This is a genomic window from uncultured Litoreibacter sp., from assembly GCF_947501785.1.
In the GTDB taxonomy this organism is placed as follows: domain Bacteria; phylum Pseudomonadota; class Alphaproteobacteria; order Rhodobacterales; family Rhodobacteraceae; genus Litoreibacter.
The window spans coordinates 3,492,873-3,549,274 of record NZ_CANMXB010000001.1 but is presented as its reverse complement, the minus strand read 5'-3'; the positions used below and the strand labels follow the sequence as shown (position 1 = coordinate 3,549,274).

Below are 56,402 nucleotides of genomic sequence, written 5' to 3'. Positions count from 1 at the left end.
AGGCCGTCCAGCGCTTTTGCACCTTGAACCAGAGCAACACCACCACCCACAACGATGCCCTCTTGGACAGCGGCGCGGGTTGCGTTCAGTGCGTCGTCAACGCGGTCTTTGCGCTCTTTGACTTCCACTTCGGTCATGCCGCCGACACGGATCACAGCAACACCGCCTGCCAGTTTGGCAACGCGCTCTTGCAGCTTCTCACGGTCGTAGTCGGATGTGGTTTCTTCGATCTGCTGGCGGATTTGAGCCACACGTGCTTCGATTTCCGCTTTCGATCCGGCACCGTCGACGATGGTGGTTTCGTCCTTGGTGATCTGAACCTTCTTGGCGGTGCCAAGCATGTCCATGGTGACCGATTCCAGCTTCATACCCAGATCTTCGGAAATCACTTGGCCGCCGGTCAGGATCGCGATGTCTTGCAGCATGGCTTTGCGGCGGTCGCCGAAGCCTGGGGCTTTGACAGCCGCGATTTTCAGGCCGCCACGCAGTTTGTTCACAACCAAAGTCGCCAGGGCTTCGCCCTCAACGTCTTCCGCGATGATCATCAGCGGTTTGCCGGACTGAATAACCGATTCCAGCAGCGGAACCATTGGCTGCAGCGACGAGAGCTTCTTCTCGTGCAGCAGGATCAACGCGTCGTCCAGCTCGGTGGTCATTTTCTCAGGGTTGGTCACGAAGTAAGGCGACAGGTAGCCACGGTCGAACTGCATGCCTTCGACAACATCGGTTTCTGTTTCCAGACCTTTGTTCTCTTCAACGGTGATAACACCTTCGTTGCCGACTTTTTGCATGGCACCTGCGATTTGGGAGCCGATTTCAGCTTCGCCATTGGCGGAGATGGTACCAACCTGGGCAACTTCGTCGCTGTCATTGACAGGGCGGGCCGCCGCTTTGATGGCCTCGACCACTTTCGAGGTCGCCAAGTCGATGCCGCGCTTCAGGTCCATCGGATTCATGCCAGCGGCAACCGATTTCAGACCTTCACGGACGATGGCTTGCGCCAGGACCGTTGCGGTGGTTGTGCCGTCGCCGGCTTCGTCATTGGTACGCGAGGCCACTTCTTTGACCATTTGTGCGCCCATGTTTTCGAACTTGTCTTCCAGCTCGATTTCCTTGGCCACGGATACACCGTCTTTGGTGATGCGCGGTGCGCCGAAGGATTTGTCCAGAACCACGTTGCGGCCTTTTGGGCCCAGCGTGACTTTGACAGCGTCAGCCAGAATGTTGACGCCTTTCAGCATCTTGTTCCGGGCTTCCGTGTCGAATTTGACGTCTTTAGCAGCCATTTTCATGTGCTCCTTAGAATTTCAGAATTTAGGTAAAGCCGTAGGGTGCGTGATTTCACGCGCCATCGATCAGGACAGGATGCCCAGAACGTCGCTTTCTTTCATGATCAGCAGCTCTTTGCCGTCGACGGTGACTTCCGTGCCGGACCATTTGCCGAACAGGATTTTGTCGCCTTCTTTGACGGCCATCGGGATCAGTTCGCCCGAGTCTTTGCGTGCGCCTTCACCAGCAGCAACGATAACGCCCTCTGCAGGCTTCTCTTTTGCGCTTTCAGGAATGATCAGACCACCGGCGGTCTTTTCGTCGCTCTCTACACGTTCTACGAGGACGCGGTCGTGAAGCGGTTTCAATGCCATCTTTGTAGCTCCCAGCTCAAAGTTAGTTCCACTTGGCCTCCATCTGAGGCCGTTAGCACTCACCAATGTCGAGTGCTAACGCAGCGTAGCTAAGGAGCAAGCGCCGCTGAGTCAACAGTCTCCCGCCGAAAATTCGCGACGCTTCACCACTCTTCGAACTCGGGGCGGCCCATGGCAAGCATTTCTCTCTCCAACACGCGCGGCAACCACCCTATAAACCTGTTATGACTATTCTATTTTTGTTCCTGCTGGGCGCAGCTGCGGTTGTTTTGCTTTGGACCTATTCCATAAAACGCAAGCGCCAGGCGCTCCTCAGCACCACTCTCACAGAAGATCAGCGCAACATCATTCTGGACGAGGTCCCGCTCATCCGAAAGCTGCCCCGCGCCTACGGCGCCCAGCTGGAGGGAAAGGTGAGCCTGTTTCTTGATCAAGTCGAGTTTATCGGCTGCAACGGGCTGGAAGTCACGGAAGAGATGCAGCTTTCCATCGCCGCACAGGCCTGCCTTCTGGTCGTGAACAGCCCGCAATGGTACGACACGCTGCGCACCATCTTGATCTACCCGGGCGCATTCAAGTCCCGCCAGCAAATCTCGGACGGCTACGTCGTCACCGAGCAGGAAATCGTCAGGACCGGCGAAAGCTGGGCACGCGGCCCGGTTGTGCTGTCATGGGAACACAGCGAACGCGGGGCGCAAAACCATACGGATGGGCAGAATGTGGTTCTGCACGAATTCGCCCATCAGCTCGACAACTTGTCCGGCCACACGGACGGCGCACCCGTGATGAACCCGGGCCAAAGCCTCGCCCGGTGGGCGCAGGTCTTCACCTCGGCCTATGACATTCATGTCGGGCATGTGGAAAGCGGGCGACCCACCGTTATTGATGCCTATGGCGCCGAGGGGCCGGAAGAGTATTTTGCTGTCGTCGTGGAAATGTTCTTCGAAAACCCATCCCGCCTGGTCCAGGAAGAACCCGATGTTTATCACCAACTCTCAGAGCTCTTCCAGCTGAACCCATTGGACTGGGAGTAGAACCAAGCGGCGACCTGTACTTGGTCCAGCTGGCGTTTACCTTTGGCTTCCATCAGGTCCTTGATGGTCAGTGCCGCCATTGCTCAGCTCCCCATGATCCGCTGGCGTCTGTCCTTCATCCGTTCGTTCGCCTCAGCGGTGCCGTCGTGAAACGAGCCGAAGAACTTGTCCCACGGGATCTCTAGCGAGCCGTAGTTACATTCGAAATAGCGGTGGTGCATCTGGTGGTGGAACGTGCCCAGCGCCAGCCGGTTCTTGTCCTTGACCACCAGCCCTTCAAAGCCCGTATGCGTCGTGGCGGCCGTCAGCGAAACATATTGCAAATGAAACAGGATATGCACGGGGTGCGCCCCAACGACCCAATGCACAAGAACCGAGCCTATGAATATCAAATGCTCCACCGGGTGCATCGACAGCCCGGACCACGGCCCGACATTGATGTTGCGGTGATGAAGGGCGTGCACATGCTTGTATAAGAACGGGATGTGCAGGAACCGGTGAATCCAGTAGGAATAGAAGCTCTCCCAGACGGGGATCAGCAGGAACATCGCAACGAACCAGACCGGGTGCGCCGCCCAGGTCAGCATCGGCGCATAGCCGTTGGCCAAGGCCCAGAACATCAACACCTCGTAGCCGGTCCAGACCGTCACGCCGCTGGCCAGCGTCCAGAACATGTTGTCGCGAATTTGCCCACCTAACGTAAATTGGCGGCCGTTCTTCATCAGCGGGCGCGGATCGTAACGCAGCTCTTTGCCCTGTTTGGTGAATGTGTAGAAATAGAGATGCAGCCCGCCCGCCACTGCGGTCATCAGCAACAGGTTGCGGACATACATTTCGGCGACCCAGCCAAAGGCGAGCGTCTTTGACACCTCCAGCGGCGGCTGGAACCAATAGAACGACACGATCGCGATGCCGAGGATAATCAGCTTTTCGGTGATCAGAAACCACGCGTTCCAGACCCAAGCGAGCATCTCGAGCGGTCGCAACGGCCAACTGAAAAATGGCGACACTTTCAATGGCACGGCAGGAATATGGTTCCAGCCTTTGAGGGAGGGATCGCTCATTTGGTTGCCCTTCGCTGTCGTGACCTTTTGCCCAGTCTGGCAGATTGCGACACACGTGAAAAACAGTTTGTTCTTGGCATCTGCGGCTGTTTTTCCGAGGATTGAGTGGCGGTCATACCGGACGCATTTCGCGCCAGCCGAACCACATCAGTGCCTTGTCACTCGACCAATGGATGGACGATCGAAGTCGACGCCCCACATCGCGCCGCATTTCCCGTCGCGTGGGTTCAGTCGCGGCAAAGCTCAATCTGCATAAAGTTTTTCTGAAAAATTTCCGTTGTCTTTACGACTCTTTGGCGTGGCCTTTGTACGTCAGCCAGGCAGTTTGACGTCGATGAGACCGGAGCCCGCCCCATGACAACAACAACCTTCTCCATGATTTTCTTGGGTAATTTCGGTGACCTGGACACCGTTGAAGGCAATTCTGCGGTCGAAAACGAGGCCGCGCTGATCAACAGTTACTACGATGCCGCTGATCCGGCATATAGCCATATCACCACGGTCACGGCCGATGATGCCAATAGCGACGGGGTCATTCAGGGCGATGGGTTCGGCGCGGGCGAAAGCATGTCATACGATCTGGGGTCGGGCACCGTGAACACGGTGTTGGATTTTGCGGCGACCGTGAATGTGACCATCACCTTCACTGCCAGTTCGGGGGAGCCGGATTATGTCGGCTTGGGTGGGATCATCCAAACGGCCGAAGGGGACCTGTTCCTGGTCATGATAGATGATGACTTCGGGTTGGGTGCAAACGCTCTGGACAATGCGCCCGTCCAGTCAATCAATGTCACGTCCGTTTCCGGGTCAGGGCAGAACCAGAACGCCACGGCCAGCGATGACCAGGAATTTGTGACCTGCTTTGTCAGTGGGAGCAAAATTCAAACCGACAGGGGCCCCGTTGCCGTAGAAGACATCTGCGTAGGCGATATGGTTCTGACTGCCGGCAACGGGCTTATGCCCGTGCGCTGGGTTGCAAAGACGCATGTCTCCGCCGGCCAGATGGCGCGCAACCCCAAACTTCGGCCCGTGCGCATAAGCGCCGGCGCGTTGGGGAATAACCTGCCGCTACGCGATCTGCGGGTCTCGCGGCAACACCGCATGCTGGCCTCTTCCCCTATTGCCAGCAGGATGTTCGGGGCGGATGAAATTCTTGTGCACGCGATCAAGCTGACTGCCCTGCCCGGTATCTTTGTGGAGGAGACGATGCCGAGCTTCGACTATTTCCATGTCCTGCTCGACACGCATGAGGTGATTTTCTCCGAAGGCGCGCCAACTGAAAGCCTGCACCTCGGGCCGATGTCGCTAAAGGCAATGCCACATGAGACCAGGCAGGAGCTCGGCCTTCTCCTCCCGGAACTGGCCGTCCCCATGCGGCACGCCTCTGCCGCGTTGGAGAGCCTGACCAACGTCAAACAAAAGCGCTTTGTCGAGCGGTGCAAGAAGAACCGAAAGGCCATTCTGGAAATGCAGCAACCCAATGTCGCGACCCGGCGATCAAAGTCGACGGTGACCGGTAAGGCAACGGCGCCATGGGCCCGCCCCGCGCTGTGTGCAGGCTACATGTTGGGGAAGTAGTCCTCACACCCGCCTTCGCGGTACACATCCGCAGTACAGCAATGCAGCCCGCCGCCAAAGGCGTAGGCGTCGCGAAGCTCAACTTCGACGACGTTCATGCCCAGCTTGTCCATCTGTTCGGCCTGATAGACCTCGGACTTCTCGACGCAGACGGTTTTCGGATCCAAAACCAACACGTTCATCGACAACCAGGTGGAAGAATAGCAAAGCGGCGGCGGCGCGTTATGTGCGGGCTGGGCTGCGTCGACAATTTCCCAATCGTTCTTCTCGAACATCTTGCGCTGGTCGTCAGGCAGGCGGCGCTGCGGGTTGTTCAGGATCAATCCGGGGCGCAGCGGTGTGAAGGTCGCGTCGATGTGGATCGGGTACGGGTCGCCGGGAAAATTCACCGTATGCACGCGGTGATCAGGGTAATGCCGCCGCAGCCATTCAATGCCCTTCAGGTTCGTTGTAAACCCATGCTGGACCACCAGATCGCGCCCAAAGCGCAGCACGTCGGCCGCATCGAACAGGGGTTCTTTTTCGGTAGTGACAAAAAACTTCTCTGCCGCCCATTGCAGCCGCTTCTCGACCCCGATTTTGTCGGACAGATAGTCGGGGTGGTAATCCTCATCCGTCAGCCGCGGCTTCGGCGCGCTTTCATGGCGGAAATTGGGGTCCTCGTCGAAATACCGCTCCATCAGCGGGCGGTAGTTCAGATACTCAAACCAGCGGCAGCGATAGGACATCGTCGCCTCCAGCATTTCCGATCCCACTGTCAGAAGCACGTCACGCGGCGGCATGCAGCCAAACTGGCTATCGGTATGGAAATCAGGCGTCGTCGCCGGCTTGGAGTGGTCAATGGAAACCGGCCGGTCCACCCGCACCCCGCGCTTTTCCAGCATGGATGCGAAGTTGTCCAAAAGCTCATTGGCGCGGTCGATGGTCTCTTGCGGGCGGCGGCCCCATTGCCCGCGCATGTCGCTGTCCTCGGGCACCTTGGCATCCAGCGCCGGCTCTTCCGGCGGGATATGGCAGTCGTCGGCGCGGCCCACGATGACATGTTTCAGCGGGTCCCATTCGTTCCAGCTGTTTACGACCGTATTTTCCATGCGGGTCTCCCAAGGCAAAACTCCCGACGCGCAGTGCTATCCGCTACCCCAATGTCAGGCAAGAGGTTGTTAAAAATTGACAAAAATATTGGAGAGAATTTGAACGCCGGATCATCCGGCATATGGCAATTCATTAACTGTCCTTCTGGCAAAAGACCCCCAAGCTTCTTAGTTGCCATGCGAGATCATGACCAAACCTGTCCCCAAGCGCGAATTCGACCAATATGCGATCATGGCCGCGGAATTCAGCCGCGACGCATTGCTTGTCACCGACCGCGAGGACCGGATCGTCTGGCTCAACCGCGGGTTCGAACTTCTGACCGGCTTTACTTTGAACGAAATGCTGGGTGGCAAACCCGGTGATTTTCTCCGCGGCGACGTGACGGAATCCGCGACTATCGCAAAGATCGAAGATTGCATCACCAATCGCAGACCCGTCGATATCGAAGTGCAGTACCGCCGCAAGGACGGCACCCCATTTTGGATGGAAAGCCGGATCACGCCGGTGTTTGATCCGCAGGGCAACCACACACATTTCATGTCTTCGTCCCGCGATGTCACGGCGCGCCGCGCATTGGAAAAGTCGACCAAGGAGGCCACCGAGAACGAACAGCTGCGTCAGCAGGAACGCCGCCTGCTCAGCCAGGTCAGCGAATGGCTTTATTCTGCCAAGTCGCTTGATGAGCTGCTGCTGGTTATTGCCAAGTCGCTCGAAACCCTCATGCCGGAGGCGGAAGGCCAGCTCTACATTTACTCCAATTCCCGCGACTCGCTGGACCTCAACATTCAATGGGGCGGCACTGACACGGCCCCAAAACAGATCGAGGCGGACGATTGTTGGGCGCTGCGCCGTGGCCGCGCCTACTCCTTTGGGATGCGTCCTATCGAATTTCCCTGCGCGCACAGCCATGCGGCTGAGGATGATTCCCCCTATTTCTGCGTACCAATCACGGCACATGGCCAAACAAACGGTCTGCTGCATTTAGACTTCGGTGGCTTTGCCCCCGACCGCGCACAGCGGGAAAAATTCAAGTACTTCCTGGATCAACGCTGGGAACTCGCGCTTTTGTGTGCCGAACAAATCAGCCTCGCCATCGCCAATGTGCAACTGCGTCAGGAATTGTTGGACCAGTCCGTGCGCGACCCGCTCACCAACCTGTGGAACCGCCGCTGGTTCCTGGAAGCCGCCCACCGCCAGGTGAATGTTGCCCGAACCAATGGCGCCAATTGTTCCGTCATCTCTATCGACGTTGACCATTTCAAGAAGTTCAACGACCACCATGGCCATGATGCTGGCGATCTGGTGTTGCGCGCGCTGGGCGCGAAGATGATTGAATTTTTCACCGAAAACGCCGCCCCCTGCCGGTTGGGAGGGGAAGAATTCATCGTGCTCTGCACCGACATGTCGCAGGAGCAGACACACGCCATGGCAGAGCAGTTTCGCAAACAGGTCGCCAGCCTAAGCGTCAAGTATTCGGGCGAGTCCCTGCCCAAGATCACCATCTCTGCGGGCGTGGCGGTCTGGCCTGCAGATGGCGCGCTTGTCGCTGACCTGGTCAAATCCGCTGATCTGGCGCTCTACAAAGCCAAGGAATTGGGCCGCAACAGGGTGCAGTCCTACACGCCCGAAGACTAGGCGCCACGCCCTTTATACGCCTCCAACCCTTCCGCGCCCTTCGGGGTCAGCTGGTACACGCCGAGCGCCACCCGCTCAAACCAGCCGTAATGATCAGCCGCCATAATCCTCGTGGCGGTTGGCACGCCAGTGGCCTGCGCAACATCAGACCCCTTGCAGGGCCCCGCCGTCGCCAAATGGCCCGCGCAAAGCAGCGCATCCTGCCGGTAGGCTGTCACCAACCCCACCCGCGTAGCGCCACCCTCATTGGGATCACCCACCCGCCGGGCGAATTCACGCAGCAATCGCCCGCGGCGCAATTTCGATTTGCGGGGCGTGTAAGGCGCCGGATCAAGATGTGCCTCCACCAGCCCGTCGCGCAACCGCACAGTCAGTAGCCCCAAACCGAGACGGCGACACAGGGCGATATTCTCCTTCAAAGCCTTGCCAAACCGCTTTCCCGTTGCACGCGGAACGGCCAGGTACACGTCATCGCTCACGACCTGGCGCGCGACGCCCTGATGAAACAACGACAACGAAAACCCGGTCTTCAGCTCGACGATGACAGGATCGTCCTCCCCGCGCACGCCTACAACGTCACATGCGCCAACTTCGCCTTTGACTTCATAGCCCTGCCCTTCAAGGAAGGATTTCACCGCCGGATACAGCTCTGTTTCGCGCATTGGTTGATCCAATTTTCTGCTCCACCTCAGAATGCCCAAACCGCGCCCGCGATCAAGCCCCGCCGCGCATGTCACGCGTGGCGGGGCCCGCAGGCTCAACGCCCGCCGGTGCGTCCGGGGAATCGTGGAGGTTTGCCGCCATAGGCCTGTTGCGACTTGCCGCCGCCTTTCCCGACCTTCAACTGCGCGGCGTCAAAGCCCGGTTTCGCGGAGTGTTGGACAGCTTTTTTGGTCCCGCCAGAGCGGGTTTTCTTGGAAGATTTGGGCATGTCATACCCTTTCAAATGGAGTGAGTTGGGGCCGCACGGCAAACGTGCGAACGTGTCAAACCCCGAAACGGGGTCAGCCGGTCTTGTCCATTGTCAGTGTGCTCCTACAGCAAAGGTAACGCGAAAAAACGCAGTCGGGATGGCGGGAAATTAGGCCAGTTTGTCCATCGACAGAGTCCTCCTTGGTAGGTGACTTCCTCATAGCACCCCAACCGCTGCCTGTCAAAATGCGCGCAAGGGTGACATCCCCCCCGCCGCCACCTATAAGACCGCCAAAATCACCCCTTTCGCGCAGGACAACACGCTCATGACGACGCTTATTTTTGGCCATAAATCTCCAGACACCGACTCAACCGGCTCGCCGCTGATCTGGGAATGGTTCCTGAACCACCAGGGCGGCGACGCGCGCGCCGTGCTGCTGGGCGAGCCCAACACCGAAGCCGCCTTCGTGCTGGACCGCTGGAACCTCGCCAAACCCACCATTATCGACACGTTGGACAATGAACAGACCTGCATCGTGGTCGACACCAACAACCCGGCCGAGCTGCCCGACAATATCAACAGCGCCGACATTCAAGCCATCATCGACCACCACAAGCTGGTCGGCGGATTGGAAACAGCCGGTCCCATCGACATCACGATCCGCCCGCTGGCCTGCACCGCGACGATCATGCACGATCTGATGGGCCATCACGCGGGCCATATGCCCGACAACATCAAAGGCGCGATGCTCAGCTGCATTCTGTCAGACACGCTGGAATTCCGGTCACCCACCACCACCGATACTGACCGCAAACTGGCCGAAAGCCTCGCTGCGGACCTGAATATCGACATTGCGGACTACGCGGCAGAAATGTTTGCGGCCAAATCCGACGTCTCGGCCTTCTCTGAAGCCGAATTGCTGCGCATGGACAGCAAGGAATACGAGGTTGACGGCGTCAAATTCCGGGTCTCTGTGTTGGAAACCACCTCGCCCAAAATGGTGTTGGACCGCAAGGCCGAGCTGATGGCCGCCATGCCGAATGTTGCCGGTGAGGACAAGGTGAACGAGGTCCTTCTCTTCGTGGTCGACATTCTTAATGAAGAAGCCACCATGCTGGTCCCCAACGACCTATCCAAACGTGTGGCAGAAGCCAGTTTCGGCGCGACAGTATCGGGTGACACTGTGGTGCTGCCCGGCATCATGAGCCGCAAGAAGCAGATTATCCCGAACCTGAAGGTGTAATCCCAATATTTAGGATAACGCGCGCCCGCGTTTGGAAGGAGGCGCGCCCATTCCTTCCCATGTCTGAAAATATCCCCGCCGGAGGCATCCCACGTGGCTTTACTCGACACACCTGTTTGTAATTTCGACTGGCCCGCCCCTGATTTTGAACTTCAGGACCCGGACGGCCAGACCACCACATTGCAGTCGGCGATGGGGCCCAAGGGGCTTCTAGTCGCCTTTTTGTGCAACCATTGCCCATATGTGCAGGCCATTGCCGAGCGATTGGCAGAGGACACAAACGAACTCAAAGCAACAGGCGTCAATACGGTCGCAATCATGTCCAATGACTACGACTTGGTGCCCGCCGACAGCCCCGCGAACATGAAAGCTTACGCCAAACTCAGCGGCTGGACGTTTCCTTATCTCGTCGACGAGGGCCAGGCGGTCGGCAAGGCCTACGGCGCGGTATGTACGCCCGACTTCTTTGGTTTCAACGCGCATGGCGGCCTGCAATATCGGGGCCGCCTCGACAGCGCGGCCATGGGCAACCCTGACGGGCGCACGCGGGAACTCGTTCACGCCATGCGTCAGGTCGCCGAAACCGGAAAAGGTCCGCAGGACCAAATCCCGTCAATGGGCTGTTCAATCAAGTGGCGGTAAGAGCTCCCGGCGCCAACCACATTCCCCGCTCCATCTGTGCACAAATCGGTGTACAGGTGGCGTAGACGCAAAATGCATGCCCGAAACTCCCGTTCATGAGGCCCCAATGACCCAGATCATCGACGCGTTAACCGAGATTTCCGATCAATATGACGCGCTGTTTGTGGACCTTTGGGGCTGCATTCATAACGGCGTTGACCCGTTTGAAAGCGCCGTTGAGGCGATGCGAAAATACCGTCAAAGCGGCGGCACTGTCATCTACGTAACCAACGCCCCGCGACACCGCGCGTCGGTTGCAAAACAACTTGAAAAGATCGGTGTCGCCGCTGACAGCTACGACGACATCGCCACTTCGGGCGACAGCGCGCGGGCCGCAATGTATCGCGGCGCGGTTGGCTCCAAAGTGTTCTTCATTGGTCAGCCACACGATCAAACTTTCTTCGACCCTCTGAATATCATCGAAAATCCGGTGGAAATTCAACAGGTTCCCCTGCAGCAGGCCGAAGGTATAATTTGTTGCGGACCGGTTGACCCCATGGCCGATCCGGAAGAAAACCGCGCCGATTTCCTATATGCCAAGCAGAAGGGCATGAAGCTGCTCTGCGCCAATCCCGACATTGTTGTGGATCGCGGTGAGCACCGCGAATGGTGCGCCGGTGCTCTGGCGCAGCTCTACACCGAGATGGGCGGCGAAAGCCTCTATTTCGGCAAGCCTCACCCGCCAATTTATGACCTCGCCCGCCGCCGGTTGGCCGCATTGGGGAAATCCACGTCTGACGCCCGTATCCTGTGTATCGGCGACGGCGTGTTAACCGACATTCAGGGCGCGCAAGGCGAAGACCTTGATTCCCTTTTCATCTCTGGCGGCCTTGCCGCGGCGGAAACAAAAACTGACCGGCACCCAGATCCCGACCTGCTAAACGCTTATCTTCAAAAGGAAATGGTGAGCCCACGCTACACAATTGGGAAGCTGAGCTAACGCGTTTTTCGCTGGACTTTGCTGCATCTGCAAAGTAATTAAGTTTCAAACTTGGCGCGTATCGCGCCCGATTGTTACTTAGAGGTGATGAGATGCTCGATACGGCCAGAGACAATTTCCCCCGCGGAACGATCTGCATCGAAGATATCGAGATCGGCATGAAACGCCATCTGCGCAAGCAGGTCACCGACCGCGATATCGAATTGTTTGCCGAAGTCTCCACCGATCGAAACCCGGTGCATCTAGATGACGACTACGCCCAAGACACAATTTTTGAAGGCCGCATCGCCCATGGCATGCTGACCGCCGGGTTGATTTCGGCCGTTATTGGCGAACAACTTCCTGGCCATGGCACAGTCTACCTTGGTCAAAGTCTCAAATTCATGGCACCCGTGCGCCCCGGCGACATGGTCATGGCAGAGGTCGAGGTGACCGACATCGACCACGCCAAACGCAAAGTGACCATGATGACCCGCTGCGAAGTTGACGGGAAAAACGTGCTAAAGGGGGAGGCCGTGGTCTTGGCCCCTTCGCGCAAATTCGATTAATCGAACCCTCGACTTGCACCCTATTGCGCGGGCGTTTACCCAAACCCCATGCGCATCATACGTGACCATCAGTTCGTCAGCCCGGAAGACCGCGGCGCCACGGTTGCCATAGGCAATTTTGACGGCGTTCATATTGGCCATCAGGCCGTGATCGACATCGCCAGACGGGCGGCCCCCGAAGCACCGTTGGGGATCGTAACATTCGAGCCGCACCCCCGCGAATATTTCGCCCCCGACGCTCCGCCCTTCCGGCTCATGAACGCAGAAGCCAAGGCCAATCGACTTGAAAAATTAGGGGTCCAGCGCCTGTATGAGCTAAACTTCAACGCCTCACTATCCGGTCTGACCGCAGAAGAATTCGCCCGCGACGTCATCGCTCAGGGGCTTGGCCTGACGCATGTCGTGGTCGGCGCGGATTTCTGCTTTGGCAAGGGACGCGCTGGGAACACCCAGATGCTCAGGGAGTTTGGCAATGACCACGGCTTCGGCGTGACAATCGCAGACATAGTCGAGACGGGCGCGCAGCAGGTGTCCTCTACCAACATCCGCCAGGCACTCACTGACGGAAACCCGCGCGACGCGGCCGAAATGCTGGGCCACTGGCACCGGATAGAGGGCAAGGTGATCACCGGCGAACAGCGTGGCCGCGAGTTGGGTTACCCCACCGCGAACCAGGACACGACCGGGCTGCACCAGCCGAAGTTCGGCGTCTATGCGGTGTTTGTGGACGTTCTGACCGGCCCGCATCAAGGCAGCTACCAGGGGGCAGCCTCCATCGGTGTGCGTCCGATGTTTGGTGAGAACCAGCCAAACTGCGAAACCTATCTCTTTGACTTCAAAGGGGATCTGTATGGGGAACATATTTCCGTCGCGCTGGTGGATTACCTGCGCGGTGAAGAAAAGTTCGAGAGCTTAGACGCGTTGATTGCCCAGATGGACGCCGATTGCGCGCAGGCCCGCGCCCTCTTGGCCAACGCATGAAGGACCCCATTGACCGAAACGGGCTCCGGCCCAAATTCTGGGAAAAGGTCCCCCTTAAGAAAATGTCCTCGAAAGAGTGGGAAGCCCTGTGCGACGGGTGCGGCAAATGCTGCCTGAACAAGCTTGAAGACCCTGAAACTGAGGAAATCGCCTTCACCCGCGTGGCGTGCCGCCTGCTCGATGGCGACACCTGCCGCTGCGCTCAATATGACATTCGGCTGCAATTCGTCCCGGAATGCGTTCACCTGACGCCGCAAAACATCAGCGAGATTGCCTATTGGATGCCGTCGACCTGCGCCTATCGCCTGCTCCACGAAGGCAAGCCGCTTTACGATTGGCACCCGCTGATTTCGGGAACCGCCGAAACGGTTCACGATGCCGGCATGTCCGTCAAAGGCTGGACCGTACCCGAATTTGAAATCCCTGAAGACGAGTGGGATGACCACATCATCGAAGACCTATAGGAGCCGCCTATGTACAGCCTCAACTTTGCATCTGACAACGCTGGCCCAATGCACCCAAAGGTCTTGGAGGCGGTCATCGCCGCGAATGACGGCTACCAGATGCCCTACGGCAACGACACGATCATGGAAGACGTGCGCGCCAAGATCCGGAGCACATTTGAAGCCCCTGACGCCGCCGTTTTTCTGGTCGCCACCGGCACTGCGGCCAATGCACTTGCTCTCGCAACATATGCCGACCCGTGGGACGCGATTTTTGCCCATCGGGTCAGCCACGTCGAAGAGGATGAGTGCGGCGCGCCGGAATTCTACGCGCACGGCGCGAAGATCGTGCTGGTCGAAGGCCAAGGCGCAAAAATGGACCCTGACGACCTGCGCGCGAAGATAACCAAGGCCGAGGACAAGGACGTGCATTCCATCCAGCGCGGACCTGTCACCATCACGCAAGCGACGGAGGTTGGTACGCTCTACAGCCTTGATGTGATCAAGCAGATCACCTCGATCGCGCATGAGTTCGGCGTAAAAACCCATCTCGATGGCGCGCGCTTCGCCAATGCCTGCGCCGCGCTTGGTTGCTCGGCGGCCGAGATGACGTGGAAAGCGGGGATTGATGTGGTGTCCTTTGGTGGCACCAAGAACGGTTGTGCCGGTGTCGAAGCAGTCATTTTCTTTGATCCGACCGAGGCGCGGCAATTTGAACTGCGCCGCAAACGCGGGGCGCACCTGTTTTCCAAACATCGCTTCTTATCTGCGCAGATGCAGGCCTATGTCACCAATGATCTGTGGTTGGAGCTTGGCGCGAAAGCCAATGCGAACTGCGCGCGTCTTGTTGCTGGAATTGATGGCATCGAAGGGGCAACCATCCCTGACCGTCCGCAGGCCAACATGGTCTTCGCCAACCTGCCCCGCGCCGCCCACCGGCGCGCCATGGGGGCAGGAGCCAAATATTACCTCTTCCCATTTGATGCGTCACTAGAGGGGCCAGATGACGAGCCTATCCGCTGCCGCATGGTCTGCGATTGGAACAAGACGGCGGAAGAAATAGATCAACTGATCTCGCTGCTCCGAGGCTGACCCTCCTGGAAGGCGCTGATCAGCGCCGCAACTTCCGGCACGTGCGTCAGCGGGGCCATATGGCCCGCATCCTCGACCTCCACACGTTGCGTATTGGCAATCTGACCCACTAACGCAGTCAGGATTGCACCCATTACAGGGGGCGAATTTTGCCCCTCAATAAGCAGGCACGGCACATCAATCTCGCTCAAACGGTCAAATACATCGCCGCTGTCTTTGACAATTGACGCCCCGCTGGCCGCAACCAGCGGCATTCGCTCGATGATATAGTCCATGGCATCAGGCTTCATGCTTTCCCACGGCTTTCCGTCACCCCAATCGGCGGTGAAAGCGCGCGCAGCGGAGACCAGATCACCAACGGCTATCGCCCCAATAAATGCCCGGCTTGATCGCTCATAGGTCTTAAACGCCGCGGGGTCGCTGTGTTTGGCAGCAGCAAAGAAAACTGGCTCAATCAACGTCAGGCTGCGCACCAGTTCCGGGTGATCAACGGCCAGCCGCAACGCCACATAGCCGCCGTAGGAATGACCGACGATATGGGCGGGCCGTTCCAGCAGTCCCACAGCCATGTCCCGCGCCATTTCGGCATAGTCGCGCGCCGTATCCCAATCCTCGGATTGCCCATGCCCGGGCAGGTCCATCGACAGCATTTGCATGTCGCCCGCCAGCTTGGCGGTCAGCCCATCCAAAGCGCGCGCATTTGCCAGCATGCAATGCAACAGCAGCCCGTCCTCCGGCCCATGACCGGACCGGATGAAATGGGCCATAGCCCCGCCTGAGGATTGGATGGGCACCTGAAGCTACAGCTTGCCCTGCAGGTACAGGTCCAGATCTTCGATCTTGTCCTGCCCCCAGAACCGCTCATCACCGTCGGTGATGTAAAACGGCGCACCGAACACGCCCTTTTCAACCGCTTCCTCAAGGTTGGCGGCGTATTCCTCGGCCCCTGCCAACATACCGCTATCCGCAAGGCCGCCGTCAAACCCATGGGCTTCGAGCACGGCGCGGACGACCGCATCGTCAGAGACGTCTTTTTCCTCTGCCCAAACAGCGCGCACGAAACCATGCACTAGGCCCGCAAGGTCACCCCCGCCAGCTGTCTGCGCCGCAATGATCGCATAAGAGGACGGCGCCGGGTTGGTCGGCCAATGCGCGGGCTTTAGGTTCATCTTCATGCCCAACTTGGAGGCAGAGCGCCGCATCTCCTGCAAGCGCCATTCCTGCCGGTTGATATGACGCTGCGGCGGCGGTGTGCCGCCCGTGCGCCCGAACAGCCCCATGATGTCCAACGGCTTGTAGCGGATGGTCGCGCCATGCTTTGCGGCCACCTCCTCCATCCGGGTGCCCGCAAGGTAGGTGTAGGGGGAAAGCGTGGCAAAATAGTAGTCGATATGGGGCATGTCGCGACGTCCTTGGATAAACTGTTTGCACCACGCTAACGGGCTGCTAGGTGGTGTGCAATGTCGCGGGTGGCGGGGGCCATTGACGCGGCGGGTGCAGCTGCCAACACCGGGGACAAAATTCATGCCAACCACCACCGAGCCGAAACTGATCGCGGGCAACGCGAACAAGCCACTTGCCACGACCATCGCCAAACGCATGTCCATGCATCGCGGCATCAAAGTCGTGCCCGTCGACGCCCGCGTTGAACGGTTCAACGACGGCGAGATTTTTGTCGAGGTGTTTGAAAACGTGCGCGGCGAGGACATGTTCATCATCCAGTCCACCTCCAACCCCGCAAATGACAACCTGATGGAGCTGCTGATCATGTCGGACGCTTTGAAGCGTTCCTCAGCCGCCCGCATCACCGCCGTCATTCCCTATTTCGGCTACGCCCGCCAGGACCGCCGCACAAAAGCCCGCACACCGATTTCGGCCAAGCTTGTTGCCAACCTGATCGAGGAAGCCGGCATCGAACGGGTTCTCACAATGGACCTGCATGCCGCGCAAATTCAGGGCTTTTTCGATGTGCCGGTGGACAACCTCTACGCCTCCCCGATCTTCGCGCTCGACATCTTGCACCACTTCAAGGACATGAGCGACGTCATGGTCGTCTCCCCAGATGTGGGCGGCGTGGCCCGCGCGCGCGAATTGGCGCAACGGATCAAAGCCCCGCTCTCCATCGTCGACAAGCGCCGCGAGAAACCCGGTGAGGTGGCCGAAATGACGGTCATTGGCGACGTCAAAGGCAAGAAATGTATCATCGTGGACGACATCTGCGATACGGCCGGCACGCTGTGCAAAGCGGCGGAAGTCATCATGGCCGCCGGCGCCACCGAGGTGCACAGCTACATCACCCACGGCGTCCTCTCCGGCCCAGCGGTCGAGCGGATCACCAAATCAGTGATGAAGAGCCTGGTGATCACCGACAGCATCGAGCCGACCGACCCCGTCAAGAAATGCAAAAACATCCGCATCGTGCCAACCGCGCCGATGTTTGCTCAGGCGATCCTGAACATCTCTGGCGGCACCTCCGTGTCCTCGCTCTTTGACGCAGACACGCTGGCGCCAATCTACGAGGGCATGTATCCGGGCGCCTAACCCCGTCCCATGTTTCAAAATACTCTGGGGGGTTGAGGCCATCTTGGAAACTGTCGAGGACAGTTTCAGGCCAAAACGGGCGGAGCCCAGTTGGCACAGAGCCCCTAACAGGGCGATGTGTGGCACACGCGGCGCAAACCCTGCAGCTCAGTAAAGTTCCCAGTCATCCTCATTGGGCAACGGACCGATGACCATCCAATTCGCTCGCACACGTGCGACACGGCTGTCGCCCCAGGTCCGAAACACCAGATCGAACCCTTTTTCGGAAATGTTCTCAGCCGCGATATCCATGCGCTGGTTCCGCTTGTGGTCAATGTCCCACATGCTCAAACCGACATGTACGTTGGGGATAGAGGCAAAGGCCTCCTCAAACGCCACATCGAACCGCTGCTCGCGCGGCCCTGTGCCGGTCCACATAGGGCCGTCATCGACATAGTCGGAAAACAGCACTCGGGAGCCCTGCGTCACGCCGATCCGGTTGTTTGTTAACTTCTGCATTCGTTACCTCTTACGAGGGCCATAAAGGCGGAATTTGGCAAGAATTTGGTCATAAAATGCATAAGGGCCCCGAATTCGAGGCCCCTATGTCGTTCAATGTAGCGAAACGGCCACGCCTTACAGCGCAACACCTGCGGCCATGTCAGCGGCCAGCTTTGCCGACGCGTCCGTTCCGGCGGCGCCGTGGGCCTCATCCGCCTCAGCAACCAGCTCCGCTGCCAGCTCGGATGTCATATCCGCCTTGGCATAGGCGCGTTCGGCCAAAACAGTTGCGCTTTCGCCAGATACTTCAGCGAAGCCGCCTGTCACGAAATACTCTTCCGTGCCCGATGCAGTGACAACCGTCAGGTAGCCGGGGCGCAAGGTGGTGATGACCGGTGCGTGGTCGGGCATGGCGGTGAAATCACCTTCCGCGCCCGGAATTTGCACTTCGCTCGCCTCGACGGAAGCAAGCTTCCGTTCTGGCGAGACAAGTTCGAATTGCATCATAGCCATGAGGCTTGCTCCTTACGCTGCGTCGGCAGCCATTTTCTCGGCTTTGGCGATCACTTCGTCGATGCCGCCAACCATGTAGAAGGCGCCTTCCGGCAGGTGATCGTACTCGCCAGCCACAACGGCTTTGAACGACGCGATGGTGTCTTCCAGCTGAACCTGCTTGCCGTCCGAGCCGGTGAACACTTTCGCCACGTCAAATGGTTGCGACAGGAAGCGCTCGATCTTACGGGCGCGGGCCACAGCCAATTTGTCGTCCTCGGAAAGTTCGTCCATGCCGAGAATGGCGATGATGTCTTGCAGGGACTTGTAACGCTGCAGAACCTGCTGCACGTCGGTCGCCACTTTGTAGTGCTCTTCACCGATGATCAGCGGATCCAGCAGACGCGAGGTGGAACCAAGCGGGTCCACAGCCGGGTAGATGCCTTTTTCCGAGATCGCACGGTCCAGAACGGTCGTCGCATCCAAGTGGGCGAACGATGTTGCTGGCGCAGGGTCGGTCAAGTCATCCGCAGGCACGTACACGGCTTGCACCGATGTGATCGAGCCGGATTTCGTGGATGTAATCCGTTCCTGCATCGCACCCATGTCGGTGGCCAGTGTTGGCTGGTAGCCCACAGCGGAAGGAATACGACCCAGAAGCGCGGACACCTCGGAACCCGCTTGCGTGAAGCGGAAGATGTTGTCGACGAAGAACAGAACGTCAGCACCTGTGTCGTCACGGAACTGCTCGGCCAGTGTCAGACCGGACAGAGCCACACGCATACGTGCACCGGGAGGCTCGTTCATCTGGCCGTAGACCAGCGCAATTTTCGACTCTTCCAGGTTGTCAGGAACGATAACGCCGGATTCGATCATCTCGTGGTAAAGGTCGTTGCCCTCACGGGTCCGCTCACCAACACCCGCGAACACGGACACACCGGAGTGCACCTTCGCGATGTTGTTGATCAGTTCCATGATCAAAACGGTTTTGCCAACACCCGCACCGCCGAAAAGGCCGATTTTGCCGCCTTTGGTGTAAGGGGCCAGCAGGTCGATCACCTTGATGCCGGTTGTCAGGATTTCGGATTCAGTTGCCTGATCCGCAAACGCAGGGGCTTCGCCGTGGATTGGACGACGCGCGCTGTGCTTAACGGGTCCGCCTTCATCCACCGGATCGCCGGTGACGTTCAGGATGCGGCCCAATGTGCCGTTCCCGATTGGAACCGAGATAGGCTCGCCCAGGTCAGTGACTTCGCCGCCACGAACCAGACCTTCCGAGGAGTCCATCGCGATGGTGCGAACAGTGTTCTCACCGAGGTGCTGCGCAACCTCCAGGATCAGGCGGCTGCCGTTGTTGTCTGTTTCCAGCGCGTTCAGAATCTCAGGGAGCGCGTCGTCGAACTGGACGTCCACAACGGCCCCGATGACCTGAGTAATTTTGCCTTTTGCATTGGCCATGTTGGTTCTCCGGGTCTAGAGCGCTTCAGCGCCCGAAATGATTTCGATAAGCTCGTTGGTGATGACAGCCTGACGCGAGCGGTTGTATTGGATGGTCAGTTTGTCGATCATCTCGCCAGCGTTACGTGTCGCGTTGTCCATAGCAGACATCCGAGCACCTTGCTCGGACGCGCCATTTTCCAACAGAGCGCTAAAGATTTGAGTGGCCACACCGCGTGGCAGCAGGTCCGCAAGGATTTCTTCCTCGGAAGGCTCGTAGTCGTAGACGGTGCCGTCTTCGCCAGTCGCCTCGAAATCCGCAGGGATGATCTGCTGCTCGGTCGGGATTTGGCTGATGACGGATTCGAAGCGCGCGAAGAAGATCGTCGCCACGTCAAACTCGCCCGCGTCGAAACGCGAAAGCACATCCTGCGCGATGCCAGACGCGTCGGCATAGCCGATGCGCTTGACCTCAGACAGGTCCACATGGCCCACGAAATGGTCACCAAGCTCACGCTTGATCGCCTCGCGGCCCTTCTTACCAACGGTCAGAACCTTCACGGTCTTGCCTTCAGCCAGCAGCTTTTGCGCCGCGGCGCGGGCCGCCTTCGCAATATTGCCGTTGAAGCCGCCACACAGCCCACGTTCTGCGGTCATGACGACCAGCAGATGGGTTTGTGTGGACCCGGTTCCAGCCAACAGCTTCGGCGCGCCCTCGGAGGAGCCGACCGACGCTGCGAGGCCACCCATCACAGCGTTGAAACGCTCTGCATAGGGGCGTCCAGCCTCCGCCGCTTCCTGCGCACGGCGCAGTTTTGCGGCGGCGACCATTTGCATCGCCTTCGTGATCTTGCGGGTCGATTTGACCGACGCGATCCGATTTTTGAGGTCACTTAGGTTGGGCATCTGCCAGTCCCCTTAAGCGAAATCTGCGGCGTAAGCGTCGAGTGCCGACTTGATCTTGTCCTCGATGTCACCTTTGATCTTCGGATCTTCGTTGGTGATCGTGTCCAGCAGGTCCTGGTGCTTGCCACGCAGGTGGGCCAGCAGACCTTGCTCGAATGCGCCAACTTGGTTCACTTCGATCTTGTCCAGGTAACCTTTGGTGCCCGCATAGATCACGCAAACGATCTCGGCGTTGGTCAAAGGCGAATACTGAGGCTGCTTCATCAGTTCGGTCAGACGCGCGCCACGGTTCAGCAGCTGCTGGGTTGCGGCATCAAGGTCGGAGCCGAACTGCGCAAACGCAGCCATCTCGCGGTACTGAGCAAGCTCCAGCTTAACCGGACCAGCGACCGACTTCATCGCGTTGGTTTGTGCGGAAGACCCCACACGAGACACGGACAGACCGGTGTTCACCGCTGGGCGGATACCTTGGTAGAACAGTTCGGTTTCGAGGAAGATCTGGCCGTCGGTGATCGAGATCACGTTGGTCGGAATAAACGCGGAAACGTCACCACCTTGGGTTTCGATGACCGGCAGCGCGGTCAAGGAACCGGAACCGTTATCTTCGTTCAGTTTGCACGAACGCTCCAGCAGGCGGGAGTGAAGGTAGAAAACGTCGCCAGGATAGGCTTCACGCCCAGGTGGGCGACGCAGAAGCAAGGACATTTGACGGTAAGACACAGCCTGCTTCGACAGATCATCATAAACGATCAGCGCGTGGCGGCCGTTGTCACGGAAATGCTCCGCCATTGCGGTTGCCGCATATGGTGCAAGGAACTGCATCGGCGCCGGGTCTGACGCGGTCGCAGCCACAACGATTGAGTACTCAATCGCGCCTGTTTCTTCGAGCTTCTTCACCAGCTGCGCCACGGTGGAGCGCTTCTGGCCGATGGCCACGTAGATACAATACAGCTTGCCGTTCTCGTCTTTCGCGGCGTCGTTGTAGGTCTTCTGGTTCAGGATCGCGTCCAGCGCCACAGCGGTTTTGCCGGTTTGGCGGTCACCGATAACCAACTCACGTTGGCCACGGCCAATCGGGATCATCGAGTCGACGGATTTCAGACCGGTTGCCATTGGCTCGTGAACCGATTTACGCGGAATGATGCCCGGCGCTTTTTGGTCTGCAACGGCGCGGTTCTTTGTTTTGATCGGGCCCTTGCCGTCCAGCGGGTTGCCCAGACCGTCAACAACGCGGCCCAGCAGCTCGTCACCGGCGGGAACGTCCACGATCGAGTTGGTGCGCTTAACAGTGTCACCTTCTTTAATGTCGCGGTCGGAGCCGAAGATAACCACACCGACATTGTCGGATTCGAGGTTCAGCGCCATACCTTGGATGCCACCGGGGAATTCGACCATCTCACCGGCTTGGACGTTGTCCAGACCATAGACACGGGCGATACCGTCACCAACGGACAGCACGCGGCCAACTTCGGCCACTTCAACTTCTTTGCCAAAATTCTTGATTTGGTCTTTCAGGATTGCGGAGATTTCCGCTGCTTGGATTGCCATGTTATCCGGCCTCTTTCATAGAATTCTGCAGGGCGGCGAGCTTGGAGCGGATCGACGTGTCGATCATCTTCGAGCCCACTTTAACGACAAGACCGCCGATGAGAGTCTCATCAACGGCCATATTGATTTTCACGTCCTTGCCGACAGACGCTTTCAGCGTTTTGGCAAGTTTGTCTTGTTGCGCTTTGGTCAGGGCCTTGGCGGCCAGCACGTCGGCTGTGACCTCGCCCTTTTCGTCCGAGATGCGCGCGCGCAATTCCGTGACGAGCTGCGGCAGCACAAACAGGCGGCGCTTGGACGCCATCAGGCTCAGCGTGTTGGCGACGGTGGCCGACAGCTTCATCTTCTTGGCGATAGCGGCGATTGCGGCCCCTTGCTGCTCACGTGTGTAAAGCGGCGAGGAAATCAGCGACTTGAATTCCGCGCTGGTGCCCATTGCGGCGTCCAATGCGTCGATGTCTTTTTCGAGCGCTGGAAGTTTCTTGCCCTCTTTGGCAAGGTCAAACACGGCCGTTGCATAGCGCGCTGCAATACCCGTTGAGATCGAGACTGGTTCGGACACGTCCACCCCTTCGATGACTTGGCGCCCGTCTGCCGATCTTTGAGGCCGGCTTTCAGGCAATTGAAAAGGGAACGCGCAAAGGCATCCCCCGTAAATCAGGTGCGATGTAGCAAAGCGGTCTGCGCGGCGCAACTCCCAATGAGGTAATTCGTGGGGTCCCCGCCCTTATACCCCTCCACCCCTTCTTTTCTTGGCTTTTTGGCCCTGCGACCGATTGTAGCTGTGGATAAGTCGGTGCTGTCTGGGGGCGGCAACGGGATCAATCTTGACGAGTCACCCGCCCCACAACAGGCGCAGGCGTGCCTTCCATACCGCGTAACGGGCTGCGAACGCTGACTTTCCTGCCCTTTGGCCTTGGCGCATAGACCTGTTTGGTCGCCTCGACGATCAAAACGCCGCCAGCGAAGCGCCCCGACACCTTGCGTCCAAAACTCTCCATCATGTTGGCCGCCTTTAGCCAAAAGCGCTTTTCACTGGGGATCGCGAACAAAGCCGCGAGGTGCTTCTCGGGCGAGAAATTGTGCTTTTTCAGCTGCGCCTCGAGCTGGCCCAACGAATAAGGCCGCCCAAAACCATAGGGCGTGCGGTCGCGCCGCGACCAGATACCGGCGCGATTGGGTACGATAAACAACGCCCTGCCGCCCGGCGCGAGCACACGCCAACATTCTTCCAGCAACGCGGAAGGGTTTTCGGACGTCTCAAGCCCGTGCAAAACGACCAGCTTGTCCGCCTGCCCCGATTGCAACGGCCACAGCGTCTCTTCACACAAGGCCGCGACGTTCGGTTCGCCTGCTGGCCAGTGCATCACCCCTTGGGGGCCCGGCATCAGCGCGACGACGCGTCGGGCATCCGCCAAGTAGGGACGCAGTAACGGGGCCGCGAAACCAAATCCAACGACCGTTTCGCCCTTCCAGGATTTCCAGAACTCATTGACCTGTTCGCGCACCGCACGCTGCGCCACGCGCCCCAAATTGGTGCGGTAGTAGAAATTCTTCAGATCCTGCACATCTAAATGCATCTGGTCCGCCTTGATTTGGGGGGCCGTACCCTGCCCCGCAATGCATACCTAGGTATACGCTACATAAAGGTCAAAAATTGCCCTTTTTGACTCGATCCGCCTTAAATCGGGCTAAATCACAAGTAATGTGATCAGAAAAGACTTGAAGGTTGGGAATTTAAACCGAACTGTAAGGTCTAAGAGGCAAAGGTCGTACCCGGGTCCTCGACCCGGAACTGCCCTGATATAAAGGAGCATGGGGTGCCATCATTCTCGGACACTCTGGAAAAAGCCATCCATTCGGCGCTCGCGCAGGCAAATGCGCATCGTCACGAACTGGCTACACTTGAACATCTGCTGCTGGCGCTGACGGATGAACCCGACGCCGCCAAGGTGATGAAGGCCTGCGGGGTCGACCTTGAAAACCTGCGCGCCACACTGACTGACTTCATCGACGAAGAGCTGTCGACACTGGTGACTGACGTCGAAGGCTCCGAAGCCGTACCAACGGCCGCCTTCCAACGCGTGATCCAACGCGCCGCGATCCACGTGCAGTCCTCCGGCCGCACGGAAGTGACCGGCGCCAACGTGCTGGTCGCGATCTTTGCGGAACGCGAAAGCAACGCCGCCTTCTTCCTGCAGGAACAGGACATGACCCGCTACGACGCGGTGAACTTCATCGCGCATGGTGTTGCCAAAGACCCTGAATATGGCGAAGTGCGCCCGGTATCCGGCTCCACCGACTTCGACGAAGAAGCGACGACAGAGGCCGCGACAGGCGAGGAACCAAAAGAATCCGCGCTTGCGAAATATTGCGTCGATCTGAACGCCAAGGCACGTGACGGCGACATCGACCCGCTGATCGGCCGTGGCCACGAAGTTGAACGCTGCGTGCAGGTGCTGTGCCGCCGCCGCAAGAACAACCCGCTTCTGGTGGGCGACCCCGGCGTCGGTAAAACGGCGATTGCCGAAGGTCTGGCCATGAAAATCGTGGACGGCGACACGCCTGAGATTCTGTCGCAAACCACGATCTATTCGCTCGACATGGGCGCGCTGCTGGCAGGCACCCGCTACCGCGGCGATTTCGAGGAACGGCTGAAAGCCGTCATGACCGAATTGGAAGAGCATCCTGATGCTGTTCTGTTCATCGACGAAATTCACACCGTGATCGGCGCTGGTGCGACCTCCGGCGGTGCAATGGACGCGTCCAACCTGCTGAAACCTGCTTTGCAGGGTGGCAAGCTGCGCTGCATGGGGTCGACGACCTACAAGGAATTCCGCCAGCACTTCGAAAAGGACCGCGCCTTGTCGCGCCGGTTCCAGAAGATCGATGTGGTGGAGCCGTCGGTGGATGACGCTGTCGCCATCCTCAAAGGCATCAAAACCTATTTCGAGGAGCATCACGGCATCAAATATACCGCCGACGCGATCAAGTCGGCAGTGGAGCTGTCATCGCGCTACATCCACGACCGCAAGCTGCCCGACAAAGCCATCGACGTCATTGATGAAGCTGGCGCTGCGCAACACCTCTTGGTGGAAAGCAAACGCCGGAAATCCATCGGCGTGAAGGAGATCGAGGCCGTTGTCGCCAAGATCGCCCGCATCCCGCCGAAAACTGTCTCCAAGGATGATGCGGAAACGCTGAAGGACCTCGAAAAGGCCTTGAAACGTCAGGTGTTTGGCCAAGATACGGCGATCGAAGCTCTGGCCTCTGCCATCAAGCTGGCCCGGGCCGGTCTGCGTGAGCCTGAAAAACCCATCGGGAACTACCTGTTCGCGGGTCCGACGGGTGTGGGTAAAACCGAAGCCGCCAAAGCGCTTTCCGATCAGCTCGGTGTGGAACTCATCCGCTTCGACATGTCCGAGTACATGGAGAAGCACGCGATTTCCCGCCTCATTGGCGCACCTCCGGGCTATGTGGGTTTTGACCAGGGCGGCATGCTGACCGACAAAGTGGATCAGAACCCGCACTGCGTGCTCTTGCTCGACGAAATCGAGAAGGCGCACCCGGATGTCTTCAACATCCTTCTGCAGGTGATGGATCACGGTAAGCTGACCGATCACAACGGCCGCACGACCGACTTCCGCAACGTGGTGCTGATCATGACCTCGAATGCAGGTGCGGCTGATGCCGCCCGTGCGCCGATGGGCTTTGGTCGGGATCGTCGCGAGGGCGAGGATACCGCCGCCATCGAAAAGCTGTTCACACCGGAATTCCGCAACCGTCTGGATGCGGTAATTTCCTTCGCGCCGCTTGGCAAGAAGATCATCGCCCGCGTGGTCGAAAAGTTCGTGCTGCAGCTTGAAGCCCAATTGATGGACCGCAACGTGACGTTCGAACTGACACCTGCCGCTGCCGAATGGCTTGGTGACAAGGGGTATGACGAGAAGATGGGCGCACGGCCCTTGGCCCGCGTTATCCAGGAGCACATCAAGAAGCCGCTGGCGGAAGAACTGCTCTTCGGCAAGCTCGCCAAAGGCGGTGTGGTCAAGGTTGGCGTCAAGAAGGGCGAGATCGACCTGCAAGTGCTGGAGCCCGAAAAGGCCCGCATCGGTTCCAAGAAAAAGCCGCCGCTTCTCACGGCGGAGTGAGGCTCGCCCTCTCAATGATATTGGCCTTCGCAGCGGCTCCGGCGGTTGCGAAGGACCCTCTCCTGTCACCGCCGCTGGATTGCGGCGCTGATGGGCCAGCCTGCATCATCCAACAATACACAGACAATGACCCGACCGAGGGCGTGCGCGACTATAGCTGCGGTGCGCTCAGCTATGACGGGCACAAGGGCACCGATTTCCGCGTGCCCACGCTTGCCGATATGGAAGCGGGCGTCACCGTCTTGTCCGCAGCCCCCGGCACCGTGACCGCAACACGCGACGGCATGCCAGACATAAACTTCCGCGACCCCAACGCTCCTGATGTCCGAAACCGTGAATGCGGCAACGGGCTGGTGATCAACCACGGCGGCGGCTGGGAGACGCAATATTGCCACCTCAAGCAAGGCAGCCTTGCGGTGTCCAAGGGCGACCGGGTCGCCAAAGGAACCAATCTGGGACAGGTCGGGCTGTCGGGAGCAACCGAATTCCCGCATGTGCACCTGTCCGTGCGCAAAAACGGAGAGGTCGTGGACCCGTTCAATCCCGACGATGCAAGCAGCTGCGGGGTGGCGGAACGTACGCTATGGCAAACCACGCCGGAATACATTTCAGGTGGGCTGCTCGACATTGGATTTCACGACGCGGTCCCGGAATTCCAACAGATCAAGGCCGGGCTTTCTGACCCGGAAACCATGTCCACCGACACACCTGCGCTGGTTCTATGGTCCTACATCTTTGCCAGCCAAGCCGGCGATCAGATCCAGTTCAGCATTGATGGCCCGCAAGGCTGGGAATTCAGGGACACAACGTTGCTGACCAAGCCGCAAGCGGAGCTGTTTCGCGCGGCCGGGAAGCGGCGCCCCCCGGGTGGCTGGCCTGAAGGCAAGTTTACCGGTTTGGTCACCCACATACGCAACGGCGAAACGCTGTCTGAGGACGTGGTCACGGTGACGCTCAACTAAGGCCTTACTTCTCGGTCAGTTTCAGCTCGATCCGCCGGTTTTGCGCCCGCGCTTCGGGCGTGTCCGCTGTATTTAGCGGCTGGTATTCTCCAAACCCGTTCGCCGCCAATCGTGACGGTGGAATGCCCAGCGACCCGCTCATATAGCGCACCACGGACAAAGCCCTCGCCTGCGACAGCTCCCAGTTATCGGCAAATTCACCAAGACCGGAGAGCGGCACGTTGTCGGTATGTCCGTCCACCCGGATGACCCAATTCAGCTCTGCCGGGATGTCGTCGGCAACGCCCAACAGGATTTCGGCCACTTTGGCGATCTCCCCCTGACCTTCCGGCGACAGGTTCGCATTGCCCGGTGTGAACAACACTTCTGAGGAGAACACAAAACGATCCCCTTCGATCCGCACGCCGTCCTGATTGCCAAGAAGTTGGCGCAACCGGCCAAAGAATTCAGACCGGTAGCTCTCCAGCTCTTTGGCCTCCGCCTCCAACCGCGCGCGTTCGGCCTCTTCCAGCGCCGCGCGCTTTTTCTGCTCTGCCGCCACCTGTGCGAGCGCGGTGTTCAGCTGCGTGCCCAGTGCGCTGATCTGCACATTTGCGTCCGCGTCCCGCGCGCCCACCTCATCAAGCAGCGCCTGCAAGGACCCTAGCTGAGATCGCAACGCCGCGACCTGCTGGTTTAGTGCTTCGACCTTGCGTTGACTATCCGCGCTCGCGGCTTGCTCGGCGCTCAGTGCCTCATTCGCTGTGGCCAGCAAAATCGCCCGTTGCTCGGCCTCGCTCAACGCGTCACCGGCATCTGCTTCCGCCGCCCGCTGCGCTGCCAGGGCAGCCAATAATTGTCGGCGCAGCTCTTCTTGCGTGGTGCTTTCAGCGGCTTTCAATTTGGCCAGCTCGTCGCGTAGTTTCGCTTCCCTCGCGGCGCCCGCCCCGATGCGTCCCATCAGGTCAGCCCGTGTGACGTTCGCCGCTTCGCTGGACTGTTTCAACTCGGCAAGCTGGCTTTCAAGGGCGGCAAGCGCCTCATCTGCCGCTGCGCCGGTTTCGGTGAGCCTCGCAACTTCGGCCTCCAGTGAAGCGACCTGCGAATTGAGCGACGTCTCAACATTGGCAGAGGCCGTTTTCGCGGTTTGCCCGGCCAAAAGGGCGGCCAGCAGTTTTTCGTCCAGGTCATCTTTGGCCGAGTTGGCCGCGGCCAACAGCGTCAGCGTATCCTCCGCTTCTTTGCGTTTCTCCTCCAGCGCAAGCGACATCGCGGTCAGTTCGGCATCGGCGTTCTGAAGCCGTTCCTGCAATGCCGCGGCGGCGGCAGCGTCCGCCAAACGGGTGGCCTCAGCCTCATCCAATGCGCGCCCCTGCTCTTCGGCCTTCAATTCCAGATCCGCGATCAGGGCCTGCAAGGCCTGCGTCCGGGCCGCCGCCAACCGTGCGGCTTCGGTCCCTTCGTCTATCTCTGCACGGGCTTGCGCCAAAGCCAATTGCGCCGCTTCCTTCTCGGTGATTTCACGGGCCAGCCCGGCCTCAATATCCGCGATCCGCGCGACCAGGGCCTGGTTGCCCTGCTCAGCCTCGTCCAACGCGGTTTGTGCCGCGTCGCGCTCGCCTGTCAGGGTCGCGATGCGCCCCTCCAGGTTGGCCTGCTGCGACAATAGTCCGGCCACCTGCTGCTCGAAACTGGCAATCCGGGTTGATTGTTCGTCCCGCTGCGTCGAGAGCGAGGCGATCAATGCGGTCTGTTCCGCCGCCGTATCGCGCGCCGCGTCCAATTGCGATTCCAGGTCGAACCCGCGCTGCTGCTCCAACCCCAGTGCTTCCGCCAAAGACTGGACCTGCCCCGACAATTGATCCAGCTCACTATCCTGCGTGGTGATGGTTTCGTTCAGCATGAACTGCACCATCATGAAGATGGACAGCACGAACACCAGCACAAGCAACAGCGCTGTCATCGCGTCAACGAAGCCCGGCCAGATGTTGGCCTCAAACCTCTGTCCGCTGCGCCGCGCAAGAGCCATTGCTTACTCCGGTGCCTTGGTGGAGCGGACGTTTGACGGGGGGCGCGTGTTGCGCGTCAGTTGCCGGATGGCCTGCGTCACCTGTGCCAAATCGCCAGAGACCTGCGCGCTCGTTTCCTGACGTCCCGCCTTCAGCTCCTCAAGGATTTTCAACAATTGAACATCGATGGACCGCAGCCGCATCCGGCTTTCCGGGTCGATCCCGTCATTCTCTTCGGCGGTGTGTGCCAGATGCGCAATCAGCTGCTCCTGCCCCGCGGCAACGCGGTTCAACGCCTCGCTGGGGTCAATGGCTGTGTCCAGCCGGTCTGTGAGACGCTTCATTGAATCGGTCATCCGATTCAATTGTTCATCCGTGTCTTTGCGAGCGCTTTCACCCTGCATGAACAGCCCTTGCAGGCTGTCAATCTGCTCGACCATGTGGTCGAGAACAGTCGCGACCACAGATTGGTCAAACCCGCCCGCCCCGCCGTCTTCGCCGGACGAAAACCCGACGCGAGTGATGGTCGACAGCCACTCTTCCATCTCGCGGTAGAACCGGTTCTGACCGTGCCCGGCAAACAGTTCCAACAGGCCGACGACAAGCGACCCCGCCAGCCCCAAAAGAGAAGACGCAAACGCCGTGCCCATCCCCGCCAACTGGCTTTCCAGCCCGCCAATCAGGTTGGAAAACACGTCCTGGCTGCTTTGCCCGTCTTGTACGTTGAGCGAGCGGATCGTCTCGACAATACCCGGGATAGTGGTCGCCAACCCATAAAACGTGCCCAAAAGTCCAAGGAAAATCAGTAGGTTGATGATATAGCGCGTGATGTCGCGCGACTCGTCCATGCGGGTGCCGACTGAATCCAGAATGGTGCGCGAAGACGACGCACTGATCTGCATCCGCGCGCCCCGCGACCGCAGCAACGCCGCCAAAGAGGCCAGCAACCGCGGCGCACCGCCCTCGTCATGGCTGGCCGCATCAACCGCGAAACTCTCAATCCACGAGACCGAGGTGATCAGCTGAAACACCTGCCAAAAACAGGCGAACACCCCCAGCACAAACACCGCCAGAATGACGCCGTTGAGAAACGGGTTGGCAAGGAAAACCGAAGAGACGCTGGGGTAAATCAGGTATCCGCCGAAGCACACCAGCCCGAGGATGATCAGCATCAACAAGATAGCGCGTATTGGCTGTGTAAACTGCCCGCTCCGCCCCCTGTCAGGAGTGTCCATACCCATACCCTTGAATTGCCCGCAACCGTCTTTTTTTTAAGAACATACGGGGGCCAAGGGCAATTTGCCAAGGTTTTCTGCGATAGGCCTTAGGCCGCCAATTCCCGCACCCGCGCCACAAGCCACGCCATATCGGGGTCATGCACCCCCATTTGTTCCAAATGCGCGGCGGTGTTGTACAAATATTCGGTGTTGGGTCCGCGACCACCGACCGAACTCGCAATCACCTCGGCCTGCCGCTCCAGCGACAAATCCCCGCAATATTGCACATGATCCTGGTTGATGATGTAGGCCAAGGCCTGCACCTCCCGCCCGTCAGACAGGGTCAGTGGCACCATCGCCTCGTAATAGGCTGACGAAATCAACTCGCGCTCGCGCAGCATTTGCAGCACAGTTCCGGCCTCGTCATCAGCGACCCGAAACGCCACACCGTCGCAAGATGCGCCGTCCGCCACATCCAATGCCAAAACCAACCCGGGATCGTCGATCGAGCCGCGATGATGGATCGACCACATGCAAAACGACCGATGGTAGCCGGTCAGTTGCGCGGTCACGCTTTCCACCGGTGCAAAGCCCGGGTTCCAAAGCAGCGATCCGTATGCGAACACCCAAAGGGGTTTGTCCAATGTTGGCTGGGCAACCATGTCTCTGGCCCTCCTGTCTTCGGCCTAGTAAACGGGACGACAAAGGAAAAGGGGAAAGACCCGAAATGCGCAAGTTAATCACCCTCATTGTCGTTCTTGGCCTTGGCTGGTCCGGCTATTGGTTTGTCGGCTCCCAAGGCCACAAGACCGCGATGACCAAATGGCTTGATGATCGTCGCGCCGAGGGCTGGCAGGTCGACTATTCCGACCACGTCGTGCGCGGCTTCCCCAACCGGTTCGATACGACCTTTACCGATCTGCAATTGACCGACCCCGAAACGGGGCTCAGCTGGCAGGCCCCGTTCTTCCAAATCCTGTCGCTCAGCTACAAGCCCAACCACCTGATCGCCGTCTGGCCGCATGAGCAAACCATCGCGACCCCGCGTGAGAAATTCACCCTGAAGACCGACGACATGCGGGCCTCCCTGAAGGTCAAACCCTCGACCGCATTGGCTTTGGACAGCGCCAATGTCGAGATGGGCGGCGCGGTGATCACCTCCACCGACGGCTGGACCGCAGGGTTCGACGCACTCAACGCAGCCATCCGAAACGCGCCGGGCACCACCAACACCTATGACGTCGCGGCCAACATCAACCAACTGCTGCCGGGCGAGCGGTTCCGCGCCATCATCGACCAGGGCGGCACCCTGCCCGACCAGATCGAAGCGCTGCAATTCGACCTACAGGCACAACTCAGCGGCGCGCTGGATCGCATCGCGATCGAGACGCAGCGCCCTGACGTGACCGCCCTAACGATCCGCGATTTGCGCGGCGCATGGGGAGAGCTGGAAATCCGCGCCAAAGGCGACATGACGGTCGAGAACGCCAAACCCAACGGCGAGGTTGCCATCACCGCCCGCAACTGGCGCGAGATGCTGGCCTTGGCCGTGCAAGCCGGAGCGATTGAGGCCAACGCCGCCTCCGCCGCCGAGTTCGGCCTTGGATTGCTGGCCAGCTCATCGGGCAACGCGAACGCGCTTGATGCCACACTCAGCTTCTCGAACGGCGCAACCTTCTTGGGGCCACTTCCCATCGGTCCCGCGCCAGAGATCAGGCTGCCCTAGCGACAGTAACTCCCCGACCGATACCGCGCGGTATCAAAGTGGAAATGGTCTTGATGGAACCGGTTGGCATTCGGCCCCAACACGGTGCCAAACGGCCCGCAGGCCGCCTTATGCGCCTTCTTCAGGATCGGCCCCTGCTGCTTGGCCCGCCAGCCCTTCAACACGGTGATCGTCTGCCCGTTGTTCAGGTTGATCGCCGAGATATCCACGGCCCGACCCTTGGCATGTTCTGACAGCCGCCCCGACTTGGCGCTGTTGCGGTTCCGGCAGGCATAATGGGCCACGACTTTCAACGACCGCACGCCGCCGCCGACTTTGCCCACGGCGGGTTTCAAGCCATTTTTCACCCATGTATTCAAAGCCTTGGCTGTCGTGCAGTCAATCGTCGGCTTCTGCGACAGGCCTACGCCCGACACGGATGTCAAACGCACGGCATTTTGCACGCCGCACGCCCCGCGCCCTGCAATGGCACCAATGGCCGCGCCCTTTATTTCCGGCACACCGCAAACGGACCCTTTCGCGCTCACCGCTATCTGCTGGGCGCGCTTTTGTTTCAGCCCGGCGGGGCGTTGCGTGGGCCGTTGCGGTCGCTTGCCCTGAAACAGCCGCTTCAGTCCAAAACCGCGCTTCGCCGTCGAGGTTTTCGGCAACGCCGCCGCCTGCTCCGCCTTCACGACGGCTTGAATGGACACCCCGCGCGGCAGCGGGCGGATCGACCGCTCCGGCGCATTCGCAAACGCCGGGGACACCAACACAGCACTCAAAAACAACGCACGCCACACCATCGCTACCGTCCCCGACCAAAGTTCGGCGCGTCGGTATCCTGCCCCGCCTCAATGATCCCGCGCCGCAGCGCGCGCGTGCGGGTGAAATAGGCATGCAGGTGGTCGCCGTCGCCCTGCCGAATGGCGCGTTGCAAGGCGAACAGCTCCTCGGTGAACCGCCCCAAAATCTCCAACGTCGCGTCCTTGTTGGTCAGAAACACGTCGCGCCACATGGTCGGGTCAGATGCCGCAATCCGCGTGAAATCGCGGAAGCCCCCGGCGGAATATTTCACCACCTCGCTATCGGTCACCCGCCGCAAGTCATCAGCCACGCCGACCATGGTATAGGCAATCAAATGCGGCGCGTGCGACGTCACCGCGACAACCAGATCATGGTGGTCCGGCTCCATCTCGTCGACCAAGGCGCCCATCGCCTGCCAGAACGCCTTGTAGCGCGCCACCACATCCGCATCTGCGCCCTCAGGGGTCATCAGCAGCCACCGGTTCTCGAACAATTCCGCAAAGCCCGAATGCGGCCCCGACTGCTCGGTCCCCGCTAGCGGGTGTGCCGGGATGAAATGCACGCCTTCCGGCAGATGCGGGGCTACGGCCTCAATCACCGCACGCTTTGTGGACCCCACATCGCTGACCAAAGCGCCCGTCGCCAGATGCGGTCCAATCTCGGCGGCGACGACCCCCATGGCCCCCACCGGCACGCAAAGCACAACCAAATCCGCGCCGTCCACGGCCTCCGCCGCGGTGTCGACCACGCGGTCGCAAAACCCGAGCTTGCGCACCTCGTCGCGCGTCTCGGCAGAGCGCGCGGTGCCGACGATCTCGCCCGCCAACCCATCCGCCCGCATCCGGTGCGCCATCGACGAGGCAATCAGTCCAAGCCCGATCAGCGCCACACGTTCATAGAATTGCGCCATCAGCCTTGCCCCTTAAACTCTGCAATAACCGCCGCCACCCGGCGGCAGGCCTGCTCCGACCCAATGGTGATACGCAAGCATTCCGGCAGGTTATATCCCCCCACCATGCGCACGATCAGCCCCTTGGCCTTCAGCGCTGCGTCACAGGCCCGCGCCTCGTCTTCCGAGCCGAACCGCGCGAGGATGAAATTGCATTCTGACGGGTCCGACGGCACGCCCACCTTCGCAAGCTGCGCCGCCAACCACTCCCGCCATTTTGCGTTCTCGCGTCGGCACCGCTCGGTATAGCCCGTGTCCCGCACCGCCGCATGCGCCGCCTTCAGAGCAGGCCCCGACAGGTTGAACGGCCCCCTGATCCGGTTCAGCGTGTCCACAATCGCCTGCGGCCCGTAGCCCCAACCAATGCGCAATCCGCCCAAACCATAAATCTTCGAAAACGTCCGCGTCATAAACACGTTCTTGCGGCCCTCCATCACGGACAGCCCTGCGTCAAACCCGTCCACATATTCGGCGTAGGCCCCGTCCAGCACCAGCAAACAGCCCGCCGGCAAACCATCCGCCAGCCGCGCCACCTCTGCCTCGGGGATCATCGTGCCCGTCGGGTTGTTCGGGTTGGCGATAAAGACCAGCTTGGTGCGCTCCGTCACGCCCGCCAGCAGTGCGTCCACATCCGTGACCCGCTCATTCTCTTTGACGGATACCGGCGTGGCCCCCGCCGCCAAGGCCGAGATCTTGTACATCCCGAACCCGTGCTCGGTATGCAAAACCTCGTCGCCCGGCCCCGCATAGGCGTAGCACAGGAACGAAATGATCTCGTCCGACCCCACGCCGCAAATAACCCGCTCAGGGTCGACCCCGTGCACCTCGCCAATCGCCTCGCGCAACCGCTCGTGCTGGGTCGACGGATACACATGCAACTCACCTGCCGATTGCCGAAACGCGTCCGACGCGCGAGGGCTTGGTCCAAACGGGTTTTCATTGGATGACAGCTTCACCACATCCGCCACGCCCTCAACAGAGGCGGCACCCCCTTGATACAGCGCAATATCCAGTATGCCCGGCTGCGGAGTGATGGTCATGGCAGTGATCCTAAATCCCAACTCCGCACTGTGTATCCGCAGCACTCGCTAAAGAAAAGGGCGCAACATGCGGCTTCTTTCTGCAAAAAATATGCGCGCCGCAGGCCAAAAATTTCAACGAAATTTTTCAAGAGTTTTTCTTCAAAACTCTTGCCCGCTTAGAAAAAGCTCTGCGGATCAATATCAATCGACAGCCGCAAATCGCCCTTCAACTTGATCGGCCGGACCCATTCCGCCAGCGCTCCCTGCAACGCGACACCTTTCGGCGCTTTCACCAGCAGCCGCACCCGGTGCCGCCCCCTGATACGGGCAATCGGCGCAGGCGCAGGCCCGTAAACAACCGCCCCCACCCGCTTCAACGCCGCATCATTGCGCGCCAAATGGTTGCCCAGATCAAACACTGGCCCGACCTCCGGCCCCGACAGCACGATCCCCGCCATGCGACCGTAAGGCGGCACGCCCGCCTGCTCGCGCTCTGCGGCCTCTGCGGCCCAGAACCCTTCCTCATCACCGCTCAAAATGGCGCGGATAACCGGATGCTCCGGCTGGAACGACTGCAACAACGCCAGCCCCTCCTTCTCCGCACGCCCGGCGCGACCGGCCACCTGGCGCATCAGTTGAAACGTGCGCTCTGCCGCGCGCAGATCGGACCCTTGCAGGCCCAGATCGGCATCAATCACCCCCACCAGCGTCAGCAATGGAAAATTATGCCCCTTCGCCACCAGCTGCGTGCCGATGATGATATCCGCCTCCCCCGCCGCGATGCTCTCGATATGCGCCTTCAGCTGCCGGGCGGTGCCATAATGATCTGACGACAAGACTTGCACCCGCGCATCGGGGAACAGCGCCGTCACCTCTTCCCCCATCCGCTCCACCCCGGGCCCAATTGGCGACAGCCGGTCCTCCGCCTCGCAGGATGGGCACACCGTCGGCATCGGCTTCGTCTCCCCGCATTGGTGGCACATCAGCCGCTTCAAAAACCGGTGCTCCACCATCCGTGCGTCGCATTGGTCGCACCCGATCTGATGCCCGCAAGCACGGCACAGGGTCACCGGCGCATAACCCCGGCGGTTCAGGAAAATCAACGACTGCTCGCCGCGTTCAATCCGCGCCTCAATCTCGCGCTTCAACGTCGGTGACACCCATTTGCCCCCCGGCAAATCCTCCGACCGCATGTCAATCGCCCGCATCTCGGGCATCACCGACGCCCCAAACCGGGACGTCAGCACCACGCGCCGGTACTTCCCGGCTTCCGCATTGGCCCACGATTCCAATGACGGCGTGGCGGAGGCCAGCACAACCTTCGCTGCGCACATGGACGCCCGCAGCACCGCCATGTCGCGGGCATTGTACAAAACTCCGTCCTCTTGCTTGTAAGACGTGTCATGCTCCTCATCGACCACGATCAGCCCCAAATCGCGGTACGGCAGGAACAGCGCCGAGCGTGCCCCCACGATCAATTCCGCCCCGCCTTCGCCGACCATCTTCCAGACGCGCCGCCGCTCGGTCATGGTCACGCCCGAATGCCATTCAGCGGGTTTCGCCCCAAACCGCGCCTCGACCCGCGTCAAAAACTCGGACGTCAGCGCAATCTCCGGCAGCAACACCAAGGCCTGCCGACCCGCCCGCAGACAAGCGGCAACCGCCTCCAAATACACCTCAGTCTTGCCAGATCCGGTCACGCCTTTCAGCAACGTCGTCGAATACCCGTCCCCTTCGTTCAGAACAGCAACCGCCGCCGCCTGATCCTCGGTCAACTCCTTGGACGGCAACTCAGGGTCCAGCCGCGCGAACGGCAGGTCCCGAGGCGACTGCTCCTCAAAAACAGCCCCCTGCGCCACCATGCCTTTGACGACCGAGGTGCCGACCCCCGCCATCTCCGCCAGTTCTTTCAACGTAAAGGCCAGTCCGCCAAATTCCTCCAGCACCGCAAGCACCTTGGTGCGCGCAGGCGTTACGCGGTCCACTTCGCCGGTGCCCATTCGGTAAATCTTGCGCATCGACGGCGGGTCGCCCAATCCCGGCGAGCGCGTGGCCAGCCGCAACATGGCCGACATCGGCGTCAGCGTGTAGGCCCCCGCTTTTTCCAAGAAGGACACCATCTCCTCGCGCATCGGCGGCACGTCCAGCACGCGGATGACTGACCGTACCTTGGCGTAGTCCCAATCCCCGCGACCCGGCCCCCAGACCACGCCCAGCACTTTCCTAGGCCCCAAAGGCACCTCAACAAATGCGCCCAATTGGCAGCCGCCTTCCGGCGCCTTGTAATCCAACACGCGGTCCAGCGGTTGGGTGGTCAACACCCCCACCAAATCGCCTTCATGGAAAAACCCAGCCGTCATACACCCGCCATCTGATTGCCCTACCGTGCCCAAGTAAGGTAAAGCCGACATTAACCAGACCTCAACGCCCACCGAAAGGCCATCCCACATGAAATTCTTCGTAGACACCGCCGAGATTGACGACATCAAGGAGCTCAACGCGTTGGGCATCGTGGACGGGGTCACCACCAACCCGTCGCTGATCGCCAAGTCGGGCCGTGACATCCTCGAAGTGACCAAGGAAATTTGTTCCATCGTCGACGGCCCGGTGTCGGCGGAAGTGGTGGCGCTGAAGGCTGACGACATGATCGCTGAGGGCCGCAAGCTGGCCAAGATCGCCGACAACATCGCCGTCAAAGTGCCGCTGACATGGGACGGGCTGAAAGCCTGCAACGTGCTGACGAACGAGGGCCACATGGTCAATGTCACGCTCTGCTTCTCCGCCAATCAGGCGCTGCTGGCCGCCAAGGTGGGCGCGACCTTCATCTCGCCCTTCATCGGGCGCCTTGACGACCTGAACCTCGACGGCATGGAGCTGATCGCCGACATCCGCGACATCTACGACAATTACGGCTACGAGACGCAGATCCTCGCGGCCTCCATCCGGTCGGCCAACCACATGTCCGACTGCGCCAAAATCGGCGCGGATGTGGCCACGGCCCCTCCCGGCGTGATCAAGAAAATGGCCGACCACGTGCTGACTGACAAAGGCCTCGCGGCCTTCCTGAAAGACGCTGAGAAGGCCAATATCAAGATCGTCTAAACAGGTCTCATAACGCATTCGTGACCGCAGTCCCGGCAGTTTCGGGGCTGCGGTCATTTCGTTTTCGGCTACCCTCTCCCCAAATTTGACGGAGACATTTGATGGCCAAAAACAACAAGAAATCCAAGCGCACCAAATCCGCAAAGCCGCAGCAATCAAACGCCGCAAAGGCCAAGTCGCGCCGCGCGTTCCTCCAATACGGCGTCGCGGGTGCAGCAGTTCTGGGCGTCGGCGGCTACTTTGGGGTGACCTCCCTGCAGGCAACCATCCACGAGTCTGATCTGTCCAGTCTGGGCAATGGCACGCCGACCATCGTGCAAATCCACGACCCCACCTGCCCTGTGTGCAACGCGCTGCAAAGGGAAACCCGCAAGGCAATCAAGAACATGGACGGTGACAAGCCGGGGTTGCTCGTCGCAAACATCAAGACCCTTGAGGGGTCAACATTCGCGGCCGATCATGGCGTCCCCCACATCACCTTGCTGCTGTTTGACGGCAAGGGTGAGCTGCAGCAGATATTGCGGGGCCCGCAGGACCGGGCCGACCTGACGCCGCTGTTTGAGGACCTGATGAAACCGCATCGTCCACGCGCCTGATTGCGTTGCCGGCCTAAACATCGCAACATCAGACCATGAGCGGATTACTCGCATTGCTAGACGACGTGGCCGGCATCGCCAAAGTGGCGGCGGCCTCGGTCGATGATGTCATTGGCCAGGCCGCAAAGGCCGGGGCCAAGGCCGCAGGCGCCGTAATTGACGACGCCGCCGTCACGCCCAAATACGTCACCGGTTTCAAACCGGCGCGCGAGCTGCCCATCGTCTGGCGCATCGCGCGCGGGTCGATCAAGAACAAGCTGCTGTTCCTGCTGCCCATCGGGCTGCTGCTGGCCAACTTTGCGCCTTGGGTGATCACGCCGCTGCTGATGCTCGGCGGCGGTTACTTGTGTTTCGAGGGGGCGGAGAAGGTCTACCACCTGTTCGTGCCGCATCACCACGACGCGGATGAGCCCAAGGACCTGACCAAGGACCCCGCCCATCTGGAAGAAGAAAAGGTGCAAGGCGCGATCAAAACGGATTTCATCCTGTCCGCAGAGATCATGACCATCGCACTGGCCGAGATCCCCGACAGCAACATCTATATGGAGGCCGCGACCTTGGCCGCCGTCGCCATCGGCATCACCGTCATGGTCTACGGCTCCGTCGCGCTGATTGTGAAGGCCGATGATTTTGGGCTGCTCCTGTCTGAAAAGGGCCGTCTAACGGCAACGAGGTCCTTCGGGCGCGGCATCGTCAAAGCCATGCCCGGCTTCCTGAAAGGCCTGATGATTGTCGGCACCGCCGCCATGCTTTGGGTCGGGGGGTCCATCGTGATCCACGGGCTGGACGTGCTGGGCGCGCCATGGCTCTACGACACCATCCACCACATTGCCGAGGAGGTGGCCCATGCCTCAACTCAGGCCCAAGGCTTCATCAAATGGGCCGTTACCGCCGCTTTCGACGGGGTGTTTGGGCTGGTGCTCGGCCTTGCCCTCATTCCGATTGTCAGCAAGCTAATCGTGCCCGCCTGGAACAGCCTGCGAGGGTCTTAGGCCGAACTGGCCACTGCCTTGAAGCATGACGACATTCCGGACCGGTCCTAGTGCTGACCCGTGAAGGCGTCCTCAATCATGTAGAGGTCAAATTTTTTCCCGCTGTCATCGCTGTAAACGACTTTCTTGCGGAACAGATCCAACTGGATGTTCACGCCACGGCTGTTGTCACGCAAGTAAACGGACCATTCGTCCCGTGCCTGCTCCACAAAGTCGAACCGCCGCGCGCCGTTCTGGCCCAGCTCGCTCCATCTGTTGTTACCCTCTTGGACAAAGCTGCCGCCGTTGAAGAAAACTTCGTTCACATTCGGGCCTTTGACGCCTTGGCTGCTGGCCAGTTGAAGCGGGCTGCCAATGATTTGGCGCATCTCTGAAATTGGCGCCGAATAGGCGGCGGCCGTCCCAATCAGGCACAAAATAAGGCTTTTCGTCACCAGCTTAATTGAATGTTTCGCAGTCTTCCCCCAACAAGTAAGCCGGCAGAGTGGCAGGTTTGGCCCTTAAATCAATGAAAACCTTTTTGGTGTCGCCGCGCCGCCGCGCGTCGACAAGCGGGGCGCTGCCCCGCACCCCGGAGTATTTTCGCCAAAACGAAACCAAAGGGGTGCGTGAGGAATAGGTGGCAACACCAATGTCACACCGCCGGGAGCCGCTTTTCGCAAACCCGCATTTCATCAGTGAATTTCCGAACCACCCCCGCTATAGTTCCCAAAATGCCCCGGAAAACGGGGACCGCGACAATGAGGACAGCGATGACTGAGCAGGCAGCGGTGCTAGACGCACTCCGTCAGAAAATTCTGGACGATCCCGAGGTTATCCTTGAGGATCAAACGCTTATGAAGGCGTTGATCGACGCGAACGAGCGCACGCTCGGTGGCAACATAGTCGATCTGCGCGGCATCGCCATGGACCGGCTGGAAAGCCGGTTGGACCGGTTGGAAGACACCCACCGCTCTGTCATCGCCGCCGCCTATGAAAACCTCGCCGGCACCAATTTGATCCACAACGCGGTTTTGCGCGCGTTGGAGCCCACCGATTTTCCGATGTTCCTGCAATCGCTGTCAGGCGACCTGCTGGAGGCTTTGCGGGTCTCCCGCCTGCGGCTGATTTTGGAATCCAAGGAACATGACAGCCCGTCCATCGGGTTCGAAGACGTGCTCTCCATCGTGGAGCCGGGCGTCATCGATCACTACATCACCGCAGGCCGCAACATGACCGTGCGCCCCGTCACCCTGCGTCAGGTCTCGCCCGCATCGTCGGATGTCTACGGCGACAACGCGGCCTACATAAAGTCGGAGGCGCTGCTTAAGCTTGACCTTGGCAAGGGCCGCTTGCCGGGCCTGTTGATCATGGGATCCGAGGACCCGCACCAGTTCCGCCCCAATCAAGGCACCGACCTTTTGGCCTTTTTCTGCGGCGCGTTTGAACGCGCCATGCGCCGATGGTTGGCTTGATCTCCCCCGCTGCCCGGGACGCTTTGGAAAACTGGCTGAAACATCTCTCCGCGCTGGACGGGGTGGCCGAGAACACGTTGGAGGCCTACCGCCATGATGTGCTTGGCTTCATCGCCTTCATGACCCAGCATTTCGGGGAAGACACCGGCCTCGCCCCGCTCAAACGCATCAAACCCACCGACATGCGGGCCTGGATGGCGCATGAGCGTGCCCGCGGCGTGGCGGCGCGGTCGCTGGCACGCGAATTGTCCGCCGTCAAATCCTTCTACCGCTGGTTCGCGGAACGCGACGGGTTCGAACCCACGGCCGTGCTGGCCACCCGCTCCCCCAAGTTCCAAAAGAAGCTGCCCCGCCCCTTGGCGCAGGACGCGGCAAAGGCGATGATCGAAACCGTGGAGCTTCAATCCACAACGGGTTGGATCGCCGCCCGCGATGTCGCGGTGGTGACGTTGCTATATGGCTGCGGGTTGCGGATATCGGAGGCGCTGAGCCTCAACGCCAAGGACGCGCCTCTGCCCGACGTGTTGCGGATCAAGGGCAAGGGCGGCAAAGAACGTGTCGTGCCGGTGCTTGATGCGGCCAAACGGGCGGTGGACCGATATGTGCGCGCCCTGCCCTATCAGTTGGACCCCGGCGAGGCCCTGTTTCGCGGCGCGCGCGGCGGCGCGCTCAGCCCGCGCCTGATCGCGAAAGCCATGGAAAATGCGCGGATGCAGCTGGGCCTGCCCGCCACGGCCACGCCTCATGCCATGCGCCATTCCTTTGCGACACACCTGCTGGAGGCAGGCGGCGACCTGCGCGCCATTCAGGAATTGCTGGGCCACGCCTCGCTGTCGACCACGCAGGCCTACACCGCCGTGGATACGGCCCGTTTGATGGAGGTCTATGCCTCCGCCCACCCGCGCGGCCGCGGTTAAAGCCAAAAACTGGGACCCGCTGCCCCAAATCTCACGCGTTTGTGTAGAATTGTGGGGGCTTAGGGGCTGGCCATATCCTACAGTTGTGCGACACCCTGCCGCAGACTTTCCCGGGAGACACACTCATGACCATTCGCACATTCATCGCCGCCGGCGCAGCCGCCATGGCATTCACCACTGGCGCTTCTGCCGCCGATTGCAAAACTGACGTCGAAGACGCGTTCGACCTAAGCGGCGCGCAGATCGAAGAAATTTATGCCTGCATCGGCGACAAGATGCTGGAAGGCTACACCAAGGGCGACAATGAAATCGCCGCCGTTTACCGCACATGGGCACCCACCGCGACGCGTCCCGCTGTTGCCGGCCCGCATGGCAACCGCCTGCTGAACACATTCGCCAACGACATCGCCGCCGAGCAATACCTCAAATTCGAGGAAGAGGGCGTCGTGATGCCCGCAGGTTCGGTGCTGGCCAAGGAATCGATCAAGATCAACGTCAAGAAGTCCAAGGCCGTTGTTGGCCCGCTGTTCATCATGACCAAAGGCGAGGCCGGCGCGGCCCCGGACGCGGATGACTGGATCTATTCCGCGGTGCAGCCAAACGGCAAGCCGATGAAGATCAAGCAAAGCTTCTGCCACAACTGCCACGAGGCGTTTGAAGGCCAGGACGCGCTGGGCTACCCGTTGGAAGAGGTTCGCGTCTCCAACTAAGCGCCAAACATCACATCTCAAAGCCCGCGCCGAGCGATCCGCGCGGGCTTTGTTGCGTTTTAGGAGGGGGCTGCGCGCGGTCGGGTAACATCCCGCTAAGTCCTGCCCGCTATACCTCGCCGCGATCGATCCTTCGGCCTTTCAAGCCGTCGTAGCATATGTGGCCTCCCGTGGATGGGCACGACGATGCGGCACCCCCGCATGGTCGGAGCAGCTTTCACGCAGGTTCACCGGTGAATTTGGGCGCGGCGGGTCATCTCCTGCCACGCAGGGCTATGCCATATCTCGGCGGCGCCGCCTCTTTCCCTTCCTATAGCACGAGACGTCATACCCTCTCTGCCGGACCAGCGCCGCGCGGCCTTTTCGTTGCATCGCTGACGAAATTCCGCCATGACGCTTTGATGACACCGCAGATCAAAGCTCTTTCCGTTCATTTGTTAACCGCAACCGGCGCCGTTTTCGCCATGCTGGCGATGCTCGCCGCCGTCGACGAAAAATGGTCGCTGATGTTCGTGTGGCTGGTCGTGGCCTTCGGGGTCGATGGCATCGACGGGCCCTTGGCGCGCAAATACAACGTCAAGGACCACGCCCCGCAATTCGACGGGGTCCTGCTTGACCTGATCATCGACTACCTGACCTACGTCTTCATCCCCGCCTTCGCGCTGTTCAAATCAGGGCTCTTCGAGGGCTGGACCGGCTGGTTCGTCATCATCGTCATCACCTTCGCCTCCGCCATGTATTTCTGCGACACACGTATGAAAACAAAGGATAATTCCTTCTCCGGCTTCCCCGGGTGCTGGAACATGGTGGCCGTGGTGGTCTTCGCGCTGGAGCCCAATTTCTGGATCATCCTCGTCCTCGTCGCGGTCCTCGCCGTGGCGATGTTCCTGCCACTCAAGTTCGTCCACCCCGTTCGCACCGAACGCTGGCGCAACGTGACATTGCCGATGGCGCTGGGCTGGACCTTCTTCGCCGGTTGGGCCGCTTGGGTGAATTTCGACGCGCAAAGCTGGGCCCATTGGGGGTTGATCGTCACCTCCGTTTACCTGCTTTTCGCAGGCGTGGCGCAGCAGGTGATCTACGAGCGTGAAGCGGTCTAAAGCCGCGTCAGCACCACCCCACCGACAATCAACGCCGCCGCCACGGCTTTCTGGCGGTCCATGCGGTCGCCGAAGACCAGCCACCCGATCAGCACCGCAAACAGGATCGACGTCTCGCGCAGCGCCGTCACCAGCGCAATCGGCGCGACGGTCATGGCCCAAACCGCGACCGCATAGGCCCCGTAAGACGCAAATGCCGCGACCGAGTTCAGCCCCCAAATCCGCAAGTCCGACGTGAACACCGCCCGCCCTTTCAAGGCCACGCAAATGGGTGTGAAGAACACCGCGTCCATCACGAACAACCACGCCACATAGGCCACCGCGTCGCCCGACACACGCGCGCCCAAGCCGTCCACAATCGAGTACCCCGCCGTGGCCATGGCGGATCCCAAAGCCAGCGGCACCAACCGCGCAGATTCCGCGTTGGAAAACACGCCGCGCGCCATCATCAAAATGCCGCAGCCAAGGATCACGATGCCCAGATATTCCATGCCGCCGATGGGGTCCGACAGCAGCCAGAAGCTGAGGCCCAGCACCATCATCGGCGCAGCACCGCGCGCAATCGGGTAAACGCGGCTCAAGTCGCCATGCTCGTAAGCGTATGCAAGGAATAGCTTGTAGGCCGAATGAAACACCCCTGATCCAAGCAGCCACCACCACACGGCGGCCTCCGGGAAATCGCGGGTCATGGCGATGACCAACCCGAAGCCGCCCTGCACCAAGGTCAGGATCATCATCCCCGTCATTTTGTCCGCGCCGGTCTTGATCAGCGCGTTCCATGTGGCATGCAGGAACGCCGCGCCAAGGACTGCGAAGAAGACGAACAGCGTCAAATCAAAAGCCCCGCAGCCCCTTCAAGCTTGAGCAGCGCCACCTTCGTCTCTATCCCCTGCCGCCCGGAATACCCGCCCAGAGAGGTCGCCCCCAGCACCCGGTGGCATGGGATCATGATCGCCAAAGGGTTCGCCCCACAGGCCTGCCCGATGGCCTGGGCCGAAACACCCAACTCCCCCGCCAAATCGCCGTAGGTCCGCGTCTCCCCGTAGGGGATCGCGCAGAGGGAGTTGTAAAATTTTTGTTGGAAAGCTCTGCCCTTCGGCTTCAGAGGGACAGAAAAATTTTTCAGCGCGCCGGAGAAATAGGCCTCCAATTCCGCCACCGCTTCGCGCAGCACATCCGTCTCTGCCTCGCCACCAAAGCGGCCCCAATCCAATGCTGCGATGCCGCCATCGCGCTCGGTCAAAGTCAGGGAGCCGACGGGGCTTTCAAGGCGGGCTTTGTTACCCATTGATCCCCTCCCGCCCCTCGATCACCATCATCGTGGCGCTCATGGTCGAGATCAGCTTCGAAGCCCCATCCTTCACCGCATAGGCCCGCCCTTCGGTCACCATCAGGCTGCGCCCGGGCTTGATGACCTGACCTTCAAAGCGAAAGAGCTCGCCCGCTGCGGGGCGCAGAAAGTTGGATTTGAACTCCACCGTCAGCACTTCGGCACCTTCCGGCATCAACGAGAACCCCGCATAACCACACGCGCTGTCCAGCGCCGTGGTCACCACGCCCGCATGCAAAAACCCGTGCTGCTGCGTCAGGTCCGCGCGAAACGGCATCTCCAACACGACGCGGCCGGCAGAGACCTCCGCCATGGTCACGCCCAGCGTCGCCATGACGTTCTGGTCCGCAAAGCTGCCGCGCACCCGAGCGTCATATGCGGGGTTGCGCGGCTCCATTGCTTAGCCCACCGCCTCGTTGCACCGCGCGCAGGTGCCGGGGTTCTTGTGGCTTCCGACATCGGGCAGAATTTTCCAGCACCGCTGGCATTTCTCACCATCCGCCTTGGCAAAGACCACGGCGACGTCCGCCACCTCGTCCAACTTGAACGCATCTGCCGGAGCGGCGTCTGTCGTCACCGAAATAGCCGAGGTGATGCACATGTCGTCAAAGCTGACGGTCTCCAAAACCTTCGCCGCATCTGCGTCCACGAACACCGTCGGCCCCGCTTCCAGAGACGACCCGATCACCTTGTTCGTCCGCTCCACTTCCAAAGCCCCCGTCACCACGCGGCGCACTTTGCGCACGGTGGCCCATTTCGCGGCCAACGCGTCATCACGCCACTCCGCAGGGGTCTCAGGGATATCTTGCAGGTGGACCGAGGACCCGTCCTCGGGGAAGCGTTCCAGCCAGATTTCCTCGCAGGTGAAAACCAGAATTGGGGCCAGCCACGTGGTTAACCGATGGTAAAGAATGTCCAGAACAGTCCGCGCCGCGCGGCGGCGTTCGGTGTCCCCGTCGCAATACAACGCGTCCTTGCGGATGTCGAAATAGAAGGCCGACAGGTCCACCGTGGCGAAGGTAAACACCGCCTGAAACACGCCCTGGAAGTCGTATTTAGCGTAGCCCTCGCGGACCACTTGGTCCAGCTCCGCCAAGCGATGCAGCACCCAGCGTTCCAGCTCCGGCATGTCGGCGGGCTCCACCCGGTCGGCCTCGGTGAAATCGTTCAACGACCCCAGCATAAACCGCAGCGTATTGCGCAAACGACGATACGAATCCGCCACGCCTTTCAGGATTTCGTCACCAATCCGCTGGTCCACCGTGAAATCGGACTGAGCCACCCACAGCCGAAGAATGTCGGCGCCGTATTGTTTGACGACCTTCTCGGGCACGATGGTGTTGCCGATGGATTTGGACATTTTCATGCCCTTCTCATCCAGCGTGAACCCGTGTGTCACCACGTTGCGATACGGCGCGCGGCCCGTGGTGCCGACAGATTGCAGCAGGGAGGAATGGAACCAGCCGCGGTGCTGGTCGGTGCCTTCCATATAGACATCGGCGATGCCGTCTTCGGTGCCATCTTCGCGGTCGCGCAGGGTGAAGGCATGGGTCGAGCCACTGTCAAACCACACGTCGAGAATATCCATCACCTGATCATAGTCATCAGGGTCCACGATGCCCGACAGGAACCGCTCCTTCGCGCCGTCCTTATACCAAGCATCCGCGCCTTCAGCCTCAAACGCCTCCAGCACGCGGGCGTTCACATCGGCGTTGCGCAGCAGGTAGTCGTCATCGGTGAACGCCGCGCCCTTCTTGGTGAAACAGGTCAGCGGCACGCCCCATGCGCGTTGACGCGACAGCACCCAGTCGGGCCGCGCCTCCATCATGGAATAGAGCCGGTTGCGGCCCGATTGCGGGGTCCATTTCACGTTGTCGATCTCGGTCAAGGCCCGCTCGCGGATCGTTTTGCCAAAGGTGTCCAGCCCGTCACCCACCTCCTTGTCGATGGCGGCAAACCATTGCGGGCGATTCAGCCGGATAACAGGCGCTTTGGACCGCCAGCTATGCGCGTCCGACAGGGTGATGCGTTTGGACGCCATCAAAGCGCCAACCTTGCCCAGCACGCCCATCACGGCCTTGTTGGCCCCGCCCGGCTTGCCGTTCGGCTTGATGATCTGTTCGCCACCAAAGAGCGGCAGATCGGCGCGATAGGACGAGTCGTCCATGACGTTATACGTCATCTCCAACCCGTTTTTCACACCCACCGCGTAGTCATCATCCCCGTGCGAAGGCGCGGTATGGACAAAGCCCGTCCCGGCGTCGTCAGTGACATGCGCGCCTTCCAGCATCGGCACCTCGTAGTTCCATTCGCCGCCGCCCTCATGCACGCCTTCCAGCGGATGCGCGCAGGTCAACGAGCCAAGGATCGCAGGCGTTGCGTCGCGCAAACGGGTAAACCCTTCGACGCGCGCCGCCTCCATCACCTCGCCCGCCAGCTTGTCGGCTAGGATCAGCTTCGCGCCCACCTTGGTCCAGTTGTCGGCAGGCGCTTCGGTCACCTCGTAAAGCCCGTAGGCGATGCCCGGGTTGTAGCAGATTGCGCGGTTTTGCGGGATCGTCCAAGGCGTCGTGGTCCAGATCACCACATTGGTTGACTGGAAATCACCGGCCAGTGTTTGAACGGCGGCGGCGTAGTCATCCTCGCCATGCAACTCCAGCAATTCGTCCGTCAATTCATCGGTGCCGGAAATGCCCGACACGCGGAACTTCACCCAGATCGCGTCGGCCTGACGGTCGTGATACTCCACCTCCGCCTCCGCCAAGGCGGTCTTCTCTACCGGAGACCACATCACAGGTTTGGAGCCTTGATACAGCGTGCCGTTCATCAGGAATTTCTGGAATTCCTCCGCGATCACGCGTTCAGCGTGGAAATCCATCGTCAGGTAGGGCTTGTCCCATGTCCCGGTGATGCCCAGTCGCTTGAATTCCTCGCGCTGGATGTCGACCCAGCCTTCGGCGAAGGCGCGGCATTCCTGACGGAACTCGACCAGATCAACCGCGTCCTTGTCGCGGCCTTTCTGGCGGTATTTCTCCTCGATCTTCCATTCGATCGGCAACCCGTGGCAGTCCCAGCCGGGGATGTAGCGCGCGTCATAGCCCATCATCTGATGGCTGCGCACGATCATGTCCTTGATGGTCTTGTTCAGCGCGTGACCGATATGCAGATGCCCGTTGGCGTAGGGCGGGCCGTCATGCAGGGTGAAGGGCTGGCGCGTCTCAGCCTTCGCCTTCTCGCGCAGCTTCTCATAGACACCGATTTGCGCCCAGCGCTCCAGCCAGCCGGGCTCGCGGTTGGGCAGACCGGCCCGCATCGGAAAATCGGTCTTCGGCAGGTTCAGCGTGTCTTTGTAGTTCACTTCAGGGGTGTCGGCGCACATTTTAGGCGTCCTTTTTTGTCGGCGTATTGGGGAATGTCGAAAAGGGGCGGTGCGAGTGGCTCAAACACCTTGGCCCGGCGTCTCATCTGTCAGAGCGCCGGGGATATAATTCGAATGATGATGCGAAGCCTCGTCATGTGAAGCGGTATAGCCCCGTGATACGCGAGGGTCCAGTGTCGCATTGCGCTTCCCTGTGTTGCAGGTATCACTGGCGCCATGAGTTTGAAGATCGGAATTGCAGGGGCCGGGATCGGCGGTCTGGCCGCAGGCGCGCTGTTGGCGGGTCAGGGGCATGAGGTCACCGTCTATGACCAGTTCGACGCGCCCCGCCCGGTGGGCTCCGGCCTTGTGATCCAACCCGTTGGCTTGGAGGTGCTCGACGCCATCGGCGCGGGAGACATTGCAAGGTCCAAAGGCAACCGCATCACCCGCATGCTGGGCCATGAAAGCGAGACCAAGCGCCGCGTTTTGGACGTCTGGTACGACCGCGCGGGCGACGGGGTGACTTACGGCCTTGGCATCCACCGCGCAGCCCTGTTCGACGCCGTGCTAAACGCGGCGTTGGAGGCGGGCGTGACCCTGACCTCCAGTCACGAGGCCACCGCGTTCGAACATGGCCACATCCACTTCAAGTCCCACCCCACATCCCCCAAATTCGACCTGATCATCGACGCCTCCGGCGCCAGCAGCGACCTGTCTGCGATCAAGGCCACGCCGCTGCCTTATGGTGCGATCTGGGGCACGGTGCCGTGGCCCGAAACGGACCTGCCGCTGGACCATCTGTCGCAAAGCTACCGCCGCGCCGACCGGATGATGGGGGTCCTGCCCTGCGGCACCCTGCCGGGGTCCGACGCTCCACAGGCGGCGATCTTCTGGTCCATGCCCCGTGACGCCCACCCCGACTGGCTCGCCACGCCTCTGGACGACTGGAAACAGGAGGCCACGTCCCTCTGGCCCGCCTTCGCGCCGTTCCTTGAGACCATCAAAACCCACGACCAAATGACCATGGCGCGTTACTCCCACGGCACGTTGCGCAAACCTTACGCGGACCGCCTCGCCATCATCGGCGACAGCGCCCACAAGGCGTCCCCGCAGCTTGGCCAGGGGGCCAATATGGCACTTCTGGACGCCATGGCATTGGCGCAGGCGCTGAAATACGAAAACAACATCAACGTGGCCCTGCACCATTACGCAAGCGCTCGCCGCTGGCACGTGCGCATCTACCAAGCCATGTCATGGGCGTTCACGCCGCAATACCAATCCGACTCGACATGGCTGCCCAAACTCCGCGACCACGCGCTGTTCCCGCTGAGCCAAATCGCCCCCACGCCGCGCATCCTGACGCGGCTGGTCTGCGGCAACCTTATCCCACCGCTGGGTTCACTGACCCCGCGCTAGATCCCATCATTGTTTCAAAAATACCTCGGGGGGAGGAGCGTCAGCGACGGGGGGCGGAGCCCCCGCCGTAGCGACGCGCGCAAGCGCGGCGTTACTCCTTTGCGGATGGAAATAGCCCGGTCAGCGCGCGTTTCACCATGTTTGTGACCGAGGGTTTGTGTTCCGCCACGAAGGGCAGCGGCCGGCAGACTTCAATGGCGGCCACGCCGACGCGGGCAGTGAGCGCGCCGTTGATGACCCCCTCGCCAAAGCGACGGGAGATGCGGCTGAGCACACCGCCCCCCGCGATGGAGCCAATCAGGTCGTCGCCTACGGCCACCGCACCCGTGGCCACCAAATGGGTCATCACCGCGCGGGTCAGCCGCCAATTGCCCAGCGCGCCGGAGCGCCCTCCGTAGATTTCCGCGATGCGGCGGATCATGCGCAGGTTGGCGGTCAGTGCGGTGATCAGATCGGCCAAGGCCAGCGGCACTATGGCGGTGACAGTCGCGACTTGGCGGGCGGCGGATTCGACCTCGCGTTTGGCAGCCTCGTCCAAGGGGGCCAGCAACTGATTTTCGACCACGCCGAACACCGCATCCGCGTCGAAACTGTCGCCGTCGCGGCGCATGACTTCGGCGCGGGCGGCGTCGAGTTCTGGCCGCGCTTTGTAAAGCGCCACAATGCGGTCTCGGGTTTTGCGGGCGGATTTGAGGTCGCTGGTGGCGAGTGCCGCCTCCGCCTCCATCCGCACGCCGTCGATGCGTTTCAGGCGCACCAAGGCCAGCCATTCGCGACCCGCGACGAGCAATAGCGCGAGGCAGAACAGCGCGGTCAGGCCCAAGGCGACGTAGCCGAGAATTGGATTGGATGCGACCAGCCCCGCCACGAAATTCCATGCGGCGACCGAGGCCATGAAGCCCAGAAGTGCCACCAGCATTGACCAGAAAAACCGCGTCAACCGCGACGGGCGGCGGGCGGCGAGGTTGGTCAGCGTTTGCATGGCTTGGCCCGTTGGTGTCGGGGCCTCCATGTCGGGAACCACCGGCGCGGTTGCTGGGGTCAGCGGGGTGTCTGCGACCTCTTTGACCTTCGGCTTGGCGCGGGATTTGGGTTTGGGTTTTTCGTCCAGATCGAACAGGACGGGCCCTTTTGCTTTGCTCATACCAGACGATCCCCGATCAAGAATTCTGCCGCCTTGTCCAGCCGGATATGCGGCGGGCCGTCACCGACGTTCAGCTCGATATCTGCGGGCGCGAAGGCCATCACCGAGTAATCCGCATCCAACCATTTCGCGTCCCCGTCCCGCGCCGGGCCGATCAGTTTGGAGGGATCAGACGGCAGGTCACCGGGGTAGAACGCGGCCTGTTTGCCGGTGCTCAACAGCGCGCCGCGCACCACGTCGAGCGTGTCGCCTTCGTGGTCCATCTGTTGTTCCACCGTGGCCCTTAAAGCCGCAATCGACATGGCAGAGGTTTGCGCGCCTGCGAAATCGGCGCGGTCTTTGGCGTCCCTCAGCAGCGCTTCCATGATCGCGGTGAGCCGCCCATGTTGGGAATGGTGCAAGTGGTCCGCCTTGGTGGCGGCAAAAAGGATTTTCTCGACCTTTTTGCCAAAGAGGATCGAGCCTAGCCAGCTGCTACGTCCGGGGCGGAAGGCCTGCAGGATATCGACCATGGAGCGGCGCAACGCATCCAACGCCTGCGGTCCGGCATGGATCGCGCCAAGTGCGTCGACCAGCACCACCTGCCGGTCGATCCGGCTGAAATGGTCGCGGAAGAAGGGTTTGACCACCTTGGATTTGTAAGCCTCGTAGCGGCGTTCGAATTCGCGGTAGAGGGAGTTGCGCGGCTGGCTATCGGGCTTGGGCAGAGGCGCGAAGGTCAGGACGGGGGAGCCGTCGAGTTCGCCGGGCAACAGGAACCTGCCGGGTGTGGCGTCGGAAAAACCGGCCTCGCGAATGTCGTGCAGATAGGCGGTGTAGACGGACGCCAGTTCCTGCGCGGCGGGTTCTACCAGCTTGGCTGAGCTGTCGGTCTTGTCCAGCAGGTCGCGGTAGGCCTGGGCGGCGTCGCGATTGCTGGCACGCTCAAGGCTGTCCTGCGACCATTCGGCGAAGCTTTTGTCGATCAGGCCAAGGTCCAAAAGCCATTCGCCGGGGTAGTCCACGATGTCCAGATGCACCGTGCGCGGACCGGAGAAGGTGCCGATCAACCCGCCGGGCTGGACCTTCAGGGACAGTCGAAGCTCGGAAATGGTGCGGGTGGATTGGGGCCAATGCGGTTCGGGGCCGGTCATTGCGGCCAGATGCGTTTCATAATCGAACCGCGCGATGGTGTCGTCGGGCTGCGGCCTGAGATAGGCGGATTTGATGTTGCCATGCGCGGCACCCTGAAGCTGCGGCATGCGGCCCCGGTCCATCAGATTGGCGATCAGCGAGGTGATGAACACCGTCTTGCCCGCGCGCGACAGGCCCGTCACACCAAGCCGGATTTCGGGCTCGAACATGCCGGTGACGGAGCTGGTCGCGTCCTCGATGGTGCGGGTGACCCCGTCGACGATATTGTTGATAATCAAATCGTAACTTTCTTTAACCGTGTCCTTACATAAGGTGCGGCAGGCCGCCTGTGTAGGGGGCTTGGTTTGCGGCTTTCCCCGCGATAGACGGGGGACATGCCCAGATACGCCTTGAAAATCGAATATGACGGCGCGCCCTTCAAAGGGTGGCAGCGCCAGACCGACCTGCCTTCTGTGCAGGGCGCGGTTGAGGACGCTTTGCGCAAGCTGCAGCCGGATTTCGACGGCATTTCGGCGGCCGGCCGCACGGATACTGGCGTGCATGCGACCGCGCAGGTCGCGCATGCGGATATGGCGGTAGAGTGGGATCCTTTTCGGCTGTCTGAGGCGTTGAATTACCACCTCAAGCCCCTGCCCGTTTGCGTCTTGGCGGCGGCAGAGGTGGCTGATGACTGGCACGCCCGGTTTTCAGCCGTTGAACGGCGCTACCTGTTCCGGCTGGTGTCACGGCGCGCGCCGTTGACCCATGAGCGTGGATTGGTGTGGCGCATCAAGCATGAGCTGGATGTAGATGCGATGCAGGAGGCGGCCGGGCATTTGTTGGGCCAGCATGATTTCACGACGTTTCGGTCGACCATGTGCCAGGCGGCCTCCCCGGTGAAGACGTTGGACGAGGGACGGATTGAGCGCGTAGAGGTGCCGTACGGGGTGGAATGCCGATTCCATTTTCGGGCGCGGTCATTCCTGCACAACCAGATCCGCAGCTTTGTGGGCTCGCTGGTGCAGGTCGGGTCCGGGTCGTGGAAACCTGAGGACATGAAGGCGGCGCTGGAGGCGCGCGACCGCGCGGCCTGCGGCCCGGTTTGCCCGCCTGACGGGCTTTATCTGGCGGGCGTGGGGTATGACGATGACCCGTTCTAAGGTGCTCGACGGGTTCGACCCGAAATGGCGCGACGTGCCGCATTACATCAACGGGATTACCGCCGAGATATGGGAAGAGCGGCGTATTGGGACGCTGCGTCAGTATTACGGTGACGGGCTGGTGGTGCGTTCGCCGGCCTCGGTTGTTGTCGGCAATGACGGGATTATTGCGGCGACCATGGCGACCCTGGCGGAGTTTCCGGACCGGGAATTGCCAGGCGAGGACGTGATCTGGTGTGAGGCCGAGGGTGGGTTCTTGTCGTCGCATCGGTTGATTTGTTCGGCCACCCATTTGGGCTTTGGAGCCTATGGCGCGCCGACGGGACGGCGGTTGCAGTACCGGATTTTGGCGGATTGCTATTGTTCGAAGAACGCCGTGTTGGACGAATGGCTGGTGCGCGACCAGTCGGCGATTGTGGTGCAAATGGGTCAGGACGTGGTCGACTGGACCCGCCGCCAGATTGCGATTGAGGGCGGACCAGCGCTTTGCGTAAAGCCGTTTACCCCTGCTTTGGATGTGCCGGGGCCGTACCTAGGGCAAGGCAATGACCATGAAGCCGGGGCGCGGCTCGCATCCGTCTTGGAGCGGCTGATGGGGGCGGAGTTCTCCGCCGTTCAGTCCGAGTATGACCGCGCGGTGATGGTGCATTACCCCGGCCACTTCGAGGGACATGGCTGGGCGGAGGTGGACCGGTTCTGGCTGCCGTTGCGGTCGTCTTTCCCCTCGGCGCGGTTCGAGGTGCATCATGTGGTGGGGCGTGAAGATGAGGGCATGTCTCCACGGGCGGCGGTGCGGTGGTCACTGGATGGTTTGCATGACGGTTGGGGGCGGTTTGGCGCGCCAACGGGGGTGCCGGTGCATGTGATGGGGATTACCCATGCCGAGTTTGGGCCAGATGGTCTGCGGCGGGAATGGACGCTTGTGGACGAGACGGCAATTTGGAAGCAGATTTTGTTGGGGTCTGGCCAGTGTTAGGCCATGCATATTTTTGGCAGAAAGAAGCTAGACCGGGTCAAGCAGGATTTTGAACTGGTCACGGATTTTGGCGTCTTGGTCTTTCGTCAGGTAGCCGGGGTCGGGCTGGCTTAGGATATCCGTCGCGGCCTGTTTGGCGCGGGACCATGCGTCGGGTTTTCCTTCCTCCTCCCACTTGCTCGGCGCGTCGCGGTCGGCGTGGTCGGGGTAGAGGTAGTCGCGCTCCATCGCTTGCAGCGTTTGGTCGTGGCCGAGGAAGTGGCCTTCGCCAAGGATGGCGTCGCAGATGGCCTCGTACCCCAGCGTGTCTTCTGAGACCTCGATGCCACGGAGCGCGCGGTAGACCTGGCCGATCATATCGTTGTCGAGGACGAAGCCTTCAAAAGATGCGCCCAGAAGCGACGCGGTCATGCCGGAGGATTCGTAGATCAGGTTGCCTCCGGCGAGGCCTGCGGCGAGCGCGGTTAGTCCTTTTTCCATACCGTATTGTTGGTCGATGGCCTTGGCGTCGGTCATGGAACTGGCGACACCCGAGGGCAGACCCAACCAGTTGCTGAGCTGCGCGGAGGCGGCGTTAAGCACGGTGATTTCTCCGCCGCCGCCGCAGAAGGCGCCGGTTCTGAGGTCTATGACCAGCGGCCAGTTGGAGAAGACCATCGGGTAGCCGGGGCTGATGGCGTTGACCATCAGCAAGCTGCCGAGGGTTTCGGCCAGCGACTGCGCGAGGAAGCCTGCGAGCGTAGCAGGAGCGGTTGCACCTGATTGCGCGGCTGTGATGGCGGAAATGGGGATGTTGTGTTCGATGCAGGCATAGGTGACGTCGACCGCGTCTTCGCCGTAGCGCATCGGCGAGATGACGGGGGAGATGTGGGCTTTGACGAAGGGGCGTTTGGAGAATGCCCCCTCCCCGCCTGCGACGGTGTCGAGCAGTTTGACGATGGGGTCCACGTATTCCGCGAGGGTGAAGGACGTGGCGACCGGTTTCGAGGTGCCGCGCATCAGGGCGTAGACGGTATTGACGTCAAGGTCGAAATTGTCGGGCACATCGGTGGCGACGCAGCAGCGGGTGAACCAGCTGACATTGGGCAGCGTGTCTTGCAGGCGGGTGAAGTCGTAAAGGTCTTGCAGCGTTGAAGGGCGGTAGCTGGCGGTTTGCAGATCAAGCGTTTGCACCGCCGCGCCGCCGGTGCCGAAATGGACTTTGTCGCCGCCCACCTCGATGGTGCGTTGCGGGTCGCGGGCGTGCAGCGGGAAGCGTTTGGCGGCAGAGGCAATGGCGTCCTCGACCATGGCGCGGGGGAAGCAGGTGCGTCCCTTTTCGTTGAGATGCGCGCCCTTGCTGAGGAAGAGTTTTTCGAGGCGGTCGGGGACCTCCCCCATGCCGAGGTTTTCGAGCAGTCTCAGGGCGGTGTCATAGATGGCTTTGAGGTCAGGCTCCGACAGCGGCTTGTAGGCCCCGCCGATTTGGCCGGCGGGCGCGGGGTTGACCGCCGGAGGGGCGGCGCGGAGGGCGAGGCGGGCGCTGCGGCCACCGGATTGACGTCTGCTCATAGGGGTGAGGTGAGCCGCGAATGGGCGGTCTGGCAAGCAAAAACTGCGCGGGGTTCGGGATCGCTGAAATCGGGTTTTGATAGGTTGAAATGAAGGGCGTGCGGGATTGACGATACGGGCGTTTTCAATGTGGATGGCCCAACGCAATTAGGAGAGCCGCCATGAAAACCAGAACCAGAGCCGTTGTGATTGGGGGCGGGATTGCGGGGTGCTCGACCCTGTATCACCTGACGCAAGAGGGCTGGTCGGATGTGGTGCTGATTGAACGCGACGAGCTGACATCTGGGACCACGTGGCATTCGGCGGCACAGGTGACGAATTTCGGGATGAATCAGACGATGGTGGGGCTGAAATCGCACTCGGTCGCTTTGTACAAAAAGCTGCGGGA

55 protein-coding genes (2 of these 55 cut by a window edge) are annotated in these 56,402 nt (G+C 60.5%); 25 read left to right on the top strand and 30 right to left on the bottom strand.

The features are described from left to right. Together groL and Q0899_RS17690 are read right to left on the bottom strand one after the other, a co-directional pair. On the bottom strand, positions 1–1,286 hold the 5' portion of the coding sequence (gene groL / locus Q0899_RS17695; RefSeq protein ID WP_298298481.1) for a chaperonin GroEL. 358 nt of this gene lie to the left of the window's left edge; the window shows 1,286 of its 1,644 coding nt (coding positions 1–1,286); its start codon is at positions 1,284–1,286; its stop codon lies off the left edge, out of view. A 69-nt stretch (positions 1,287–1,355) separates the two neighbouring features. Beyond that, positions 1,356–1,643 carry a co-chaperone GroES gene (locus tag Q0899_RS17690; protein WP_298298478.1) on the bottom strand — a complete coding sequence of 96 codons (288 nt, stop codon included), beginning with the start codon at positions 1,641–1,643 and terminating at the stop codon, positions 1,356–1,358. Positions 1,644–1,867: 224 nt separating this feature from the next. Here Q0899_RS17690 and Q0899_RS17685 point away from each other — a divergent pair, with 224 nt between their 5' ends. After that, positions 1,868–2,677, top strand: a complete 810-nt coding sequence (locus tag Q0899_RS17685; protein WP_299194555.1) for a M90 family metallopeptidase — start codon at positions 1,868–1,870, stop codon at positions 2,675–2,677. Positions 2,678–2,760: 83 nt separating this feature from the next. On the opposite strand, the gene Q0899_RS17680 is transcribed toward Q0899_RS17685, so the two are convergent. Beyond that, positions 2,761–3,741: a sterol desaturase family protein gene (locus Q0899_RS17680; protein ID WP_299194552.1), complete on the bottom strand. Its 981-nt coding sequence runs from the start codon at positions 3,739–3,741 to the stop codon at positions 2,761–2,763. 354 nt (positions 3,742–4,095) lie between these two features. On the opposite strand from Q0899_RS17680, the gene Q0899_RS17675 reads away from it, so the two are divergent. Next, entirely contained in the window at positions 4,096–5,319 is a 1,224-nt protein-coding gene (locus Q0899_RS17675) for a Hint domain-containing protein (RefSeq protein ID WP_299194549.1), read from the top strand. Here Q0899_RS17675 and Q0899_RS17670 read toward each other — a convergent pair. Next, entirely contained in the window at positions 5,301–6,410 is a 1,110-nt protein-coding gene (locus Q0899_RS17670) for a serine/threonine protein kinase (protein ID WP_298298471.1), read from the bottom strand. The two genes, Q0899_RS17675 and Q0899_RS17670, sit on opposite strands and share 19 nt — an antisense overlap. Before the next feature lie 187 nt (positions 6,411–6,597). On the opposite strand from Q0899_RS17670, the gene Q0899_RS17665 reads away from it, so the two are divergent. Then, positions 6,598–8,046 carry a diguanylate cyclase gene (locus Q0899_RS17665; protein ID WP_298298468.1) on the top strand — a complete coding sequence of 483 codons (1,449 nt, stop codon included), beginning with the start codon at positions 6,598–6,600 and terminating at the stop codon, positions 8,044–8,046. Here the strand turns inward: Q0899_RS17665 and Q0899_RS17660 are convergent. Beyond that, a complete protein-coding gene (locus Q0899_RS17660) occupies positions 8,043–8,708 on the bottom strand; it encodes a DUF2161 domain-containing phosphodiesterase (protein WP_298298466.1) in 666 nt (221 codons plus the stop codon). The two genes, Q0899_RS17665 and Q0899_RS17660, sit on opposite strands and share 4 nt — an antisense overlap. A 95-nt stretch (positions 8,709–8,803) precedes the next feature. Next, the gene (locus tag Q0899_RS17655) at positions 8,804–8,977 is read right to left on the bottom strand and encodes a hypothetical protein (protein WP_299194544.1); all 174 of its coding nucleotides are present in this window, start codon (positions 8,975–8,977) and stop codon (positions 8,804–8,806) included. 307 nt (positions 8,978–9,284) lie between these two features. Here Q0899_RS17655 and Q0899_RS17650 point away from each other — a divergent pair, with 307 nt between their 5' ends. The 7 genes from Q0899_RS17650 to Q0899_RS17620 all read left to right on the top strand — a co-directional run bounded on the left by Q0899_RS17650 (position 9,285) and on the right by Q0899_RS17620 (position 14,887). Beyond that, positions 9,285–10,202 (top strand): manganese-dependent inorganic pyrophosphatase, encoded by a 918-nt coding sequence (locus Q0899_RS17650; protein WP_299194541.1) that lies wholly within the window; start codon positions 9,285–9,287, stop codon positions 10,200–10,202. Between the two features lie 93 nt (positions 10,203–10,295). Beyond that, positions 10,296–10,844, top strand: coding sequence for a thioredoxin family protein (locus tag Q0899_RS17645; RefSeq protein WP_299194538.1), 549 nt, complete (start codon positions 10,296–10,298; stop codon positions 10,842–10,844). A gap of 106 nt (positions 10,845–10,950) precedes the next feature. Next, positions 10,951–11,823, top strand: a complete 873-nt coding sequence (locus Q0899_RS17640; protein WP_299194535.1) for a TIGR01459 family HAD-type hydrolase — start codon at positions 10,951–10,953, stop codon at positions 11,821–11,823. A 92-nt stretch (positions 11,824–11,915) separates the two neighbouring features. Continuing rightward, the gene (locus tag Q0899_RS17635; protein ID WP_299194532.1) at positions 11,916–12,371 is read left to right on the top strand and encodes a MaoC family dehydratase; all 456 of its coding nucleotides are present in this window, start codon (positions 11,916–11,918) and stop codon (positions 12,369–12,371) included. Positions 12,372–12,419: 48 nt separating this feature from the next. Next, positions 12,420–13,352 (top strand): bifunctional riboflavin kinase/FAD synthetase, encoded by a 933-nt coding sequence (locus tag Q0899_RS17630; RefSeq protein WP_299194528.1) that lies wholly within the window; start codon positions 12,420–12,422, stop codon positions 13,350–13,352. Continuing rightward, positions 13,349–13,816 carry a YcgN family cysteine cluster protein gene (locus tag Q0899_RS17625; protein WP_298298445.1) on the top strand — a complete coding sequence of 156 codons (468 nt, stop codon included), beginning with the start codon at positions 13,349–13,351 and terminating at the stop codon, positions 13,814–13,816. Before Q0899_RS17630 ends, Q0899_RS17625 begins: the two co-directional genes overlap by 4 nt. Positions 13,817–13,825: 9 nt before the next feature. Further along, positions 13,826–14,887: a low specificity L-threonine aldolase gene (locus Q0899_RS17620; protein ID WP_299194524.1), complete on the top strand. Its 1,062-nt coding sequence runs from the start codon at positions 13,826–13,828 to the stop codon at positions 14,885–14,887. On the opposite strand, the gene Q0899_RS17615 is transcribed toward Q0899_RS17620, so the two are convergent. Then, positions 14,860–15,654, bottom strand: coding sequence for an alpha/beta hydrolase (locus Q0899_RS17615; protein WP_299194522.1), 795 nt, complete (start codon positions 15,652–15,654; stop codon positions 14,860–14,862). The genes Q0899_RS17620 and Q0899_RS17615 overlap by 28 nt on opposite strands. A 33-nt stretch (positions 15,655–15,687) precedes the next feature. Then, on the bottom strand, positions 15,688–16,287 hold the full coding sequence (locus tag Q0899_RS17610) for a 2-hydroxychromene-2-carboxylate isomerase (RefSeq protein WP_299194519.1): 600 nt from the start codon (positions 16,285–16,287) through the stop codon (positions 15,688–15,690). Between the two features lie 124 nt (positions 16,288–16,411). Between Q0899_RS17610 and Q0899_RS17605 the strand changes: the two genes are divergently transcribed. Beyond that, entirely contained in the window at positions 16,412–17,428 is a 1,017-nt protein-coding gene (locus tag Q0899_RS17605; protein WP_298298432.1) for a ribose-phosphate pyrophosphokinase, read from the top strand. A gap of 147 nt (positions 17,429–17,575) precedes the next feature. Here Q0899_RS17605 and Q0899_RS17600 read toward each other — a convergent pair whose 3' ends face one another. The 7 genes from Q0899_RS17600 to Q0899_RS17570 all read right to left on the bottom strand — a co-directional run bounded on the left by Q0899_RS17600 (position 17,576) and on the right by Q0899_RS17570 (position 23,871). Next, the gene (locus Q0899_RS17600; RefSeq protein WP_298298429.1) at positions 17,576–17,926 is read right to left on the bottom strand and encodes an H-type lectin domain-containing protein; all 351 of its coding nucleotides are present in this window, start codon (positions 17,924–17,926) and stop codon (positions 17,576–17,578) included. A 117-nt stretch (positions 17,927–18,043) separates the two neighbouring features. Further along, positions 18,044–18,421 carry an ATP synthase F1 subunit epsilon gene (atpC, locus tag Q0899_RS17595; RefSeq protein WP_298298426.1) on the bottom strand — a complete coding sequence of 126 codons (378 nt, stop codon included), beginning with the start codon at positions 18,419–18,421 and terminating at the stop codon, positions 18,044–18,046. A gap of 12 nt (positions 18,422–18,433) precedes the next feature. Beyond that, entirely contained in the window at positions 18,434–19,858 is a 1,425-nt protein-coding gene (atpD, locus tag Q0899_RS17590) for a F0F1 ATP synthase subunit beta (protein WP_298298423.1), read from the bottom strand. Between the two features lie 15 nt (positions 19,859–19,873). After that, a complete protein-coding gene (locus tag Q0899_RS17585) occupies positions 19,874–20,743 on the bottom strand; it encodes a F0F1 ATP synthase subunit gamma (protein WP_298298420.1) in 870 nt (289 codons plus the stop codon). 12 nt (positions 20,744–20,755) lie between these two features. Continuing rightward, a complete protein-coding gene (gene atpA, locus Q0899_RS17580; protein ID WP_298360091.1) occupies positions 20,756–22,291 on the bottom strand; it encodes a F0F1 ATP synthase subunit alpha in 1,536 nt (511 codons plus the stop codon). A 1-nt stretch (position 22,292) separates the two neighbouring features. Further along, a complete protein-coding gene (locus Q0899_RS17575) occupies positions 22,293–22,853 on the bottom strand; it encodes a F0F1 ATP synthase subunit delta (protein WP_298298414.1) in 561 nt (186 codons plus the stop codon). 259 nt (positions 22,854–23,112) lie between these two features. Further along, complete coding sequence (locus Q0899_RS17570) at positions 23,113–23,871, bottom strand: methyltransferase domain-containing protein (protein WP_298360093.1); 759 nt, start codon at positions 23,869–23,871, stop codon at positions 23,113–23,115. A 240-nt stretch (positions 23,872–24,111) separates the two neighbouring features. Here Q0899_RS17570 and clpA point away from each other — a divergent pair, with 240 nt between their 5' ends. Then, the gene (gene clpA / locus Q0899_RS17565) at positions 24,112–26,442 is read left to right on the top strand and encodes an ATP-dependent Clp protease ATP-binding subunit ClpA (protein ID WP_298298407.1); all 2,331 of its coding nucleotides are present in this window, start codon (positions 24,112–24,114) and stop codon (positions 26,440–26,442) included. A gap of 14 nt (positions 26,443–26,456) precedes the next feature. Continuing rightward, positions 26,457–27,404 carry a M23 family metallopeptidase gene (locus tag Q0899_RS17560; RefSeq protein WP_299194510.1) on the top strand — a complete coding sequence of 316 codons (948 nt, stop codon included), beginning with the start codon at positions 26,457–26,459 and terminating at the stop codon, positions 27,402–27,404. A 4-nt stretch (positions 27,405–27,408) separates the two neighbouring features. Here Q0899_RS17560 and Q0899_RS17555 read toward each other — a convergent pair whose 3' ends face one another. The 3 genes from Q0899_RS17555 to Q0899_RS17545 all read right to left on the bottom strand — a co-directional run bounded on the left by Q0899_RS17555 (position 27,409) and on the right by Q0899_RS17545 (position 31,271). Beyond that, positions 27,409–29,412 carry a peptidoglycan -binding protein gene (locus tag Q0899_RS17555; RefSeq protein ID WP_299194507.1) on the bottom strand — a complete coding sequence of 668 codons (2,004 nt, stop codon included), beginning with the start codon at positions 29,410–29,412 and terminating at the stop codon, positions 27,409–27,411. A 3-nt stretch (positions 29,413–29,415) separates the two neighbouring features. After that, the gene (locus Q0899_RS17550; RefSeq protein ID WP_298360099.1) at positions 29,416–30,627 is read right to left on the bottom strand and encodes a biopolymer transporter ExbB; all 1,212 of its coding nucleotides are present in this window, start codon (positions 30,625–30,627) and stop codon (positions 29,416–29,418) included. A gap of 89 nt (positions 30,628–30,716) precedes the next feature. Continuing rightward, positions 30,717–31,271, bottom strand: a complete 555-nt coding sequence (locus Q0899_RS17545; RefSeq protein ID WP_298298395.1) for a gamma-glutamylcyclotransferase — start codon at positions 31,269–31,271, stop codon at positions 30,717–30,719. A gap of 65 nt (positions 31,272–31,336) precedes the next feature. Between Q0899_RS17545 and Q0899_RS17540 the strand changes: the two genes are divergently transcribed. Then, positions 31,337–32,335, top strand: coding sequence for a DUF2125 domain-containing protein (locus Q0899_RS17540; RefSeq protein ID WP_299194503.1), 999 nt, complete (start codon positions 31,337–31,339; stop codon positions 32,333–32,335). Here the strand turns inward: Q0899_RS17540 and Q0899_RS17535 are convergent. The 4 genes from Q0899_RS17535 to Q0899_RS17520 form a co-directional block, all read right to left on the bottom strand. Next, the gene (locus tag Q0899_RS17535) at positions 32,332–33,120 is read right to left on the bottom strand and encodes an extensin family protein (protein WP_298360105.1); all 789 of its coding nucleotides are present in this window, start codon (positions 33,118–33,120) and stop codon (positions 32,332–32,334) included. The two genes, Q0899_RS17540 and Q0899_RS17535, sit on opposite strands and share 4 nt — an antisense overlap. A 2-nt stretch (positions 33,121–33,122) precedes the next feature. After that, entirely contained in the window at positions 33,123–34,031 is a 909-nt protein-coding gene (locus Q0899_RS17530) for a prephenate/arogenate dehydrogenase family protein (RefSeq protein ID WP_298360107.1), read from the bottom strand. Then, the gene (gene hisC / locus Q0899_RS17525; RefSeq protein WP_298298383.1) at positions 34,031–35,110 is read right to left on the bottom strand and encodes a histidinol-phosphate transaminase; all 1,080 of its coding nucleotides are present in this window, start codon (positions 35,108–35,110) and stop codon (positions 34,031–34,033) included. The genes Q0899_RS17530 and hisC overlap by 1 nt, the downstream gene beginning before the upstream one ends. Positions 35,111–35,268: 158 nt before the next feature. After that, complete coding sequence (locus tag Q0899_RS17520; RefSeq protein WP_299194498.1) at positions 35,269–37,452, bottom strand: primosomal protein N'; 2,184 nt, start codon at positions 37,450–37,452, stop codon at positions 35,269–35,271. A gap of 88 nt (positions 37,453–37,540) precedes the next feature. Here Q0899_RS17520 and fsa point away from each other — a divergent pair, with 88 nt between their 5' ends. From fsa to Q0899_RS17505, 3 genes are all read left to right on the top strand, one after another. Further along, positions 37,541–38,194 (top strand): fructose-6-phosphate aldolase, encoded by a 654-nt coding sequence (fsa, locus tag Q0899_RS17515; RefSeq protein ID WP_298298377.1) that lies wholly within the window; start codon positions 37,541–37,543, stop codon positions 38,192–38,194. 101 nt (positions 38,195–38,295) lie between these two features. Then, the gene (locus tag Q0899_RS17510) at positions 38,296–38,790 is read left to right on the top strand and encodes a thioredoxin family protein (protein ID WP_299194493.1); all 495 of its coding nucleotides are present in this window, start codon (positions 38,296–38,298) and stop codon (positions 38,788–38,790) included. Positions 38,791–38,825: 35 nt separating this feature from the next. Continuing rightward, positions 38,826–39,782, top strand: coding sequence for a DUF808 domain-containing protein (locus Q0899_RS17505; protein WP_298360113.1), 957 nt, complete (start codon positions 38,826–38,828; stop codon positions 39,780–39,782). Between the two features lie 47 nt (positions 39,783–39,829). Here Q0899_RS17505 and Q0899_RS17500 read toward each other — a convergent pair whose 3' ends face one another. Next, positions 39,830–40,150, bottom strand: a complete 321-nt coding sequence (locus Q0899_RS17500; protein ID WP_299194489.1) for a hypothetical protein — start codon at positions 40,148–40,150, stop codon at positions 39,830–39,832. Positions 40,151–40,534: 384 nt separating this feature from the next. On the opposite strand from Q0899_RS17500, the gene Q0899_RS17495 reads away from it, so the two are divergent. The 4 genes from Q0899_RS17495 to Q0899_RS17480 all read left to right on the top strand — a co-directional run bounded on the left by Q0899_RS17495 (position 40,535) and on the right by Q0899_RS17480 (position 43,963). Continuing rightward, a complete protein-coding gene (locus Q0899_RS17495) occupies positions 40,535–41,236 on the top strand; it encodes a DUF484 family protein (protein ID WP_298298364.1) in 702 nt (233 codons plus the stop codon). Continuing rightward, a complete protein-coding gene (locus tag Q0899_RS17490) occupies positions 41,224–42,153 on the top strand; it encodes a tyrosine recombinase XerC (RefSeq protein WP_299194485.1) in 930 nt (309 codons plus the stop codon). The genes Q0899_RS17495 and Q0899_RS17490 overlap by 13 nt, the downstream gene beginning before the upstream one ends. 125 nt (positions 42,154–42,278) lie before the next feature. Continuing rightward, positions 42,279–42,863, top strand: a complete 585-nt coding sequence (locus tag Q0899_RS17485) for a cytochrome P460 family protein (RefSeq protein ID WP_299194482.1) — start codon at positions 42,279–42,281, stop codon at positions 42,861–42,863. A 401-nt stretch (positions 42,864–43,264) separates the two neighbouring features. Beyond that, complete coding sequence (locus Q0899_RS17480) at positions 43,265–43,963, top strand: CDP-alcohol phosphatidyltransferase family protein (protein ID WP_299194479.1); 699 nt, start codon at positions 43,265–43,267, stop codon at positions 43,961–43,963. On the opposite strand, the gene Q0899_RS17475 is transcribed toward Q0899_RS17480, so the two are convergent. The 4 genes from Q0899_RS17475 to ileS are packed head-to-tail and all read right to left on the bottom strand — an operon-like array spanning position 43,960 to position 48,672. Next, positions 43,960–44,796 (bottom strand): EamA family transporter, encoded by an 837-nt coding sequence (locus Q0899_RS17475; protein WP_299194475.1) that lies wholly within the window; start codon positions 44,794–44,796, stop codon positions 43,960–43,962. The two genes, Q0899_RS17480 and Q0899_RS17475, sit on opposite strands and share 4 nt — an antisense overlap. Beyond that, positions 44,793–45,251, bottom strand: coding sequence for a methylated-DNA--[protein]-cysteine S-methyltransferase (locus tag Q0899_RS17470; protein WP_299194472.1), 459 nt, complete (start codon positions 45,249–45,251; stop codon positions 44,793–44,795). Before Q0899_RS17470 ends, Q0899_RS17475 begins: the two co-directional genes overlap by 4 nt. Beyond that, a complete protein-coding gene (locus tag Q0899_RS17465) occupies positions 45,244–45,690 on the bottom strand; it encodes a PaaI family thioesterase (protein WP_299194467.1) in 447 nt (148 codons plus the stop codon). Before Q0899_RS17465 ends, Q0899_RS17470 begins: the two co-directional genes overlap by 8 nt. 3 nt (positions 45,691–45,693) lie before the next feature. Beyond that, a complete protein-coding gene (gene ileS / locus Q0899_RS17460) occupies positions 45,694–48,672 on the bottom strand; it encodes an isoleucine--tRNA ligase (RefSeq protein WP_299194453.1) in 2,979 nt (992 codons plus the stop codon). A gap of 216 nt (positions 48,673–48,888) precedes the next feature. Between ileS and Q0899_RS17455 the strand changes: the two genes are divergently transcribed. Further along, entirely contained in the window at positions 48,889–50,070 is a 1,182-nt protein-coding gene (locus Q0899_RS17455; RefSeq protein ID WP_299194450.1) for an NAD(P)/FAD-dependent oxidoreductase, read from the top strand. A 91-nt stretch (positions 50,071–50,161) separates the two neighbouring features. Here the strand turns inward: Q0899_RS17455 and Q0899_RS17450 are convergent, their stop codons facing one another. Beyond that, complete coding sequence (locus Q0899_RS17450) at positions 50,162–51,214, bottom strand: YcjF family protein (protein ID WP_299194447.1); 1,053 nt, start codon at positions 51,212–51,214, stop codon at positions 50,162–50,164. Further along, on the bottom strand, positions 51,211–52,626 hold the full coding sequence (locus tag Q0899_RS17445; RefSeq protein ID WP_298298332.1) for a YcjX family protein: 1,416 nt from the start codon (positions 52,624–52,626) through the stop codon (positions 51,211–51,213). The genes Q0899_RS17450 and Q0899_RS17445 overlap by 4 nt, the downstream gene beginning before the upstream one ends. A 96-nt stretch (positions 52,627–52,722) precedes the next feature. Between Q0899_RS17445 and truA the strand changes: the two genes are divergently transcribed. Together truA and Q0899_RS17435 are read left to right on the top strand one after the other, a co-directional pair. Further along, positions 52,723–53,487, top strand: a complete 765-nt coding sequence (gene truA / locus Q0899_RS17440; protein WP_299194443.1) for a tRNA pseudouridine(38-40) synthase TruA — start codon at positions 52,723–52,725, stop codon at positions 53,485–53,487. Further along, positions 53,474–54,463, top strand: a complete 990-nt coding sequence (locus Q0899_RS17435; protein WP_299194440.1) for an ester cyclase — start codon at positions 53,474–53,476, stop codon at positions 54,461–54,463. Before truA ends, Q0899_RS17435 begins: the two co-directional genes overlap by 14 nt. 27 nt (positions 54,464–54,490) lie before the next feature. Here Q0899_RS17435 and Q0899_RS17430 read toward each other — a convergent pair whose 3' ends face one another. Beyond that, a complete protein-coding gene (locus Q0899_RS17430; protein ID WP_299194437.1) occupies positions 54,491–56,014 on the bottom strand; it encodes a trimethylamine methyltransferase family protein in 1,524 nt (507 codons plus the stop codon). Between the two features lie 161 nt (positions 56,015–56,175). On the opposite strand from Q0899_RS17430, the gene Q0899_RS17425 reads away from it, so the two are divergent. Then, positions 56,176–56,402: the beginning of an FAD-dependent oxidoreductase gene (locus Q0899_RS17425; RefSeq protein ID WP_299194434.1), read on the top strand. The gene runs 2,191 nt beyond the window's last position; 227 of the gene's 2,418 nt are visible here — the first part of the coding sequence; its start codon is at positions 56,176–56,178; its stop codon lies beyond the right edge, outside the window.

Excerpts from the sequence above, each read along its gene's own strand:
- Q0899_RS17690 (WP_298298478.1), bottom strand. The coding sequence starts at position 1,643 with ATGGCATTGAAACCGCTTCACGACCGCGTCCTCGTAGAACGTGTAGAG.
- Q0899_RS17685 (WP_299194555.1), top strand. The coding sequence starts at position 1,868 with ATGACTATTCTATTTTTGTTCCTGCTGGGCGCAGCTGCGGTTGTTTTG.
- Q0899_RS17680 (WP_299194552.1), bottom strand. The coding sequence starts at position 3,741 with ATGAGCGATCCCTCCCTCAAAGGCTGGAACCATATTCCTGCCGTGCCA.
- Q0899_RS17675 (WP_299194549.1), top strand. The coding sequence starts at position 4,096 with ATGACAACAACAACCTTCTCCATGATTTTCTTGGGTAATTTCGGTGAC.
- Q0899_RS17670 (WP_298298471.1), bottom strand. The coding sequence starts at position 6,410 with ATGGAAAATACGGTCGTAAACAGCTGGAACGAATGGGACCCGCTGAAA.
- Q0899_RS17665 (WP_298298468.1), top strand. The coding sequence starts at position 6,598 with ATGACCAAACCTGTCCCCAAGCGCGAATTCGACCAATATGCGATCATG.
- Q0899_RS17660 (WP_298298466.1), bottom strand. The coding sequence starts at position 8,708 with ATGCGCGAAACAGAGCTGTATCCGGCGGTGAAATCCTTCCTTGAAGGG.
- Q0899_RS17655 (WP_299194544.1), bottom strand. The coding sequence starts at position 8,977 with ATGCCCAAATCTTCCAAGAAAACCCGCTCTGGCGGGACCAAAAAAGCT.
- Q0899_RS17650 (WP_299194541.1), top strand. The coding sequence starts at position 9,285 with ATGACGACGCTTATTTTTGGCCATAAATCTCCAGACACCGACTCAACC.
- Q0899_RS17640 (WP_299194535.1), top strand. The coding sequence starts at position 10,951 with ATGACCCAGATCATCGACGCGTTAACCGAGATTTCCGATCAATATGAC.
- Q0899_RS17635 (WP_299194532.1), top strand. The coding sequence starts at position 11,916 with ATGCTCGATACGGCCAGAGACAATTTCCCCCGCGGAACGATCTGCATC.
- Q0899_RS17630 (WP_299194528.1), top strand. The coding sequence starts at position 12,420 with ATGCGCATCATACGTGACCATCAGTTCGTCAGCCCGGAAGACCGCGGC.
- Q0899_RS17625 (WP_298298445.1), top strand. The coding sequence starts at position 13,349 with ATGAAGGACCCCATTGACCGAAACGGGCTCCGGCCCAAATTCTGGGAA.
- Q0899_RS17620 (WP_299194524.1), top strand. The coding sequence starts at position 13,826 with ATGTACAGCCTCAACTTTGCATCTGACAACGCTGGCCCAATGCACCCA.
- Q0899_RS17615 (WP_299194522.1), bottom strand. The coding sequence starts at position 15,654 with ATGGCCCATTTCATCCGGTCCGGTCATGGGCCGGAGGACGGGCTGCTG.
- Q0899_RS17610 (WP_299194519.1), bottom strand. The coding sequence starts at position 16,287 with ATGCCCCATATCGACTACTATTTTGCCACGCTTTCCCCCTACACCTAC.
- Q0899_RS17605 (WP_298298432.1), top strand. The coding sequence starts at position 16,412 with ATGCCAACCACCACCGAGCCGAAACTGATCGCGGGCAACGCGAACAAG.
- Q0899_RS17600 (WP_298298429.1), bottom strand. The coding sequence starts at position 17,926 with ATGCAGAAGTTAACAAACAACCGGATCGGCGTGACGCAGGGCTCCCGA.
- atpC (WP_298298426.1), bottom strand. The coding sequence starts at position 18,421 with ATGGCTATGATGCAATTCGAACTTGTCTCGCCAGAACGGAAGCTTGCT.
- atpD (WP_298298423.1), bottom strand. The coding sequence starts at position 19,858 with ATGGCCAATGCAAAAGGCAAAATTACTCAGGTCATCGGGGCCGTTGTG.
- Q0899_RS17585 (WP_298298420.1), bottom strand. The coding sequence starts at position 20,743 with ATGCCCAACCTAAGTGACCTCAAAAATCGGATCGCGTCGGTCAAATCG.
- atpA (WP_298360091.1), bottom strand. The coding sequence starts at position 22,291 with ATGGCAATCCAAGCAGCGGAAATCTCCGCAATCCTGAAAGACCAAATC.
- Q0899_RS17570 (WP_298360093.1), bottom strand. The coding sequence starts at position 23,871 with ATGCATTTAGATGTGCAGGATCTGAAGAATTTCTACTACCGCACCAAT.
- Q0899_RS17560 (WP_299194510.1), top strand. The coding sequence starts at position 26,457 with ATGATATTGGCCTTCGCAGCGGCTCCGGCGGTTGCGAAGGACCCTCTC.
- Q0899_RS17555 (WP_299194507.1), bottom strand. The coding sequence starts at position 29,412 with ATGGCTCTTGCGCGGCGCAGCGGACAGAGGTTTGAGGCCAACATCTGG.
- Q0899_RS17550 (WP_298360099.1), bottom strand. The coding sequence starts at position 30,627 with ATGGACACTCCTGACAGGGGGCGGAGCGGGCAGTTTACACAGCCAATA.
- Q0899_RS17545 (WP_298298395.1), bottom strand. The coding sequence starts at position 31,271 with ATGGTTGCCCAGCCAACATTGGACAAACCCCTTTGGGTGTTCGCATAC.
- Q0899_RS17540 (WP_299194503.1), top strand. The coding sequence starts at position 31,337 with ATGCGCAAGTTAATCACCCTCATTGTCGTTCTTGGCCTTGGCTGGTCC.
- Q0899_RS17535 (WP_298360105.1), bottom strand. The coding sequence starts at position 33,120 with ATGGTGTGGCGTGCGTTGTTTTTGAGTGCTGTGTTGGTGTCCCCGGCG.
- Q0899_RS17530 (WP_298360107.1), bottom strand. The coding sequence starts at position 34,031 with ATGGCGCAATTCTATGAACGTGTGGCGCTGATCGGGCTTGGACTGATT.
- hisC (WP_298298383.1), bottom strand. The coding sequence starts at position 35,110 with ATGACCATCACTCCGCAGCCGGGCATACTGGATATTGCGCTGTATCAA.
- Q0899_RS17520 (WP_299194498.1), bottom strand. The coding sequence starts at position 37,452 with ATGACGGCTGGGTTTTTCCATGAAGGCGATTTGGTGGGGGTGTTGACC.
- fsa (WP_298298377.1), top strand. The coding sequence starts at position 37,541 with ATGAAATTCTTCGTAGACACCGCCGAGATTGACGACATCAAGGAGCTC.
- Q0899_RS17510 (WP_299194493.1), top strand. The coding sequence starts at position 38,296 with ATGGCCAAAAACAACAAGAAATCCAAGCGCACCAAATCCGCAAAGCCG.
- Q0899_RS17505 (WP_298360113.1), top strand. The coding sequence starts at position 38,826 with ATGAGCGGATTACTCGCATTGCTAGACGACGTGGCCGGCATCGCCAAA.
- Q0899_RS17500 (WP_299194489.1), bottom strand. The coding sequence starts at position 40,150 with ATGCGCCAAATCATTGGCAGCCCGCTTCAACTGGCCAGCAGCCAAGGC.
- Q0899_RS17495 (WP_298298364.1), top strand. The coding sequence starts at position 40,535 with ATGACTGAGCAGGCAGCGGTGCTAGACGCACTCCGTCAGAAAATTCTG.
- Q0899_RS17490 (WP_299194485.1), top strand. The coding sequence starts at position 41,224 with ATGGTTGGCTTGATCTCCCCCGCTGCCCGGGACGCTTTGGAAAACTGG.
- Q0899_RS17485 (WP_299194482.1), top strand. The coding sequence starts at position 42,279 with ATGACCATTCGCACATTCATCGCCGCCGGCGCAGCCGCCATGGCATTC.
- Q0899_RS17480 (WP_299194479.1), top strand. The coding sequence starts at position 43,265 with ATGACACCGCAGATCAAAGCTCTTTCCGTTCATTTGTTAACCGCAACC.
- Q0899_RS17470 (WP_299194472.1), bottom strand. The coding sequence starts at position 45,251 with ATGGGTAACAAAGCCCGCCTTGAAAGCCCCGTCGGCTCCCTGACTTTG.
- Q0899_RS17465 (WP_299194467.1), bottom strand. The coding sequence starts at position 45,690 with ATGGAGCCGCGCAACCCCGCATATGACGCTCGGGTGCGCGGCAGCTTT.
- ileS (WP_299194453.1), bottom strand. The coding sequence starts at position 48,672 with ATGTGCGCCGACACCCCTGAAGTGAACTACAAAGACACGCTGAACCTG.
- Q0899_RS17455 (WP_299194450.1), top strand. The coding sequence starts at position 48,889 with ATGAGTTTGAAGATCGGAATTGCAGGGGCCGGGATCGGCGGTCTGGCC.
- Q0899_RS17450 (WP_299194447.1), bottom strand. The coding sequence starts at position 51,214 with ATGAGCAAAGCAAAAGGGCCCGTCCTGTTCGATCTGGACGAAAAACCC.
- truA (WP_299194443.1), top strand. The coding sequence starts at position 52,723 with ATGCCCAGATACGCCTTGAAAATCGAATATGACGGCGCGCCCTTCAAA.
- Q0899_RS17435 (WP_299194440.1), top strand. The coding sequence starts at position 53,474 with ATGACCCGTTCTAAGGTGCTCGACGGGTTCGACCCGAAATGGCGCGAC.
- Q0899_RS17430 (WP_299194437.1), bottom strand. The coding sequence starts at position 56,014 with ATGAGCAGACGTCAATCCGGTGGCCGCAGCGCCCGCCTCGCCCTCCGC.